Consider the following 54996-nt stretch of genomic DNA (forward strand, 5'->3'; position numbering starts at 1 on the left):
GACACTGCCAGGCATCAAATTTAGTTGTGCTGATATGGCTCAGTTGGTAGAGCGCACCCTTGGTAAGGGTGAGGTCCCCAGTTCGACTCTGGGTATCAGCACCAGTTATATGGATTAAATTCGGCAGTAGTTGAAAAGAATTTACCTGGCGGCAATAGCGCGGTGGTCCCACCTGACTCCATGCCGAACTCAGAAGTGAAACGCCGTAGCGCCGATGGTAGTGTGGGGTCTCCCCATGCGAGAGTAGGACACTGCCAGGTATCAAATAAACAGAAAGGCCATCCATTAGGGTGGCCTTTTTTGTTTTTGTAATCCTTCCTTAAATAGTTTTAACAAAACTCTAGTGACTCGCTCTTGAGTGGTGAAGCGATGAGAATAGGTCGAGAGGAGTAAAGCGTTCATATATAGCGCAACTCCAGTCTCCATCAACGCTCTTTTTATGTAGAAAGTATGGCGTATTTACGATCTACCTATTATCACCATTGATAACAAACCTGTTTTATCGTTCGCTGAACGAAGGGATTACTGCATCCAGAGCCAGAGCCAGAGGCACTTCGGTGGCTTACGGCACTACTGCCCCAACAGCACGTTTTCCCTTCATTTGATTTTGTTAGTAGTGAATCGTCCCGCTTCTCACAGATACTTTGTTGCCACACAATTGCCGCCAAATGGGCAATATGATTCCGATAAAAAATGTCACTGATGAGTTTAAAATTTAAGCTGTTAACAGACATACTATGCTGGTGTTGACACTAATGGGTATCCTGAAGTTGATAGTTTTACCCAAACAATATATGCGATAAACAACGTTATATACGATAAGTAATTTGAAACCATTCTCTAGTGCTCCCCCTATTTCGTCTTATATAAACTCACTGTAATGAACTCACCGCCGCGATGAAACATTTTCAGGTTGTTACAGTTCGCTCGACTTTTCATCTAGGATCCGCTATCTTCAGGCATCTAGAAGTCTAAACGTATAAATGGATATATTGAGGATGTAGGCATGCCAATTCGGGTTCCTGATGAATTACCTGCGGTGAGTTTCTTGCGCAATGAGAATGTTTTTGTGATGGCTTCATCGCGTGCTAAAACTCAGGAAATTCGTCCCCTGAAGGTATTGATTTTAAATCTAATGCCTAAAAAAATTGAGACGGAAAATCAATTCCTGCGTTTACTCTCTAACTCACCACTTCAGGTCGATATTCAATTGCTCAGGGTAGATAGCCGTGAGTCTAAAAATACGCCTACGGAGCATCTGAATAACTTCTATTGCGATTTTGAAGATATTCAGGACCAGAACTTTGATGGCTTGATCGTAACCGGCGCTCCTCTGGGTTTAGTCGATTTCTGTGATGTGGCTTATTGGCCACAAATTGAACGCATTATTGCTTGGGCAAAAGAGCATGTGACATCAACTCTATTTGTATGTTGGGCGGTGCAGGCTGCGTTAAATATCTTGTATGGCATCCCGAAGATGACGCGCGAGGTCAAACTTTCTGGTATCTATCAGCATCAGACACTCGAACCGCTGGCATTATTGACACGTGGTTTTGATGAAACATTCCTGGCTCCTCATTCCCGCTATGCTGATTTTCCCGTTGAAGTCCTTCAACAATATACTGACTTGGATATCTTAGTGTCATCAGAAGAGGCTGGCGCTTATCTGTTTGCCAGTAAAGATAAGCGGGTGGCTTTTGTCACCGGTCATCCTGAGTATGATGTCGATACGCTAGCGGGTGAATATCAGCGTGATCTGGCTGCAGGTCTTAACCCACAAATCCCTCTTAATTATTTCCCTTCTGACGATACATCGTTACGACCAAAAGCATCATGGCGCAGTCATGGGCATCTGCTGTTTGCCAATTGGCTCAACTATTACGTTTACCAAATTACGCCATTTGATTTGCGACATATGAATCCTACCCTTGATTGATTTTTGTCCCTTCTAGATTTTCATCATAGCGTAGATGCTAATTATGGCGGCTGAATCGAGGCCGCCTATTATTTTCTTCCCTTCTCATTACCTTTTTTCCTTCCTAAATCTGGTCCGATCTCTTTTTTAAACAATGAGTTATAGCCCTTATAAATCAGAAATGGAACCTGATTCCTATCATTGCTAATTTCACCAAAATGTTAACTGCATGATAAATAAAGATTAAAAAAATATTTTCCATAAAAATGGAAATCGTTTTTGATTTTATTAATTAATTGATTATTCTTATTTCTGTCGGGTGAAAAATAACCATAAAACTCTGCCTTTTTTACTGGCAGGGACACGTTACCTGATGATAATCCAAGAGTGACGCGAGGTCAGCGTTGAGGTGGCAGTAGTTACATTGGGAAGGGGAATAGCAATGAGACAACAGTTAGCTGGCACGGAGTTAGTTTTCACCCAGCCTTTTAATGCTGCTGAGCGGCAGGTTTTACCGGATAAAGCTATCGAGTTTCTAACCGAATTGGTGGTGAAATTTAGCGAATCGCGTAACAAACTCCTTGCCACAAGGGCATCTTGGCAGCAAACCATCGATCAGGGGGCGTTACCCGATTTTATTTCGGAAACGAATTCCATTCGTGATGGTAATTGGAAAATCCAAGGTATTCCTGCTGATTTACGCGATCGTAGAGTTGAGATCACCGGGCCAGTAGAACGGAAAATGGTGATCAATGCGCTTAATGCCAACGTAAAAGTTTTTATGGCGGATTTTGAAGATTCGCTGGCACCCTGTTGGGATAAAGTGATTGATGGTCAAATTAATCTGCACGATGCGGTGAAAGGGACAATTTCCTATACGAATGAATCGGGCAAGGTCTATCAGTTAAAATCTAATCCCGCGGTATTGATTGCACGCGTTCGTGGCCTGCACTTACCGGAAAAACATGTTAAATGGCAGGACGAGGCGATCTCTGGTGGTTTATTCGATTTCGCTTTGTATTTCTACCATAACTATCAGCAACTGCTGGCGAAGGGCAGCGGCCCTTATTTCTATTTGCCGAAGATGCAGTCATACCAGGAAGCGGCTTGGTGGAGCGATGTGTTCAGTTTTACCGAGCAGCGCTTTGGTCTACCGCAAGGCACCATTAAGGCTACGGTATTAATTGAGACGTTACCCGCCGTATTCCAAATGGATGAAATTCTCTACCACCTGCGCCACCACATTGTTGGCCTGAATTGTGGGCGCTGGGACTATATCTTCAGCTATATAAAGACATTGAAAAATCACAGTGATCGCGTGTTACCGGATCGCCAGTCAGTCACGATGAATAAACCGTTTCTCAGCGCCTATTCCCGTTTATTGATCAAGACATGCCATAAACGTGGCGCTCTGGCGATGGGGGGAATGGCAGCATTCATCCCGGATAAAGACGCAGAAAAGAATAAGTTGGTGTTGGATAAAGTTCGTGCCGACAAAGAGTTAGAAGCCAGTAACGGTCACGATGGAACTTGGGTGGCACATCCGGGCTTGGCAGATACGGTGATGGATGTTTTTAACAAAGTATTAGGTTCTCGGCCTAATCAATTAGAGGTTAGTCGAGAACAGGATAAACCTATCACCGCTGCTGAGTTGCTGGAACCTTGTTCTGGCGAACGCACTGAAGCAGGGATGCGGGCCAATATCAGAGTCGCGGTGCAATACATTGAAGCATGGATATCAGGTAATGGTTGTGTGCCGATTTATGGCTTGATGGAGGATGCGGCTACTGCAGAGATTTCCCGCACTTCTATCTGGCAGTGGATACATCATCAGAAAAGCCTCAGTAATGGCCAGACGGTGACTAAAGAGCTGTTCCGTAGCATGTTGAGTGAAGAAATGCAGGTTGTGAAGCTTGAGCTTGGCGCAGAGCGTTTTGATTGCGGGCGGTTTGAAGAAGCTGCACGTTTGATGGAGCGTATTACAACACAAGACGAGCTTATCGACTTCCTGACGTTGCCGGGCTATGCATTGCTTGCCTGAGCCATCCTATTGAACCCTACAAAATTGAATTATAAGGAACATCTCCATGACGATCTCTCGTACTCAACAAATTCAGCAGTTGGAACAGGAATGGACATCGCCGCGTTGGAAAGATATCACGCGGCCTTATAGCGCAGAAGATGTTATCAAGTTGCGTGGTTCGGTCAATCCAGAGTGTACATTCGCACAAAATGGTGCCAAAAAACTGTGGGAGTTGCTGCACGGCGGATCGCGTAAAGGGTATATCAACTGTCTTGGGGCATTAACCGGTGGTCAGGCGCTACAGCAGGCGAAAGCCGGTGTTGAAGCCATTTATCTGTCGGGATGGCAGGTGGCGGCTGATGCTAATACGGCATCTAGCATGTATCCAGATCAGTCACTGTATCCGGTCGATTCTGTGCCTGCGGTGGTGAAACGCATCAATAATAGCTTCCGTCGCGCTGATCAAATTCAGTGGTCGAATAATATTGAGCCAGGCAGTAAAGGCTATACTGACTATTTCCTACCGATCGTTGCGGATGCGGAAGCGGGTTTTGGCGGTGTGCTGAACGCTTTTGAGTTAATGAAAGCGATGATTGAAGCGGGTGCCGCAGGGGTTCACTTTGAAGACCAATTGGCCGCAGTGAAAAAATGTGGGCATATGGGCGGTAAGGTGCTGGTGCCGACACAAGAGGCGATTCAAAAACTGGTTGCTGCCCGTTTAGCCGCAGATGTATTGGGCGTACCAACGCTGTTGATTGCCAGGACTGATGCTGATGCGGCTGATTTGTTGACCTCAGATTGCGATCCCTATGACCGGGAGTTTATTACCGGCGACCGCACTGCTGAGGGCTTTTTCCGCACCCGTGCCGGTATCGAACAAGCGATCAGCCGTGGTCTGGCATATGCCCCTTATGCTGATTTGGTGTGGTGTGAAACCTCGACACCAGATTTGGCACTGGCCAAACGTTTTGCTGATGCTGTTCATGCTCAATTCCCAGGCAAGTTATTGGCTTATAACTGTTCACCCTCCTTTAACTGGAAGAAGAATCTGACCGACCAGCAAATTGCCAGCTTCCAGGATGAACTCTCCGCTATGGGCTACAAATACCAGTTTATTACGTTGGCGGGTATTCACAGCATGTGGTTCAATATGTTCGATCTGGCCCATGCGTATGCGCAGGGCGAAGGCATGAAACATTACGTTGAGAAAGTACAGCAACCCGAGTTTGCCTCTGTGGAACGCGGCTACACCTTTGCTTCCCATCAGCAAGAAGTGGGGACTGGCTACTTCGATAAAGTCACCAATATTATTCAGGGGGGCACATCATCTGTAACGGCACTGACCGGTTCGACGGAAGAGCAGCAGTTTTAGCCACGATCGAGTGAGTGTAGTCTTATCAGGAGACTGCTGACAAACCCCGATGACTCGATCTTGAGCGGTGAAGTAGGCAGAAGAGTAAAGCGTCCGCGCCACGGATAATGAAATGGACGCTCCAACTTTGACGGCATCAAAGTGCCTAAATGTGAGTGTCAAAACTCAGGAGAAGGAGCGTCCATATATGGCGGCCCGAGCCTACATGGATGTATTAACGGCGTCTTTACTTACTGCTTATTCACTCCGCTACGGGCACTTTGTCAATAACCTTAGCCTGCTTATGTAGGCTCCGTTTTGTACGGTAGGGGGCAGCATGGTGGCAAAGCTAGAACAACTTATCGCTCAGACCATTTTGCAGGGATTTGATGCGCAATATGGCCGTTTTCTGGAGGTCACTGCCGGTGCTCAACACCGTTTTGAGCAGGCCGATTGGCATGCGGTACAGCAGGCGATGAAAAAGCGTATTCACCTTTATGATCATCATGTGGGTTTAGTTGTTGAACAACTGAAATACATTACGGATCAACGCCATTTTGATGTGGAATTTTTGGCGCGGGTGAAAGAAATTTATACTGGGCTGCTACCGGATTATCCGCGCTTCGAAATCGCCGAAAGCTTTTTTAATTCGGTTTATTGCCGTTTATTTAAACACCGCGATTTAACGCCCGATAAGTTGTTTGTTTTTAGCTCTCAGCCTGAGCGGCGCTTCCGTGAGATCCCACGGCCTCTGGCCCGCGATTTCATCCCTAAAGGGGATCTCAGTGGTATGTTGCAGATGGTGCTTAATGATTTATCACTGCGCTTACCTTGGGAAAATTTGTCGCGAGACATTGATTATATCGTGATGGCCATACGGCAAGCCTTTACCGATGAGCAGCTAGCCAGTGCGCATTTTCAAATAGCGAATGAGTTGTTTTACCGCAATAAGGCCGCTTGGTTGGTGGGTAAATTGAGGCTGAACGGTGACATCTATCCTTTCTTGTTACCTATTCATCACAATGAGTCTGGTGAGCTATTTATTGATACCTGTCTGACCAGCAAAGCGGAGGCCAGTATCGTGTTCGGCTTCGCTCGTTCTTATTTTATGGTCTATGTGCCGCTGCCGGCTGCAATGGTGGAATGGTTACGGGAAATATTACCAGGTAAATCTACCGCTGAGCTGTATACGGCGATTGGCTGTCAGAAACACGGTAAAACAGAGAGTTATCGCGAGTATTTGGCTTTTATTCATCAATCCAGTGAACAGTTTATTATTGCACCTGGGGTGAAAGGCATGGTGATGTTGGTCTTTACCTTACCGTCATTTGATCGGGTATTTAAGGTGATTAAAGACCAATTTGCACCACAAAAAGAGGTCACTCAAGCACGAGTTTTAGAATGCTATCAATTAGTTAAAGAACATGACCGGGTAGGGCGCATGGCGGATACCCAAGAGTATGAAAATTTTGTGATTGATAAGCACCGTATCAGCCCAGAACTGCTGGCGGAGTTGCAACATGAAGTACCCGAAAAACTGGAGGATTTAGGTGACAAGATCGTCATTAAGCACCTGTATATGGAGCGAAGGATGACCCCGTTAAATCTCTATATGGAGCAGGCAGATGATCAGCAGTTGAAGGATGCTATTGAGGAATATGGTAACGCCATTAAACAACTGGCTGCGGCCAATATTTTCCCCGGTGATATGTTATTTAAGAACTTCGGTGTGACGCGCCATGGGCGGGTGGTGTTCTACGATTATGATGAAATTTGTTATATGACCGAGGTTAATTTCCGCGATATTCCCCCACCGCGTTATCCCGAAGATGAGATGGCCAGTGAGCCGTGGTACAGCGTGTCTCCTAATGATGTTTTTCCCGAAGAGTTTCGCCATTTCTTATGCAGTGACCGGAAAGTCAGGCACTTTTTTGAGGAGATGCACGGCGATCTGTTCCAGGCCAGTTATTGGCGCGGCTTGCAGCAGCGTATCCGGGATGGGCATGTGGAGGATGTTTTTGCTTATAGACGAAAGCAACGCTTTTCCCAGCGGGCTTTAAATTAACGGCGACTGTGCGCTGAACGTACTCAGATTAACGTAGCTCGCTACGCCTCTATTTATCGCGTCTTTACGATCGGCCTGTTCTCGCCGAACGACAAATTTTTCCTTTATTTTTCATTCTATTATTTAACCCCGACTCCCCCACCGTAAGATTGGGTGATCTCTTTCGCTGCGTGGATGACCAGTGCACCCAGCTCGGTGACACGATCGTCGGTGATCCGTGATATCGGGCCGGAGATAGAAATCGCGGCGAAGGCTTCGTGGTGCTCATCAAACAGGCAGGCGGCGATACAACGTAGGCCAAGGGCGTGCTCTTCATCATCAAATGAATAGCCTTGCTTACGGATCAGTGCCAGATTCTCTTTCAGGCTGGTTGGATTGGTACGGGTATGCTGGGTGTAAGCGTGCAGCCCTTTTTTATGTAACAACTGAACCAGTTGATTGTCCGGCAGTGTAGAGAGAAAGGCTTTGCCTGCCCCGGAGGCATGCATGGGTAGCTTGCCTCCAATCGGTGCGGACATGCGCATCAGAGCAGTACATTGCACTTGATCGATAATTATTGCCTGATAATCACTGTGATCGAGTACCGCCAGATTGACGGTTTCGCCAGATTCATCCATTAAACGGCGTAACATTGGGTGGACCATTGCCAGTAAATTACGGCTTTGCAGGAAACTGCTCCCGACAATAAAGGCGTGAGCCCCCATGGTCCATAGCCCTAAATCGCCGACCTGACGAACAAAACCCTGCTGTTGCATGGTCGTGAGTAAACGGTGGGTGGTCGAGTTGGGTAATCCCGCCTGTTGTGCTAAATCAGTCAGTGCGACATTACCATCAGATTCGGAAATGTATTCCAGTAATTTAAGTCCGCGAGTCAATGATTGAACTTGGCCCGTTGCTGCAGGTGTATTCTGTGTGGCTGCCTTGAGTTTCTTTCCCCGTTTAATCGGAATCGGTAACGCCATAAATCAGCCCCTCAAATATTTTTATGGAATTCATTTTCGTTTTTCAATTATGCATGTAAACCGCTAAAAATACTCATCCGATGAGTCGGTTTTTCTACCTGAAAAAGTCTCAACTGTGAGCGGACTCATTACGTTTGCAACTTGTGCTAGGATGACAGATTAGTTTTGCAGCGTGTCGTCCGGACACGGCAGGCAACAGGGTGAAGAGGCGAATGTGGTGGATACAGTAATCAATAATAAGGTCAAGGAATTGCACCAGCAGTTGGCGCAACGCATTTTGGTACTGGATGGTGGTATGGGTACCATGATCCAGAGCTACCGATTAGAAGAAGCAGATTACCGAGGCGCACGCTTTGCTGACTGGGCAAGTGACCTAAAAGGTAACAATGACCTATTGGTGCTATCCAAGCCAGAAGTCATCACGGCGATCCATAATGCCTACCTTGAAGCTGGTGCTGACATTCTCGAAACCAATACATTTAACTCTACCTCCATTGCGATGGCGGACTATCAGATGGCGTCACTGTCGGCTGAAATTAACTATGAAGCCGCCCGTCTGGCCCGTATCTGTGCCGATGAATGGAGTGCCCGTACACCAGAAAAACCACGTTATGTTGCCGGGGTTCTGGGGCCAACCAACCGTACTGCCTCCATTTCACCTAAAGTTAATGACCCAGCGTTTCGTAACGTCAGTTTTGATCAGTTGGTCGAGGCTTATCGGGAGTCTACCCGCGCGCTGATCGAAGGTGGTGTTGATTTAATTATGATCGAAACGGTCTTCGATACGTTGAATGCGAAGGCCGCAACCTTTGCGGTTGAAAGCGAATTCGAGGCGATGGGCGTGCTGTTGCCGGTGATGATTTCCGGCACCATTACCGATGCCTCTGGCCGTACGCTGTCTGGCCAAACTACGGAAGCTTTTTATAACTCGCTGCGCCATGTCAAACCGCTGTCATTTGGCCTGAACTGCGCGCTGGGGCCGGATGAACTGCGCCAATATATCGCTGAGTTATCGCGTATCTCTGAATATTATGTCAGTGCGCACCCGAATGCCGGTTTGCCGAATGCTTTTGGTGAATATGATCTGGAAGCCAAAGAGATGGCTGAGCAGATTGGCGAGTGGGCACGTGCCGGATTTTTGAATATTGTCGGTGGTTGCTGCGGCACCACTCCTCGGCATATTGCAGCGATGGTTAAAGCCGTCGCCGGGGTGCCTCCACGCCCGTTGCCTGATATTCCGGTTGCCTGCCGTTTAGCGGGGCTGGAGCCACTGACTATCGATGTTAACACCCTGTTTGTGAACGTCGGTGAGCGGACCAACGTCACGGGGTCGGCGCGTTTTAAGCGGCTGATAAAAGAAGAGAAGTACGGCGAAGCACTGGATGTTGCCCGCCAACAGGTTGAAAGCGGTGCACAGATCATCGATATCAACATGGACGAAGGCATGTTGGATGCCGAAGCGGCCATGGTTCGTTTCCTCAATCTGATCGCCGGGGAGCCTGATATTGCCAGGGTGCCGATTATGATCGACTCCTCAAGGTGGGATGTGATTGAAAAAGGCCTGAAATGCATTCAAGGCAAAGGCATCGTGAACTCCATTTCGATGAAAGAGGGCGTTGATGCCTTTATTCATCACGCCAAACTGGTACGTCGTTATGGTGCGGCCATGGTGGTCATGGCCTTTGATGAAACCGGGCAAGCCGATACCCGCGCACGTAAAATTGAGATTTGCCGCCGCGCGTATAAAATATTGACGGAAACCGTCGGTTTCCCACCGGAAGATATTATCTTCGATCCGAATATTTTTGCCGTAGCGACGGGGATTGAAGAGCATAACAATTATGCCGTCGATTTTATTGAAGCCTGTGCCGATATCAAAGCCGAGTTGCCTCACGCGCTGATTTCAGGCGGTGTCTCCAACGTCTCCTTCTCCTTCCGAGGGAATGATCCGGTACGTGAAGCCATCCATGCGGTATTCCTCTATTACGCTATTCGCAATGGCATGGATATGGGGATTGTTAACGCCGGCCAATTGGCGATTTATGACGATCTGTCTGATGAATTACGTGATGCAGTCGAGGATGTGATCCTCAACCGCCGTGATGACAGCACCGAGCGCCTGCTGGATTTAGCAGAAAAATACCGTGACAGTAAAAGTGGTGAGGTCGCGATCCAGCAAGCAGAATGGCGTGGTTGGCCCGTAGTGAAACGGCTGGAATATTCACTGGTAAAAGGCATTACTGAATTTATTGAACTGGATACTGAAGAAGCGCGCCAGCAGGCAGATCGGCCAATTGAAGTGATTGAAGGGCCGTTAATGTCCGGGATGAACGTGGTTGGTGACTTGTTTGGTGAAGGAAAAATGTTCCTGCCACAGGTTGTAAAATCAGCCAGGGTAATGAAACAGGCGGTGGCCTACCTCGAACCTTATATTGAAGCCAGTAAGCAGAAGGGTACTACTGCAGGTAAAATCTTGTTGGCGACCGTCAAAGGTGATGTGCATGACATCGGCAAGAACATTGTGGGTGTGGTCTTACAGTGTAATAACTATGAAATCATTGATCTGGGCGTAATGGTGCCGACGGAAAAAATTCTGCGCACTGCACGGGAAGAGAAGGTGGATATTATCGGCCTGTCTGGCCTGATTACCCCGTCGCTGGACGAGATGGTTAACGTGGCCAAAGAGATGGAGCGCCAGGGCTTTACCCTGCCGTTGCTCATCGGCGGGGCAACGACATCCAAAGCTCACACTGCGGTCAAGATTGAACAAAATTACAGCGGTTCCACCACGTATGTCTCTAACGCCTCGCGCAGTGTGGGCGTGGTATCCGCCTTGCTGTCAGATACTCAACGCGATGATTTTATAGCCAAGAATCGTAAAGAATATGAAACCGTGCGTATCCAACATGCTCGTAAAAAACCGCGCACCCCACCCGTCAGTTTGCAGGCTGCACGGGATAACCCGACGGTAATTGATTGGGAGAACTACACCCCGCCAGTAGCTCATAAATTAGGAGTACAGGCGGTGGAAGCCAGCATTGAAACCTTGCGCAACTACATCGATTGGACGCCATTCTTTATGACCTGGTCGTTGGCAGGCAAGTATCCACGCATTTTGGAAGATGAGGTGGTGGGCGAGGAAGCCAAGCGCCTGTTAGCCGATGCCAATGAACTGTTGGATAAACTGTCAGTTGAGGGGCTGTTGCATCCGAAAGGCGTGGTTGGCCTGTTCCCGGCTAACAGCGTCGGCGATGATATCGAAATTTACCGTGATGAGCGGCGGGATGAGGTGCTGGCAATCAGCCACCATTTACGTCAACAGACCGAAAAAACCGATTTCCCGAACTACTGTTTGGCTGATTATGTCGCGCCTAAATCCAGTGGTAAAGCCGATTATTTTGGCGCTTTTGCGGTGACCGGTGGCTTGGAAGAAGACGCGTTGGCTAATGCTTATGATGCGCAACATGATGATTACAATAAAATTATGATTAAGGCGTTATCAGACCGTCTGGCCGAAGCCTTTGCCGAGTATCTGCATGAGCGAGTACGTAAAGTGTATTGGGGCTTTGCACCGAACGAAAATCTGAGTAACGAAGAGTTGGTGCGTGAGAATTATCAGGGGATCCGCCCGGCACCGGGCTATCCCGCTTGTCCGGAACACACCGAGAAAGGCCAAATCTGGCAGTTGTTGGATGTTGAAACTCACACTGGCATGAAACTGACCGAATCCTACGCCATGTGGCCGGGGGCTTCGGTATCCGGTTGGTATTTTAGCCACCCAGACAGCAAATATTTTGCCGTAGCACAAATTCAGCGTGATCAGGTTGAGGATTATGCCGCTCGTAAAGGGATGCCTATCGCTGAAGTTGAACGCTGGCTAGCCCCTAATCTGGGTTACGACGCAGATTGATGGGCGTTTAAAGGCGTGAGAGTGTTGAGCCAACGAAGGGGATAAACCCGTATCGGGTTATCCCCTGAGGTTATTGACAAAGTGCCCGCGACGGAGAGAACAGGCAGATCGTAAAGACGCCGTAAATACATCCATGTAGGCTCGAGCCGCGCCATCCTTGGCGCGGACGCTTTACTCCTCTGCCTATCCTCACCGTTCAAGATTGAGTCATCGGGGTTTGTCAGCAGTCTGAGGGGATAAACCCGTATCGGGTTATCCCCTTTGCTATTGTTATTACAACGTCATTTATTGATTATTCTCTGGTGACACCACCCGTTGCATTTTTCTGTTCAGATTTGCCATGCCCACTGACCAGTGGTGCCTTGCCATCCATTACATCCTTAGCGCCATCGCTAATCATACCCATAACCGATGAAGAAGCGTTCAACCGTGCGCCTCCTTCGGTATGTTTCCCGTTGATATCCTGCGTATCTAACCCATTAGTTTTTAGGTTAACATCCGAATTCTTACTGGATATCTTCCCGCCAACCAGTTCAGTTTTACCCTTAACGGTCAGATCCACATTCTGTGTACCCCGGATAGCAGATTGCTCCTCAACCCCTTGGCTCTCGACAACCTCTACGTTCACTTTGACGCTGCCATTGCCACCTTCTACTTGTTCATCCTGTACAGCGCTTTTGATTTTATTACCGACAGATTTAGCCCCTTTCTGCCACCATTTATCTTTGGTTTCCTTCTTCTCATCGGATTCGCTGATCTTCACCGTTTGACCGTCTTTGGTATAGCTGGTGGTCTGGACGCTATCGTCCTTTGATTTTCCTAAGGTGTTGAATTTATTTTCGACTTTGTCGAAGATCTTGGTGGACGTTTCTTCCAGTTTATTTTTGATTTTATCTGAACCGATAGGGCTGATATCAGATACCTGGCTGATCAAGCTGTCTTGTTTTGCATTACTGTGGCTGGCACCAAGTGCCGCAGAAACATTGACTTTATTGAGCCTATTTTCGCGACTAATGACGTTTAGATCCCCACCAATTTGCCCATTAATCTGGTTAGCCTGGATCACCGCACCCGCCAATTCGGTATTTTTACCGCTGTTCAGGGTGACCTTATCACCGTTGATATGGGTATTTTGTTGCGTTACTGAGTCCAGTTTATCAACACCGCCACCGAGTTTGATGCCCGCATTATGGATTTTCTTGGCGCTATCTTTATCCACAACACCTTGATCATCGCTTTTAATGGAGTTTTTCTGGCTACCATTGAGGTTGGCATTAACGTTCCAGTTATTTTTGTGCTCTTTATCCTGAGCCGATTCCATTACGATACCGCCATTATCCGCGTTCAGAATGGTCTCTTTGCTGGTGATGTTGGTATTTTGCAGATGGATGGCTTGTTTATCATCGCTACCCGCTTTGATAGTTACAACGCCATTACTGTTGATTGCACCGCCCTGATGGCGAGTGATCGATTCGTCCGTATTGGCAACTTTGGCTTCTGCTCCTGCGCTGAACCCTTTGTTGTTGGTATGCGTTTTTGTACCATCATCATTTTCACTGGTGCTGTTACTTTTGCTTTTTCCTGCCTTGACGCTGGCAGACCAGGTCATATCTTGCTTAGAACTTTGTGACTGTGCCGCTTGGAAGTCTACTTTTCCACCCGCGTTGAGTTGAACATCACCGGTAGGCGTGTCTTTAGTGCCAAACTCAGTACCTTGCAGTGTTAAATCATTTCCAGCATTCAGTTCGATGCCTTGTTTACCTTGTAGATGGCTGACTTGTGCAATATCGGTACTGGCGCTGCCTTGACTATGACCGCCACCCAAGCCGCCGCCAAACTCTTTACTGTTTGCCTTAGTGCCGAAGTTTGCTTTGGCATTGGCCTCAATATTATTATGGCTTTCACTGGTGTGGTTGGTTGCCTGTTCAAAGTGAATGTCTTTACCCGCCGTAATTGCAATCTTTCCGTTTCCAGCATCGAGATCAGTCCCTGTATAAGTTGCATCTTCTTTTACCGTGATATTGATGCCATTTGCTGCGACCATGCTGCCAACCTGGGAGATTTCTCCTTTGATATCCTGCTTGTTATTGGCTCCCTTACCTTTACCATCAACCGTAATATCCTTACCGGTGTTGGTATAAACTCGCACATCCACGCCAGCGGTGACTGTCTCCTCACGCTTTTCAACTCGGTCAACGGCAGCTTCAAAGGTGTGGTTGGTGGCATTTAGATTTATCGCGCCTTTATCGGCCTCGTATTTCGTTCCTTGATCTTCGATGTCACCAGACGCATTGATCGTGGTATCGCCGCTTTTTATTGACGTTACTACGGATTGAGAGCTACTGAGTGTGCTCTCCTTTAAATCGACTTTAGCAGAGAGGTCTATTCCGACATTGGCTGAGTCAGGCGAGACCTCTCCTGCATTTTCAATAACGCCCCCGACATCCAGCTTTTTACCTTTTTCAATCACTTGTTCAACAGGGCGGGTGATACCGTCATAAGCCACATTGGCACCGACGCCAACCTTAACCGTTGTGCTGTTAGTCGTGGTTTCTTCGGTATTTTCAGCGGCCAGATTGTGAACGTTAGTGGCATCTGCGTTATAAGAGCCATCAACTTTATGATCAGTACCTTGGTTGGTAATATCCTGCTCGGCGTTAATATTCAGATTACCTTTAATATCGGTCTGGGAAACCACCGCAGTTGATTTCTCGCTGTCCGTTTTCGTCTCTTCATAATTAACCCCCGCACCGCTACCCGCTTTATCCATCCCACCGGTATAGTGAGCATTCACACCCACGGTCTCTTTTTCTTTATTGCTGGTGGTGGTGTCTTGTGCAGCGACAAAAGAGACGTTTTCAGCAGTGATATCCGCATCTCCCTTAGTGGTGTTGAGTTGTGACCCGGTGAATGTCACATCTTTATCTGCCTCCAGTTTGACGGTACCGCCCTCAAGGGTAGAGCCGTGATTTGTCACCTTCTCCGTTTTTTCACTCTCGCTGGTGTGTTCCAGTTTTAGCCCCGCCTGATACTGATTTTTACCGTCATCACTGGTAAAGCCATCAATCGTCAGTTGGGTTTTTTGCTCATCGATTTTTTCTTGCTCTTGAGCGGTGGTGATATTCAATGAACCGTCAGTTTTAATTCTCAGTTCATCAGCTGCTTTTACCAGGCTACCAACAACATTAATATCGTCTTTTGTGACCAACTTGAGATTGGTTTCAGAAATTAACTCGCTGCCAGTGGACTCCTGCGTGCTGTTATTCGCTTTATGTGAGCTGCCCGTAATGTTGAATGCGACGCCAACGCGCTCATTAATTTTATCGGTGGTGGTGTTGATGACACTATCGACAGTCAATCCACCATTAGGGGCTTGTATAAAACCCTCCTTTTGGCTGATAACTTTACTGCCGCTGATGGATACGCCTTTATTACCGGCGATCAACATTTCCCCATCCGAGGTAAAGGAGGACGAGTGGCTGATTTCCTGATTTTTATCATTATCGGTTTTATCCTTACCACCGATGCCGAACCATTCTGTAGAGTTATCTTTTACTATTTTTCCATTGGCGGTTTTCTGTACGCCGATATTGACTTTTTGATCAGATTGCACCAACAACTGCCCCTTGGCGTGGACTTCTGCTCCTTTTGATATGATGTCCTCCCCTGCGTTCAGCGCCAATTGCCCCTCAGATGTTAATTTGGTTTTTTTCAGATGTTCGGTTTCGGTACGGTTATCCCAGTCGCGATCATTGGTTGCTGTCGTATGGGTACCCCATTCACGTTGTGATTCTTTTTCAACCAGCCCATCCAGACGTATGTCGTGTTTGGCATCGATGGCCAGTTTTTTTTCTGCCGTGATGTCAGTCGCGGATAAGTCTACAGAGCCATCAGTGGCTTGCAGTATGGCATTGTTTGATGCGGTAATTGTTGAACCAATTTGCTCTTCCTGCTCATCCTTAGTGTTAAACTCCTTACTCCATTTAGAGAGCCACCACCCACCACCTTCACTCTCATAGCTCGTTTGAGTTTGTGTGGTTTTTTGCCCATCCAATACCAATTCTCCCCCTCTCAACGTCACATTTTCAGCGTCTATTTTTACTGCGGAAAGCTGATTCTTTTTATTAGCGACAAGAGCAATATTTTTGCCTTTCAACTGAGTGCGTTCCAAGCTCTGCGTAATATCCCCATTGTCTTCGTTTTTATGAAGATTACCGAATGCCTGGATGCTATTGGCGTTGATGTTAATGTCATTGCCATCTAATTTGGCGGCTTCTAATTGCAGCTTTCCTTTGATAGTGGCGTTTATTGCTTCGCTACCGTTTAGACTCCCGGCAATTTTTACTCCACTGCCTTCCCGAGTGCTGACTAAATTAATCCGGCCTGATTGCATACTGCCAAGATATTTACCATCAATAGATTCTTTACTTTCACTTGAATACCAACTGCTAAGCCATCCCCCCAAACCGGTTGGACGATTTGTATGATCTTCTTGGCGAGACTCTAATATTTGCCCATCAGTTGAAATCTGGTTATTACCTGATAAGGCATTAATGGCTTCCGTTGAGGTGACCATACCTGTGACCTCAATTCTGGGGGCGATCAGATCCAATATTTTATTAGCAGTTAGCCCTTTATCTTGAATTATCAACCAATTATTGTTATTGAAAGTTTCAAAACCCTTCAGCGATCCTTGTTCAATCAAGGGATTACCGACGACCAGTGACTCGCGGTTGGTATTCATAAAACCACAGCCATTACAGGTAATGCCATTTGGGTTGGCCAGAATATAATCCGCCGTCATACCAAAAATTTCTTGTTGGCCCAATAATAGAGAAGGATTACGGCTGATGACTTCATTAAGAATAATGCTGGCCGCTTGACCGTTTAAATTTTGGTTAGCGGCTAACTGCCCGGCAAGTATTGAGTTACCCGCACTGGTGGCGTTATTCAGTACCGCCCCCTTTTCACCAACATTAAAATCCTGAAATTTGTTATGTGATAAGCCGGAGGCTGACGGTTCCACGATATTAATTACCGATGTGCCATTTACCGAGCTAACATCAGGTTTATGTGCAGAATCGCCCGCTCCGACAATACCGGCGGCATAACAGGTGGCAACAGAAACTGAAATAATAGTTACCGCCGCCGCCAGTTTCCCTGCCGGCGAAAGCTTAAAGGTGTGTGTCTTCATTTTTACATCTCCATTTGGGGGTGATATTTCCTGATATGAGTAACAAGGTGTTCTCAAGGGAAAATTGAATTAAAAGCGGTAAGAAAAACGAGCTAGAATTTGTGTTGGATCGTTAATCTTCGATTGGCCGGAGAGTAAGCGGCCACGGCTGGCCTCTATATCCAATGTGGCATTCTGGTAATTAAGACTGACGCCAGCGCTTAGCCCCATAGCGCTGACCCACCCCTGTGGCTTTTGCTGGATACGGCCTGTATCCAGGCCTACGCGAGGGGTTAGCGTGGCGTCACCCAAGGTGAAACGACGGGACAGGGTATTTTGTAAGTACCAGCCTTGATCGGCAGATAAGGTATTACGGCTAAAGCCACGGATGGCAGCGCTATCAGTGATGCTGAGCCATTCCACGCCAGGTAACCGGTCACGTGTGTACTGGCCATAAAATTGATTGCTGAACAGATAGGCATCATCAAACAGTGCAAAGTAGTGATTGGAAGTAATTGAAGCCTTAGCTTTAGTGAATTGGCTATCCTGATAGTTCGCTAATGGGCCATTTGAGCGCTCAGCGCCCAGCCAAGGCAAGCCCTGCTCAATGCTGACATTGATATTAAACAGGCCCATTGGCAGGACGTGTAGGTGATTAAGACCTAATTCAAAGATTGTTAGCGTCGGGCTGCTGATCGAAATTTTTTCTTCATTCAGATAATTACTGGCTCGTTTATAGGTTAATTGCGCACTTAGCCCATTAATCTGGTTTTGATCGCGATAGAAAACATAATCTGCCCGTAAACCGTGTTGCTGTGTTTCGCCATGTAACTTGGCAGTATTAAACTGCAATTTCATCGGATAACGGTATTCGGCATAACTGCCAAAGCCACTAAAGGTTAAGGCTCCGTAGGGGACCGAATAAAACATTGAGTAAGCACGGCTATAATTATGTTGGGGGCGATCAACGGTATTACTGATATTGATGCTGGCGGAATCTGACAAGCCCAGCGGATTATCGAAAGACAAAGTATTGCGGCTTAGCCATTCACCGGTATTTTTATTGCCGTAATTGTCCAGTGAGGTGGTCAAATGCCAAGGGGTTGACGGTGTATTATGCAGTTTAAGAATAGATCCACCGGGCAGTGTTCCGGGCAGAATATCGACGGTGACTTTATTTGATGGCAAACGGTTTGCCTGGTCCAGCCCTTGGTCAAGGCGAGTAATATTGAGCGGTTTACCGATCATATTCGGGAAGACTGTCTCGCCATCTAGCCCTGTGCCTGTGCTATCAATCGCTTCGACGAACCCTTCGGTAATATCCAGACCTAATTTCCCATCAGCATCTGGTGGAATAAATTGAATACGCGCCGTGATATACCCTTTATCCATATAGATATTAGTGAGTTCACGGGTCAGAAGGTTAATGTTCTCAGAATGAATACATTGTTCAGGTATCGCACTTAATTCATTTAAATCATCCTCTGTTAATAAGGTGATCCCCTGAATATAAACACCATTAATGGGCAGGCACTGCGTATCCTCTGGTAGTTCTGGCGCAGCGGTATTTTCCGGGCGAGATAATTCACCTTGCCCGGTGTTATGTTGTGTCATCTGTTGGTAGCGTGTCTCTTCTACTAACTGATTAATTTCTTTGGCGTTATTCTGTAATGACTGGCGAGATTCATTAATGGAAGGTGGGGCCTCTATGGCCAAAGTGGTATCGGCTTGAGCGCCAGTACTGAGTACAAGCCATAACGCAGTACGTTTTCTAATCATAATGTCTGATTGAGAAATAGACTGACCGAACAAATTTATTTGCAGGCGCAGCTCTTTCTGTCCCTGGGTCAAATTGACGGGCAGCACAATTACCGTCCCTGAACAATAAAGAACGACGAATAACTAATGAGAATTAAGTTTTTGATGGAGGCAAAATATAACGGTTAGATATGAGTGATACTGGGATTATTTGGAATAAATTAAGGTTAATGGCGGATATTATTATTTCTTGTTTTGTGTTTTCAGGTGAGAGGTGGAAATGTCAGTGTCATAGATGAAGGTCGTGTTAGCAGTGAATGCCCGATGATCTCAGGCATTTTCTGAGGTTTAATTATTTTTTATCTGTTTTAACCGGTTTACCTGACCAGTAGCCTGCCAGCAGGGAACCGGACAGATTATGCCATACCGAGAATAGCGCACCGGGTAGAGCGGCCAACGGTGAGAAGTAAATTTTACCCAAGGTGGCGGCCAAACCGGAGTTTTGCATACCGACTTCAATCGCCAGTGTCCGGCAGGTGGATTCATCAAAACCGAACAGTTTCCCGCCCCAATAGCCACTTAACAAGCCAATGCTGTTATGCAGGATAACCGCAATAATCACCACGAAGCCAACAGAGGCGATATGGCTTTGGCTGCCCGCGACCACTGCGCTGATAATCGCCAAAATACAGATCATCGACATCGCCGGTAGATAAGGCTCGATGCGTTTAACGGTTTTGGTAAAGGTGTGATGGATAATCAGCCCGGCAGTGATGGGGATAACGACGATTTGTAGAATACTTTTCAGCATGCCAATCACATCAACACTGATGGTGGCATCCACATATAAACGGGTCAGCAATGGCGTGGCAAAAACACCCACCAAGGTGGAAACAGCAGAGATCGTCACCGACAGTGCGACGTCACCTTTAGCCAAATAAATCATGACATTGGATGCGGTTCCGCTGGCAACACTGCCCACCAGTACCATCCCCGCAGATAAATCCGGCGGCATACGAAACAGCATGGCCAGCAGCCATGCGGTCAATGGCATAATCAAATAATGCAGAAACGTGGCGGCAGCCACCGGTGCCGGTCGTGAAAGTACACGTTTGAAATCATCCAGCCGCAAGGTGACCCCCATCGCAAACATAATCAGCATCAAGAGTGGGCCAACATACGGCCCGACGGCGGTAAAGGTCGCAGGGCGGAAATAGGCCGCGATTGAGAGCAATAATGCCCATACGGGGAATAAGCGGGTGATTTTTACTAACATGAAGCGAGAATCCTTAGTCGTCAGTGCCAAAAATGAAAAAACCGGAGGTTATTGACAAAGTGCCCGCGACGGAGAGAACAGGCAGATCGTAAAGACGCCGTAAATACATCCATGTAGGCTCGAGCCGCGCCATCCTTGGCGCGGACGCTTTACTCCTCTGCCTATCCTCACCGTTCAAGATCAAGTCATCGGGGTTTGTCAGCAGTCTGAACCGGATGAAATCATCCGGTTTGGTGTGATCCAGTAAGGTTTAATTAGCAGATAAGTTAATGTTTTAATGTGCTCTATTACGCAAATAATATTCTGATACTCAAACAAGTTGTCTTACTCAGATAAACTGTCTTGTTCAAATAGCATGTCTTGTTCAAATAGCATGTCTTATTCAAATAACATGTCTTATTCAAATAAATTGTAATGTAGCGTTTGCACCACTTTGTCAGCGTCATTACCCGGTACCAGGAAACACAGATTATGGCTGCTGGCACCGTAACAAATCATACGAATATTGAACGGGTCCAGGACACCAAACACCTCTTTACCGACACCGCAAGCCTGAGACAGGTTGTTGCCGATAATGGCCACCAAAGCCAGATCTTCTTCCACTTCAACCCGGCACAGGGAAGAGAGTTCAGTCAATAACGAGGTGGTTAGCAGGCTATCACCGGTAGACGTTGAACCGGTGGTATCCAATGTTAACGCTACACTCACTTCAGACGTGGTGATTAAATCCACAGAGATATTGTGGCGCGCCAGAATATTAAACACTTCCGCCAGAAAACCGCGTGCATGCAACATATTCAAGCTGTGCAGAGTCAACAGTGTCTGTTTGCGGCGTAGTGCCAGAGCACGGAACAGCGGCGGGTTGTAGGTTTCGTTACAGACCAATGTGCCGCCAGCCGCAGGATCTTTGCTGGAGCCGACAAATACCGGGATATCACTGCGCACCGCCGGTAGCAGAGTGGCCGGGTGCAGGATTTTCGCCCCAAAGGTTGCCATTTCGGCCGCTTCTTCAAAGGCGATTTTATCGATACGTTTTGCTGCCGGGGCGACACGCGGGTCAGTCGTATAGATTCCCGGCACATCTGTCCAGATATCGATACGGCTGACATTCAGTGCTTCACCTAACAATGCGGCGGTGTAATCACTACCACCACGGCCCAGAGTGGTGGTTCGGCCTTTGCCTTCACTGCCGATAAAACCTTGTGTGACCACAATGGCATCTTCAATACGCGGTGCCAGCAGTGTTTGGGCCAGTTCAGCCAATGCGGAGGTATCTGGCTCTGCACGGCCAAAACGCTCATTGGTTCGCATGACTTTTCGCACATCAAACCATTCCACGGCAGCCTGGCGTTGGCGTAACAGCTCGACAAACAGCAGGGTGGACATTAATTCGCCGTGGCTGACCAGTTCATCGGTCAGGGCGGGGGAGGTAGCCAGACTGGCCGCCTCAGACAGCATGGCAATGTTTTCCAACATGCGGTCAATTTCTTCGCGGATCACCGTCGAATCGGTGAGTTTGGCGATAATATCGTATTGAATATGGCGGATTTCATCCAGATGGTCAGCACGTTTTTCTGGCTCACCGCCATCAGCAAGGGCAACCAACAGATTAGTAATACCGGCAGACGCGGAAAGGATCACCAAACGAACGTCCGGGTTCGATAAAACCACATCGGCGCTACGACTCATAGCATCAAAATTGGCCACGCTGGTACCGCCAAATTTAGCGACTACAGTCGCAGAAGGTACACCGCGGGTCTGTTGGGGGGCGACTTGAATCATCTAAAAACCTCGTGTCAGTGATGCCATCTTGGGGGCATCTGTATTTTTCTCTGTACAAGGAAATAACGGGTTATCCACTTTCTGTCAATGAAATGGCTATGAGGTATTTTCATCTTTAATAATACGCTCCGTCATATCACTAAATTGATTGGATACTGGCCTGAATATGAGCGGCTACTCTAATTGAACGTCATTAAAATGATGAGTGAACGTCTTAAAATTATGATGACCGTCTTAAGATGAACCGACGTATTGCGAGAAATAGGAAACAGATCAAGAGTTGTTTCGAGAGATAATACCTATCGCAAGAAAAGAGATCTCAATCACAGGGTAACAGGATACAATCAATGTATTCGTTTCATTAATCCTTAAGCCTAGAAGAGCGCCGCTATGAAAAATATTAATCCTAGTCAAACCGCTGCCTGGAAAGCGTTACAGCAACACTTTGAACAGATGAAAGATGTCACAATCAGCAGTCTGTTTGCCAAGGACGACCAGCGTTTTAACCGGTTCTCTGCGACTTTTGACGATCAAATGCTGGTGGATTTCTCAAAAAACCGTATTACCAACGAAACCCTGGAAAAATTGCAGGATCTGGCGAAAGAGACCGATCTGGCTGGTGCAATAAAATCCATGTTTTCTGGTGAGAAAATTAACCGCACAGAAGACCGTGCGGTATTGCATATTGCTTTGCGTAACCGCAGCAACACCCCAATTGTGGTGGATGGCAAAGATGTGATGCCTGAAGTGAATGCGGTTCTGGCCAAAATGAAACAGTTCTGTGACCGTGTGATTAATGGTGACTGGAAAGGCTATACTGGCAAAGCGATTACCGATGTAGTCAATATTGGTATCGGGGGGTCAGACCTCGGCCCTTACATGGTGACCGAAGCGTTACGTCCGTATAAAAATCACCTGAATATGCATTTTGTTTCTAACGTCGATGGCACTCATATTGCCGAAGCGTTGAAACCCCTGAACCCGGAAACTACGCTGTTCCTGGTGGCATCTAAAACCTTCACTACGCAAGAGACCATGACCAACGCTCACAGCGCGCGCGATTGGTTCCTGTCTGCCGCCGGTGATCCGGCGCACGTTGCCAAGCACTTTGCGGCTTTATCGACCAATGCCAAAGCCGTTGGTGAGTTTGGTATTGATACCAATAATATGTTTGAGTTCTGGGATTGGGTTGGTGGCCGTTACTCGCTATGGTCTGCTATTGGTTTATCTATCGCTTTGTCGGTTGGTTTTGAACACTTCGAACAGCTGCTCAGTGGCGCACATGCCATGGATAAACATTTTGCCGAAACACCGGCAGAGAAGAATCTGCCTGTCCTGTTGGCACTGATTGGTATCTGGTACAACAACTTCTTTGGTGCAGAAACTGAAGCTATCCTGCCTTACGACCAATATATGCACCGTTTCCCGGCTTACTTCCAGCAGGGTAACATGGAGTCGAATGGTAAATATGTTGATCGTAACGGTCATCCAGTTGATTACCAAACTGGCCCGATTATCTGGGGTGAGCCGGGCACTAACGGTCAACATGCGTTTTATCAGTTGATTCACCAAGGCACCAAACTGATCCCGTGTGATTTTATCGCACCGGCGATCAGCCATAACCCATTAAGCGATCACCACGCGAAGCTGTTGTCTAACTTCTTTGCACAGACAGAAGCATTGGCTTTTGGTAAATCCCTGGAAGAAGTTGAAGCTGAGTTTGCGGCGGCGGGTAAAACCCCTGAACAAGTCGCGCACGTAGCGCCGTTCAAAGTCTTCGAGGGCAACCGCCCAACTAACTCCATTTTGTTGCGCGAAATTACCCCGTTCAGCTTGGGGGCGCTAATTGCCTTGTATGAACACAAAATCTTCACCCAAGGGGTTATTCTGAATATCTACACCTTCGACCAATGGGGTGTCGAACTGGGTAAACAACTGGCTAACCGTATCCTGCCAGAACTGGCAGATGACCAAAAAGTGACCAGTCATGACAGTTCAACCAATGCGTTGATTAACCGTTTCAAGAACTGGCGTTAAACTAACGGGTTCTTAAGCTCTTTGATTCGTGCTTTTATTAGGCCCCTTATTCTGTAAGGGGCTTTTTTTTGGCTTGAGTGCAACATTGCTGTGATAGGCTCAGGCTATTTCACCTACTTTTTTTGGGAGTATGTATGGCTAAAAATTCGCGTTCTCAGTGGATCGCTAAAAATTTGCAACGTTTACTGAATGTAGGATTGATTATGTTAGCCGCTATTTTGGTGGTTTTTTTGGTGAAGGAAACCATTCATCTGGGGAAAGTCTTGTTCTTGAGTAATCAGGAAACATCTTCCTACATGCTGATTGAAGGGATAGTAATTTACTTCCTCTATTTTGAATTTATTGCACTGATTGTTAAGTATTTTGAGTCCGGCTATCACTTCCCGTTACGCTATTTTATTTATATCGGGATTACCGCGATTATCCGTTTGATCATTGTGGATCATGAAAATCCTATTGATACACTGATTTATTCCGGTTCCATTTTAGTCTTGGTCGTGACCTTGTATCTGGCGAATACTGAGCGATTAAAGCGCGAATAACCCCTTCTTATCTTGGGGCTACGGTGGTGCTAAACATAAAAATGGCGGCCATTAAGGCCGCCCTAAAGACACAGTACCAGAGGGGAAAAATACCCGTCCTATCTAACTGCTTTGGGTATTGAATGATCAAATCTTTAATGCTTAACCTTTCACACCACCTGCCGTTAATCCACCAACCAGCCAGCGTTGGGCGAGCAGGAAGACGGTGGTGATCGGAATGGCTGATAACACGGCGGCAGCCGCAAAGTCACCCCACAGATAGTTTTGCGGGTTAAGATACTGCTGCATACCGACTGCCAGAGTGTAGCTGTTCACATCTCGCAGCAACAGGGAGGCTACAGGGACTTCGGTTATGGCCGCAATAAACGACAGAATAAATACCACGGCTAAAATGGGCACCGACAGCGGTAATAGCACCAGTCGGAAGGCTTGCCATGGGGTGGCACCATCCAATGCTGCGGCTTCTTCCAATGAGTTATCAATGGTTTCGAAATAACCTTTGATGGTCCAGACGTGTAGGGCGATCCCGCCCATGTAGGCGAAAATGACCCCGCCATGGGTATTTAACCCGATGAACGGTATATATTGCCCGAGACGGTCAAACAAGGCATACAACGCCACTAATGACAGTACCGCGGGAAACATTTGGAAGATCAACATACCTTTCAATAAGGCGCTTTTTCCACGAAAGCGCATACGGGCAAAGGCGTAAGCACAGGTGGTGGACAGGGCGACAATACCCATGGCGGTAATCAAGGCGATCTTAATTGAGTTCCATAACCACAACATCACTGGGAACGGTGGTGGGGTTACGCTACCGTCAGCATGGGTCACGCTCATGCCGAGCGCCAATTTCCAGTGTTCCCAAGAGATTTGATCTGGGATCAGGCTACCTGTGGCGAAGTTACCGGGCCGCAGCGAAATGGCGATCACCATCAGTAGCGGGAACATGATCAGCGCGATAAAGCACAGCATCAGAAAATGCGTGCCCAATAGACGCAAACGCTGGGATTTAGGTTGAACCATAGCCATCTGCATCTCCTCCTTAGTCAAAATTCATTTTGCTGGCTTTCAAATTCAGTATCGCGAGTGCGCCTACCAAAATGAAAATCAGGGTTGCGATAGCGGCCGCCAAACCGAAGTCCTGCCCGCCCTCGCCTTCAAAGGCGACACGATAGGTGTAGTTAACCAGCAAATCGGTATACCCCGCCGGGGTGCTGGTACCAATCATATCTGGCCCCCCGTTGGTCAATAGCTGAATCAGCACGAAGTTATTAAAGTTAAAGGCAAAACTGGCAATCATCAGCGGTGTTAGTGGTTTAATCAATAACGGAAACGTGATGCGGAAAAAGTTCTGGAATGGCCCTGCGCCATCCATTGCCGATGCCTCATACAAGTCGTCAGGGATCGCTTTCAATAGCCCCATGCACAAAATCATCATATAGGGATAACCGAGCCAGGTATTCACGATCAAAATCATGCTTTTGGCGGTGATAGGATCACTGAACCAGGCGGGTTTGATGCCAAATAAATGGCTGAGCATCAGGTTGATTTCCCCGAAACTTTGGTTAAACAACCCTTTGAAAATCAAAATAGAGATAAACGACGGTACCGCATAGGGCAGGATCAGCATCACCCGATAGATAGCTTTGCCTTTCAGCGAATCCCATTGCACCACACATGCCAGCACCATGCCGACAGCCACCGTAAAGGTAACGCTCATTATCGAGAAGAGGATAGTCCAGATAAAGATCGAGATGAACGGCTTTTGAATACCTTCGTCGTGCAGTACCCGCAGGAAGTTTTTCCAGCCGATAGACACGGTAAAGCCGGGGCTAAGCTTTTCATTTTCCCACTGTCCATCAGCGCTAACCGCTTGATAGAACCCAGTGTCAGGATTCGGCCAATATTTCACGCCGGTTTGCTGATTAATCAGTTCTTTACCATCGGCACCCAGAGTATAGAGCGGCTTGGTGCCAGAAAATTGACGTAATGAACTCATACGCAGTTCAGCACCATCAGGCAGAATAGCCACTAAGCCACTTAGCGCCTGACGACTCTGGGTAATAATCCGCAGCGATGCCGGTTCACTCGTTTGTGCAGTATTGGCTGGGGCGACCATCACTTTTTGCTCACCCGTTGCCTCAAAACTGAAGGGTTCAGAGATGAACAGGCTACCGTCGTCCGGATTGGTAAGCTGTAAACGCCATTGGTTATCGCTGGGATAGAGGCCAAAGGCGAAAGTTTTACCGGTCTGGAACTGCCTATCCATCAAGACGGATTGAGCACGTTCGAAGGTTAATTGGTTGGTACTGCTGTAGTTGGTAAAAGCGATAGCGATGGTACAAATTAAGGGGAATAGAACAAACAACCCCATACCGGCAACGCCAGGGTAAACATAACGCCAGGCATAAGCGCGGCGGTTGGCAAACACATACAGCCCTAAACTCACCAGAATCAGCGTCACGATGGCAAAAAGATATTCACCTTGAGAATACATCAATACGATCAAATAACAGGTGAAGAGGCTTAACAGGCTGATAACCAGCCATTTAAGCGCGTCACTCTGCCACCAGGCGATTTTCTTTTTTCGGCTTTGAAGCTTGGTGTGGGATAACTGCATAATGTTCCCTTTCATACTTTTTGTGCTTGAAGTTAAGTTGTGCTTAAAGTTGAGCCGTGTTTAACGTTGGGTCGTGTTTAAAGTTGAGCTGTGCTTAACGTTGGATCGCGTTACGGCAAATTCTGTCGAGGCACGGCGAACCGTGCCCTTTTTGAAGATTAAACAGTTATTTAGTGATACGAGTTGCCGCATCGTTCAGCGCCGCTTCAACGGTTTGACGCCCAGTGATGGCGTTCAGTACCGCACTACGGGTGGCATACCAGAAGGCCGCCATTTGCGGAATGTTTGGCATGATTTCGCCGTTGGTGGCGTTATCCATTGTCGCTGCAATCCGCGGATCTTTTGCCAGTTGCTCCTGGAATGATTTCAGCGCTACCGCACCCAGTGGTTTATCTTTGTTGACTTCAGCCAGGCCTTGGTCGGTGATCAGATAGTTTTCCAGGAATTCCGTTGCCAGTTCTTTATTGGGGCTAGCTGCGTTAATACCGGCGGTCAGTACACCGACGAATGGTTTAGATGGCTGGCCATGGAAGGTTGGCAGCAGGGTTACGCCGTAATTAATTTTGCTCTTATCGATATTGGACCATGCCCATGGGCCATTAATGGTCATCGCGGTTTCACCTTTGTTAAAGGCAGCTTCTGCAATGGAGTAATCAGTATCGGCATTGATGTGCTTATTCTTAACGAGATCGACAATAAATTGCAGGCCAGCTTGGGCGCCCGCATTATTTATGCCCACGTTTTTCGCATCATAAATCCCGTTTTCAAACTTGAATGCATAACCGCCATCAGCGGCGATAACGGGCCAAGTGAAGTACGGCTCTTGTAGGTTCCACATAATGGCGCTTTTGCCATTAGCACGCAGTGTTTTATCCAGTGCGGGGATCTCTTCCCACGTTTTTGGTGCTTCTTTCACCAGATCTTTGTTGTAAATCAGTGACAGCGCTTCGACTGCAACAGGGTAACCAATCAGCTTGCCATTAAAGCGAACAGCATCCCAAGTGAATGGGAACAATTTTTCCTGGAAGGCTTTCGATGGGTTCAGTTCTGCCAGTAAACCTGACTGTGCGTAGCCACCAAAACGGTCATGAGCCCAGAAGATAATGTCCGGGCCATCGCCGGTTGCAGCGACTTGTGGGAATTTCTCTTCCAATTTATCTGGATGCTCGATGGTCACTTTGATACCGGTATCTTTCTCAAATTTCTTACCGACCTCTGCCAACCCGTTATAACCTTTATCACCATTAATCCAGATAACCAGTTTACCTTCTTCAATCTTGGCAAAAGCAGAGGAGGAGAGCACTAGCGTGGTTAACGCCGAAAGAGCCAAAACACGTGCGGTCTTACCAATGCCGGATTTCGTGAAGCTGCGAGTCATAATCCAATCCTTTTATCCAATTTTGTGGGTACCGACTTTCTTGTGAGTCATTAGCTGTGAATTATTTGGTCTGCTTCCAGACCGCTATCGCCATGAATCACTAAGTAGAAGGGGGCGTGGCAGCGTGGCAAATTATTACGCTGGCATAAGTATTACGCTGACCTCGTTATTACACTGATCTAGTTACTACGCTGACATATCTAGTTACTACGCTGACATAGTGGGTCACAACGGGACTCCGGCTCATCCTCCCCCCCTCTACGCCCCCCTGAGGGTTATTGTGACTCAGTTAACACTGCGGCCTATTTTGTGGTGTGAGACACAATAATGTAGGTCGAAATTTGCAGAGCGGATCACGAATTTGTCTTTGTAACGGAACTTTTGCCAAGAGTGGTCGTTCTCTCATCCTCCCATCCCCTCCCCCACGAAAAACTTTGTTACGGATGATTACCGAATAGTGACACTCCCGCAATATCAGCCACATCGAGTTTGACTCCCAACTTGCAGGACCAGGAATAATGTTGTCAGCACGTTTGATTCCTAACCCAACGTTGTAGCGCATTCATCCGGTGAGTTTTCGTGATGGCTTGGGGGATTATCGAGGGTTGATTGACGCATTGCCTTATCTACACGGTTTATCGATTGGTTGATTGGTTGATTGGTTGATTGGTTTTAGTTGGTCGGTTGGTATCAGTTGATCGGTGTTTTTTGGTCAAAGCCAGCCAAGGTAATGGGGGTATGCGACTCATTATTACCCTTTCGGATCAGTATGTTGAGTCGTTAATCAACGTACAGCCCTATACTCAGGTCGCGACGCCGTCCGGGGCAACCTTGCTACAGGCTTGGCGGCACGGCGCGCAGCGAGAGAGTCATCAGGGCACTGGGGGGAATCAATGGGTCATGCCGGGGTTTGCTTCCGCTGTTTTTCTTCATTCAGATTCATATAAAAAGTTGTTTGCGTAAGCAAAGGAGTAACGCATGGCTAATGTAACGCTGAGCAGCGTTTATAAGGCCTTTGGTGAGGCTGTGATTTCCAGAGATATCAACCTGGAGATCGATGACGGTGAGTTTGTGGTGTTTGTTGGCCCATCAGGTTGCGGGAAATCGACCTTGCTACGGATGATTGCCGGTCTTGAGGACATTACCTCGGGTGAGTTGTTGATTGGTGGCAAACGCATGAATGAAGTGCCGCCCTCTGAACGCGGCATCGGCATGGTGTTTCAATCCTATGCACTTTATCCCCACTTGTCAGTGGCAGAAAACATGTCCTTCGGCCTGAAATTGGCGGGGGTGAAGAAAGCTGAAATTTACCAGCGGGTGAATCAGGTAGCAGAGGTGCTGCAACTGGCTCACTTGTTGGACCGACGGCCAAAAGCCTTATCTGGTGGCCAGCGTCAGCGGGTAGCAATTGGTCGTACCTTGGTCTCCGAACCAGATGTTTTCCTGCTGGATGAACCGCTTTCCAACCTGGATGCCGCCTTGCGGGTGCAGATGCGAATCGAGATTTCTCGTCTGCATAAGCGCTTGGAACGCACCATGATCTACGTCACCCATGACCAAGTGGAAGCCATGACATTGGCTGACAAAATTGTGGTGTTGGACGCCGGCAATATCGCTCAGGTCGGTAAGCCGCTGGAGCTGTATCACTACCCAGCCAACCGCTTTGTTGCGGGCTTTATCGGCTCGCCAAAAATGAATTTTTTACCGGTTAAAGTCACGGCCGCTGAACCTCGTCAAGTACAGATCGAACTCCCTAACCATCAGCGGGTATGGCTGCCGGTGGAAGGCGATCAGGTTCAGGTCGGCGCCAATATGTCTTTGGGGATCCGCCCAGAACATCTGCTGCCAAGTAGTGCCTCTGAAGTCACGTTGGAAGGTGAGATTCAGGTAGTAGAGCAGTTGGGTAATGAGACTCAAATTCATATCCAAATCCCAGCAATACGCCAGAACCTGGTCTACCGCCAGAACGACGTGGTGTTGGTAGAAGAAGGTGCAACATTCTCCATCGGTCTGCCACCACATCGTTGTCACCTCTTCCGTGAGGACGGCACTGCATGTAAGCGGCTGTATCAAGAGCTGGGCGTCTAGTTACGGCGACGCCTGGTTACAGAGAATGAAAGCACGCATGCCGACAGGCAAATATAACAGGAGATTACTGATGATTACTCTGCGCAAGTTACCGATAGCACTGGCTGTTGCCGCTGGTGTCCTCTCCACTCAAGCCATGGCGGTTGATTTCCATGGTTATGCGCGTTCCGGGATTGGCTGGACGGGCAGCGGTGGTGAACAACAATGTTTCCAAACTACAGGTGCTCAAAGCAAATACCGTCTGGGCAACGAGTGTGAAACTTATGCGGAAATTAAATTAGGTCAGGAATTGTGGAAAGAAGGCGATAAGAGCTTCTACCTAGATACCAACGTGGCCTATTCCGTTTCACAGCGTGATGATTGGGAATCCACGGATCCGGCTTTCCGTGAAGCCAATGTGCAGGGTAAAAACCTGATCGAATCATTACCTGGCTCCACTATCTGGGCTGGTAAGCGCTTCTATCAACGTCATGATGTCCATATGATTGACTTCTACTACTGGGATATTTCAGGACCAGGTGCCGGTCTTGAAACTATCGATCTGGGCTTTGGTAAGTTATCGGTTGCTGCAACCCGTAACTCAGAATCGGGTGGCTCAAGCGCTTGGATCGATAACCAACGTGAAAATGCAAAATATACGATTAACAACGTATACGACGTGCGTTTGGCCGGTTTAGAAACTAACCCCGGCGGTTCATTGGAGCTAGGTGTTGATTATGGCCGCGCCGATACTCAAGAAGGTTACTCGTTAGCACCAAATGCCTCTAAAGATGGTGTGATGCTGACCGCTGAGCATACCCAAAGCATGATGGGTGGCTTCAACAAGTTCGTGGTGCAATATGCTACCGACTCGATGACGTCCTATAACACCGGTCATTCGCAAGGTACGTCAGTAAATAATAATGGCCACTTGTTGCGTGTTATTGACCACGGTGCCATCAATCTGGCTGAGAAGTGGGACATGATGTATGTCGCGTTATACCAAGATATTGACTTGGATAACAATAACGGCAACACATGGTACAGCGTAGGTGTACGTCCAATGTACAAATGGACCCCAATTATGAGTACGTTGCTGGAAGCAGGCTACGACAACGTTAAATCACAGCATACCGGTGAGCGTAACGGCCAATACAAACTGACTCTGGCCCAACAATGGCAGGCAGGTGATAGCATTTGGTCACGTCCGGCAATTCGTGTCTTCGCAACTTATGCCAACTGGGATGAGAAGTGGGGCTATAGCGATACAACCGGCGTAGCACAAGACGGCACTATTGGTACCAACAGCCGTGGTAAGAACAATGAAGTCACCTTCGGTGCGCAATTCGAAGCCTGGTGGTAACAGCGATTCTTCAGCCGTCTGCGGGCGGCTGTACTTTATCTTGATGTCTTAACCGTTTTACGGGTGTGCGGGCTGTGGCCCGCATCCTACTGACCACAAGATGTATACCCAAAATAATTTGAGTTGCAGGAAGGCGGCCAACGCCACATGCAGCTTGGAGTATGACGGGTAGATTGGTTAACTTTGCCGACCTTGCCTGGGCACCGTTAGCACTGACGCTCAATGTATGAGGGTATAACAATGAAAAAGAATCTACTGTCACTCTGTTTGGCACTGGCTTTAGGGGGCATTGCACCTCTGGCAGTACAGGCAGCATCAACCATTTCTCCGGCGAATGTTTCCATCGCGCCCGTCATCAGTACGACCACATTACAGCAGTTACCATGGCAGCCTTTGGTACCACCGGCGACGCAAGATATTCAACTTACTGCGGGTAGCCCGCATATTTCTCAGGGTGAGATTGAAGGCGCGGTAGCCGCATTTGCCTTGCCTGCGGACCGCGGTTCATTGGAGGTCACGCTCAGCAGTTTGCTCACGGATAAGCAGCTCTTTACACCGAGCGTATTGGTGCTGGATGAGCAAATGCGCCCAGCGGCTTATTACCCGTCCAGCTATTTCACCTATGAAAAAGCGGGCATCATGATCAATGATCGCCTACAAGGCGTGATGAAATTGACGCCAGCGTTGGGCCAGAAACAAATTTACCTTCTGGTCTATACCACTCGCGATGACTTGAAGAAAACCACACAATTGCTCGACCCGGCAAAAGCTTATGCACAAGGTGTGGGTAATGCCGTCCCGGATATCCCGGACCCCATTGTCAATCATTCCCCAACAGGGACTTTAAGAATCAAGGTAACGTCTGAGCAAAGCATGGGTAACATCATGATTGGCTTGATGTGGTCGGCACCGACCTCGGCTCCGGTCGTTGTGGGCAACAGTACTCAACCCGCAGCCGCGCCACAATCAGAACCTACGAAACCGGCAGCACCGATGCTGGGTGAGACAGAAAACTACTTCAACCAGGCGATTAAAGACGCGGTGAAAGCCGGTGATGTCGATAAGGCGCTGAAATTGTTGAACGAAGCGGAACATTTGGGCTCAACTTCAGCCCGAAAAACCTTTATTGGTAGTGTAAAAGGCAAGGGTTAAATCCCGGCACTGCCAAATATGGCTGGATGGTTGGTGCGCCTTGGCGCACCTTTTTTCGTTAGTTCTTATAAGCGGCTACTGCGTATCGCATTCACCCTCATTTTTATTTAATATAATATTCGATAATAATATATATGTTTACATAACATTGAGATTCGGCTTGGATTCGATTGGAATCACTCCGGCCGTAGAGAATGAAAGACTCGCTGGATTTATTAATACAAAAATGAGTGACATCAATAAATAAATTAACCACCCCAATGATAGCTACCGTTTTTTTGTCATCTGATGATATTAAATATGACTGGCTCATCGCGCGTTGTCGAAAAATTCTGTAGGAAATTTCCTTTGATTAACACTGATTTTTCCTAATCTATTGTTGGTAATTTTCTGATGGCACTTTGACTAAGCAAGTGGGAAGTGAATTAAAAACATGTCTCATTTGTAAAGCATCTGTTTCCGAACAATTGGAAATAGTCGGTATGTATGTAATTTGGGGAAGTGATGATCAGGAGTTAATATATAACTCTAGCCGAGTCTCTTATAAAAACTCATGTGTAAAATACGGCGATATTGCGTGATTTACTATACGGTAAATGAGCGGTGTTTAACTACGGAGATTATTCTGTGGCTTTAATGTATCCCTAACGATGACACATTGAATTGCACTCAATAGCGGTTAATCACGGGGTGAAGATCAAAGGAATATAATACGAGCTGAATACAATCAAAAATATCAGTAAAAACCAGCAACCAATAACATCATTGGCTGCTGAATAAATACAATATTACGCTTCGATCGGCGCACGCCAGTCATCAGCACCAGAGGTGCCAGCGGTGGTGTGATCCCAGTTAATCTTGCGGTATGCCAGTGATACACGGACTAATTGAGTAAACTCAGCCTTGGTAGAATCCTGACAATGCGGCATTTTACAATCAATGTCGATAATGGTGGCATCTTCCAGTTTAGTCGTGAAGAAATGCTCTTGTTTGCCTTCAATCGAGGTGCGGTACCACTTTAACTCTACTGTTGGCAGCATTTCACCAGAGGCTAATGCGTTATACAGCAATGGAACGGCTTTGTTGTACGCAACAGTGAAACGCAATGGCTTATGCGCACGTTGGCCGGAAGGCTGGCCTGATTGAGGGTCGGTAGGCACAGTAACAATGTGTTCAAACTCCTGTACCAACATTTCGTCTTCATGACCTTGAACATAGATATTACCGACGGACTCGGCTGTGAATGCACCTGCTGTAATATTGCCCTGCGTTTTCCCTGTGATAGAGATATAAGCTGGAGTTGGCATTTTTAATATCCTTGATAGTTTATTTGATATTGATCAAAGGTTAGTCACTTCTGCTAGACATATCTGTCAGCGTTGAATGTAACTCGCTCCTCCACTTCACTTTCTGACATCACTATAAGCAGCTTTTTTATCAGTGCCAAGTTTCGTATAAATTAACACTCATGTTCACGGACGAAAAAGTTATAATATTTGTATAATTAGCATATTGTGTCGCGATATTTGCTGATTTAAATTGCAGATGTTACAGAATTGATCATGACATCGAATGCTACATCTGCGTAAAATAATGTTTTCATACGATTTTAATTTTTAAAGCAAATTATTTTTTATGATCATAGATAGAATGATTATATCGTAATAAAAATGCCACCAATGTTTTAATATAAAGAAAAGATTATAGACATTTGCCTTGAAAATAGTTAACTATGCGCACAGTTAAGTCAGATTAATATAAGAGTCTCCCTTTCTGCTGTGGGTAACATATTGGCTGACACCCCTTATTAGAGATTAAAAGGACGAGTGATGAGTAAAAATAAACAAAGCAGTGTTGCCCCAAAAGAAAGGATTAACATCAAGTATGTGCCGAATACTGGCGACCAGGTTGCAGAAATTGAATTACCGTTGAACCTGCTGGTCGTGGGTGATCTTAAAGGCGTGCGTGAAGATACATCAATTGAAGAACGTCAGGTTGTTTCGGTCAATAAGAATAACTTCAACTCAGTCATGAACGAAGCAAATATCAGTCTGAGTTTCAATGTCCCTAATCGCCTCGAAGGTGATGGGGAAGAAGATATGCCGGTCGCATTGTCGATCAATGGTCTCGATGATTTCTCGCCTGACAATGTGGCGAAAAAAGTTCCAGAGCTCAAAAAAATTCTGGAACTACGGGAAGCGTTGGTGGCATTAAAAGGGCCATTGGGGAATATCCCCGCTTTCCGCTCTCGTCTACAGGATTTGCTTGGCAATGAAGCAATGCGCGAGCAGTTGCTGAAAGAATTGGACATTCTTAATCAAAAATAATAGCTCGGGTAAGAGGGAATTCTACGTATGTCTTTACATGAAGAAAATACCGTTTTAGCGGCAGAACCTGCCAGTGCAACATTCTTGCTCGACGAAATCATGTCACAAACCCGCATGGCACCGGGAAACGACGGCTACGATATCGCTAAACAGGGTGTTGCCGCTTTTATTAGCAGTATTCTGGATACCGGAACCAACGAAGAGCCGATTAACAAGCTGTTAGTTGACCGAATGATCATCGAACTCGACAAAAAGTTGAGTGCTCAGATGGACGAGATCCTACATGCCAACGAATTCCGTGAAATAGAATCCTCATGGCGCTCATTGAAGCTGTTAGTCGATCGGACTGATTTCCGTGAAAACATCAAAATCAATATCATGCATGCAACGAAAGAAGAGTTGCTGGAAGATTTTGAGTTCTCGCCAGAAATTATTCAGTCGGGTTTCTACAAACACGTTTACTCCTCAGGGTACGGCCAATTCGGTGGTGAGCCAACAGCCGCGATCATTGGTAACTACGCGTTCAACAATAGCTCGCCTGACATGAAGCTATTGCAATATGTGAGTGCCGTTGGCGCGATGGCACATGCGCCATTCTTATCCAGTGTGGCCCCTGATTTCTTTGGTATCAGCAGCTTCACTGAATTGCCTGCAATTAAAGATCTGAAATCTGTATTTGAAGGGCCTGCTCATACCAAATGGCGTGCTTTACGTGAGTCTGAAGATTCACGTTATCTTGGTTTGACTACCCCTCGTTTCTTGCTGCGCTTACCTTACTCTACCGTTGAAAACCCAATTAAAAACTTCAACTACTACGAGGATGTCAGCCGGAATCACGAGCATTTCTTGTGGGGCAACACCGCATTCCTGTTAGCTTCCTGCCTGACCGACAGCTTCGCCAAGTACCGTTGGTGCCCGAATATTATTGGGCCGCAAAGTGGCGGCACGGTTCACGATCTCCCGGTTCATCTCTATGAAGCAATGGGGCAGATTCAGGCCAAAATCCCAACCGAAGTTCTGATCACTGACCGTCGTGAGTTTGAGCTGGCGGAAGAGGGCTTTATCACCCTGACCATGCGTAAAGGCAGTGATAACGCCGCATTCTTCTCGGCGAACTCGGTGCAAAAACCGAAAGTCTTCCCCAATACCCGCGAAGGGAAAATGGCGGAAACCAACTATAAGTTGGGCACGCAACTGCCGTACATGTTTATTATCAACCGCCTTGCGCACTACATCAAAGTACTCCAGCGCGAGCAGATTGGTTCATGGAAAGAGCGACAGGATCTGGAGCGTGAGCTCAATATCTGGCTCAAGCAGTACATTGCCGATCAAGAAAATCCACCAACGGATGTTCGTAGCCGTCGTCCTCTGCGTTCAGCGCAAATCCAGGTACTGGATGTTGAAGGTGATCCGGGCTGGTACCAGGTTGCGATGCAGGTTCGCCCGCATTTCAAATACATGGGTGCGAGTTTCGAACTGTCACTGGTTGGCCGTTTGGATAAGGAATAACCGACTATGGCCGCGCTTCTTAATTGGGATCGAGGGAGTTCTGCCAGTTTGTTTGACCGCATACAGGGGAAGGGCGCTAGCTCTTCCTCCGATGGCCGTCTGCGTGAACTATTGAATTCAATCCAAAAGCATTTGAACGAGGTCCTTAACTCTCGTCCAGGTGCTTGCCAAAGTGCGGTCGATCTCGGGGTTATCGACCTCAATGATGCGACCGCCACCTCATCTGATTTTCGAAAAAGTATTGAGAAAGCCATTAAGGATTGTATCGAGAACTACGAACCCCGAATTTCTGCCGTTACGGTTCAATCCTTACTGAACCATGGCGACCCACTGCAACTGAGTTTCCATATTAGCGCTCGTGTTAATTTCGACGATATGGGTGATGTCGTTGAGTTCAACATTCAGTTAGACAATAACCGCCGTTACTGCTTTAACCAGGAAACATAATGTCGTTCGAAAAGTATTTCAGGGACGAGCTGGATTACCTCCGGCAATTAGGACGCGATGCCGCAATAGAACGGCCTCATCTCGCTGCATTTTTATCTGAGCAAGGTTCTGATCCGGATGTTGAACGTTTGCTGGAAGGCTTTGCTTTTCTAACGGGCAACCTGCGTGAAAAAATCGATGATCAATTCCCTGAGTTGACTCATGGTTTACTGAATATGTTGTGGCCGAACTACTTACGGCCAATACCGAGCATGACCATCATCGAGTACACACCGGATGAGAGTGTGGTTACCGAGGCGACGCTGGTGAAACGGGGTAGTCAAGTGATGAGCATCCCCATCACACCAAATGACCAGCGTAGCGCGTTTACCAACAGCAATGCCCATGTGGGGCCACAATGTACTTTTACGTTGTGCCGCGATGTTTGGTTGTTCCCCATGTCCATCCGGGAGATCTCGGCGAACAGCAGTAACGAACAAGGCATTTTGAGTGTTCACTTCGCTGCCAAAGCGGAATTGAACCTACAAGACCTGCAACTGGATAAATTGCGCTTCTACTTGGGGGAAGACAATTACACCAGCACGCAACTCTATTTCTGGATTAACCACTATTTCGAACGCGCTGAACTGGTTGTCAACGGGATAACCATCCCGATGCCTGATTTTGACTTTAACCCAGTGGGCTTTGAACGCGATGATGCCCTATTGCCGTACCCGAAAAACGCCTATATGGGTTACCGGATCCTGCAAGAGTATTTTTGCTTCCCCGAAGGCTTCCTGTTCTTTGATGTCAATGGCGTGGTCGATTTTCCACCGCATTTGAATGCCAGTGAATTCTCTCTGAATTTGTATTTCTCTCAGGCATTGCCGCCGGACGTGAAAGTACGCTCCACCACACTGCGGATGAATTGCACACCTGCGGTGAACCTGTTCCAACATGACAGTGAAGCGATTGATCTTGATGGAACCCAGACGGAATATCCGCTCTGTGTCAGCTACCATAATCCGGATCACTACGACATCTTTTCAGTTGATCGGGTTGACAGTTGGCTCAGTGAAAAAGGTGCTCCTAAGGGGCGCGGCCGGGGTCATGGCAGGGTGTATACCTCGTTTGAGAGCTTCCACCATCAGATCGAACATTCGCAAGAAAAGACCGCGCTTTATTACCGCCTACGCGTGAAAAACTCATTATTCCGTAAGGGATTCGAACACTATATTTCCTTTGTTCGTAGTGATGAATCGAAGCTGGTGCTTGCTGAAGAGAATGTCTCGGTCAGCCTGACGTGCACTAACCGTGAGTTGCCGCTGTCGTTGCGCGTTGGTGATATCAATCAACTCAGCAAAGACAGCCCTTCATTCGCGACGTTCCGCAATATTACCCGTCCTTCGGTGCCGTTGTATCCGGTGCTGGATGGGGGCCTGCATTGGTCATTGCTCTCCAATATGTCGTTGAACTACATGTCCTTACTGGATAAGGACGCGTTGAAGCAAATTCTGCATACCTATGATTTTCCAAGCCTGCATAACCGGCAATCTGCCAGGGCATCGCAAAAGAAACTGGACGCTATCCAACGTATTGAAACACAGCCGATTGACCGGTTGTTTCGTGGCTTACCTGTCAGAGGGCTACAAACCACGCTATGGCTGGAGCAAGGGGCCTTTAGCTCTGAAGGTGAGCTTTATCTCTTCAGCACGGTATTAGCCCGTTTCTTCTCACTGTATGCCAGCGTCAATGCGTTTCATCTTTTAAAAGTCATCAATCTTGATAATCAGGAATGTTACGAATGGCCGGTACAGACAGGTCAACATGCACTGATGTAAGTGTGGTTGAGGATGTAAGTGGGGTTGAGAATGTCAGCGTGGTTGAGGCAGTACCCGAAGGGCAGGCATTGGATGTTTCACGTTATAACTTTTTTCAATTGGTCGAATTGCTCAACCAATTGGCGGTAGCGTGGCAAGGGGCAGCCCCTGTGGCGACCCCAGCCAATGAAGCTATCCGTTTTAAATCGACCGCCCGTTTGGCATTCCCGACCAGAGATGTTATCGCACTGAACACCTCCGCCCGTGGTCAATTTGAGCTAGAGGTCTCTTTCCTTGGATTGCATGGCAGTCAATCGCCGCTACCAGGATATTACCTCGATTCGTTAGCGTGGGAGGATGCGCAGAATGAGAACCGGTTGACGGATTTCATGAACGTATTCAATCACCGCCTGTTAACGCTACTGCATCAGATTTGGCGTAAATACCGTTACTACATCTGCTTTGACAATGGCGGTGATGATGCATTTTCACAACGCATGTTCTCGCTGGTGGGGTTAGGCAGCGAGGTTATCCGCAATAAATTGCAGATCAATCACAGCAAAATGCTGGCTTATGCAGGGCTACTGGCCAGCCCCGGTAGAGCGCCTGAAGTGATTTGCAGCCTTGTCTCACATTGCTTCAATTTGCCGGACATCACCTTACACAGTTGGCAACTGCGCAAGGTGGATATTGCCCCTTCACAGCAGAATCGCCTGGGGACGAGGGTGAAAGTCCGTGGCAAGAAATATGATGAAAAATCAGTGCTTGGCGTTAATTTCTCCATTGGTTCACGGGTTGCGGATCGTAGCGGGAAATTCTTGTTGTGCATCAATAAGCTAACGCGAGAACAGTTCTTATCCTTTTTACCCAACGGGGCTAATTACGCCTCGTTAGTGATGTTTGTGGCCTTCATTATGCGCGATCAATTCGCGTGGGATTTACGCCTTGGGTTAGCAGAGCAGCAGGTGGGCGGGATGGTTCTGGGAACCGAGCAGAATAGCCTATTGGGCTGGACCAGTATCCTCGGTGATCCCGAACAGAAACCCAGCGTAACGATCGGTGTGATGGAATAACGGTCGGAGTGATGAAATAACGACCCGCGTTGTGAAATAGCGATCAGCGTTATGAAATAAGAATCAGTATTCAGGAAGAGACACCATGGATAAAAAACAACCAACGCTGTCATTGCGGGTCGTCAACAGCGATAAGTTAGAGAGTGGCAAACAAGCCAGCAGCCTATTTCATGCGCAAGGGGGGAGCGTCGGCAGTGACGGTAGCCATCATTGGTCGATTCAGGATCAAGGCGGCAATATCAGCCCGTCACAATTTGCTGTTGAATGGCGTGATGGCTCTTTCTGCCTGCGGATGCTGAATGGCGCTCTGAGCATTAATCATTCGGTGCTGACGGCCAATTCGGGTTTCGTTCGCCTACAACAAGGGGATGAAATTACGTTGGGTAATCTGGTGATCAAGAGCCATATCAGCCGTTCTGCTGCCGATATGCTCGATCCACTGATGGTATCACCGGAATCACTGGTATCGAGTTACAGCAACCCGATGGATGCCATGATGGAAGGGGAGCCGCTAGCAGCACCTCACCATCAGCAAGACAGCCGGTTAGCCGCGACCATTAGCAATAATTTCAGCCATGATCCATTGCGGGTATTGGAAACTGAAAGCCTGACCACGCAAGGCCATGGCGCAGTGATATCTGATGCTGATCACTCTCTACAGCAGGACCGATACCGTAACCCGCTTTTCTCTTCCCCGCTCTCTGATACCCCCAAGGACAGTGCTATGGATCAGGCGTTTCTCGATCTCCCGCAGATCAGTACCTTTCTTAACGGTAAACAAGAGGGGGGCAAACAAGAAGGACCAAATAACCAAATGGAACAACATCACGTTGCCATTACGCCGCTGATGCGTGGTTTTGACGCTCAAATCCCAATCCGCAACAGCCAGGAAGCTAACGATTTCCTTGAGGAGGCGGGTAAAACGCTCAAAGCGACAATCGAAGGTCTGCTCGCCTTACAACGCAGCCAACATGGCTTGCGCGATAAGCACTTACGGCCGATTGAAGATAATCCATTGCGTCTGAATATGGATTACGACACCACCCTCAACCTGATGTTTGCCGATCAAAAAAGCCCGGTTCATCTTTCGGCGCCCGCCGCCGTGGCCGAAAGCCTGGATAACCTGCGCTTGCATCATCAGGCCAATCAACAGGCGATTACGCAAGCGTTGAACACCATGCTGGAAGCCTTCTCCCCTGAGCGTTTACTGACGCGTTTTACCCATTATTTGCGCAGCAATGAGCGGCAAGAGCAGGACTCCGCCTGGGCCTGGGATATGTACAAAAACTACTATCACGAGCTGGCCTCCAGCCGCCAGCAAGGTTTTGAAAAACTGTTTGGCGAAGTGTATGAGCAAGCCTATGACCGAGCCTTACGTCAAGGCATGAAGGATAGCGAGTAATGAACAACGCCAGAGGCTATCTCCTGACGTGGGCATTATGTGTGGTGTTCCTGTTGTCTGGGTGCAGCGGTGCATGGGAAGCCACTAAAAAGGTCGGCAAGGTAGTTATGGACCCAGATATTCCGGTGGGGCAGGCTTCCGATCAACCCTCAACGGTCAGGCTAACATTGCTGTCCGATCCCGATACCAACCCTAATGAAAAAGGGGAAGCGGTACCGACTGAGATAGTGGTGGTGTACCTAAGTGAAAACTCCAAGCTGCTGGCCGCTGATTATGATCAGCTAAGCAGTGACGCGCTGGAGAAAACGCTGGGTAAGAATTACATCGATCATCAGGAATATACCTTACTGCCCGACCAATTCAAGGCGCTGGACCCTATCAAGCTGGAAGAGAAAAACAGCTATCTGGGGGTGATTGCTCACTATGCCGATGCCAACCGCAGTGAATGGAAGAAGATCATCAAAATAAAAGGGATCGGCCATAACTACCAGGTTTTGGTCCATGTCAGATCAAACGATGTCGATCTAAGGAAAGAGGAAGAATAACCATGCCAACCAAGAATCGAGTGATTTGGCGCGAAGGGCTGTTCATCAAACCGCAACATTTTCAACAACAGCAACGGCATAACGACTACCAGTTACAACGCCGGATTATCGCTCTGCAAGGGTATAGCTACGGTTTTAGTTCACTGATCCTGAATCAGGAGTTGTTGAAATTAGGGCGTATTGGCTTGACGGTCGCCAGTGGCAATATGGCTGATGGCACGGTGTTTGATATCCCTTATCAAGACCATTCACCAAAGCCATTGGATGTACTGAATTGTAATGATGCGGCCAGCCGTGACATTTATCTGGCATTACCCATGCTAAACGATGCCATTAATGAGGTGGCAGGCCAGCAGGGGCAAGCGCCGGGGACCATTCGCTATCGTGAACACAGCGATGATGTCCGCGATTTACATACGGAAGGGGGCGATGTCAGCCAGTTGGTACTGGCACAGCTTGCGCCGCGTTTGATGCAAGGCTCGGAAGACCTCAGCGCTTACTCGGTACTGCCGCTGTGTCGGGTCAAAGAGAAACGGCCTGACGGTTCGCTGATCTTGGATGAAGAGTTCATTCCCACCTGCACCACGCTCAGTGTTTCAACGCAATTAAAAGGCTTTATGGATGAAGTCGAAGGGACATTGGTTGAGCGCGCCCAACTACTGGCCAAACGTATTGGTTCTCCTGGGCAGCAGGGGATCGCGGATGTGGCTGAATTTATGATGTTGCAGGTCTTTAACCGCACACAGCCGCTATTCACCCATTTGGCGCATCAGGCGATTCTGCATCCAGAAGCGTTTTACCATCAGTTGGTACAAACCTGTGGTGAACTGCGCACGTTTACCGATGAATCCCGCTTAGCGGGCACCTTCCCGGTTTATAACCACGATAACTTGACCGACAGTTTTCAGCCGTTGTTTTTGGCGATGCGTCAGGCATTAAGCACAGTGCTCACACCGCGTGCCATCTCTATCCAGTTGCATATGCAGGCACACGGTATTCGCGTTGCGACCATTAATGATAGTGACCTATTGCGCAACGCTGATTTTGTTCTGGCCGTTCGGGCACAGATACCTCAAGAGCAGTTACGTCGGCAATTTGTTCAGCAAACCAAAATCACGTCACTTGAGAAAATACGCGATTTGGTCAGTGTACAACTGCCGGGCGTCCCGTTGGTGGCATTGTCTGCCGCACCGCGCCAGCTTCCTTACCACTCGGGATACACCTACTTCATGCTGGATCTGCAAAGCCCTGTATGGAAAGAAATCCAGCAAAGCAATGCGATTGCCTTCCACGTCTCGGGTGATTTCCCTGATCTGGACATGCAATTCTGGGCAATCAGGAGCAGCTAATGAAAACGGATGCTGTAACTGATAACACCCCTTTCCCGACAGTGGAAGCGGTCACCTCCCATCGGCAGTATCAGCTACCGCTACGTGGCGAAAGCCTGAACGCGATGATCGATACCGCCACCCCATTATTGGGAATGGTACTGCGCCTCAAAGACATGGAAAACCAAGCGTTACCGGACCAGCTATATCAGCAGGTGGTGACGGATATCCGTGCTATTGAGCAGTACTTGCAAACCAAAGGCTACGAACCCGGCGCAATCATATCTTTCCGATATGTGCTGTGCACATTCATTGATGAAACGGCGTTGGGGCATGGCTGGAATACCCAAAACGGTTGGTTACAGCAATCTCTGTTGGTGCATTTTCATAATGAAACCTGGGGCGGAGAGAAAGTGTACGTCCTGCTGGAACGTTTAATGGGGGAACCCAAGCGTTACCAAGACCTGCTGGAGTTTATCTATCTCTGTTTTTGTTTGGGTTACCGCGGCCGCTACAAAGTGACATCACAAAACGGTGATGACTTTGAGCGATTGTTCCGCCGATTGCATCACCAGTTGCAGCAGTTACGGGGTGATGCGCCACCGACGGTCCTTTATCAAGGAGGCGGTCGTCTTAACAGCCGCTACCACTTGAGTAAGCGGTTGACTATCAAGCATTTGTTATGGGGTGGAGTGAGTCTGCTGACGGTGATTTATCTGTTTTATGCCATCCACCTGCACACCCAAAGTCAGGATATTTTGCAACAGCTAAACAATTTATTGAGCTAGGAAAGCACAAATGATTCAAATTGACTTGCCCACACTCGTAAACCGCCTTAATCCCATTGCCCGCCATTCTCTGGAAGCGGCGGCGGCGCATTGCGTCAGTCAGCAGGAAGCTGAAATTACGGTCTCCCAAGTGCTACTGCAAATGATCTCCACACCATTATGTGATGTCAGGTTAATCCTGAGCCATGCGGGTGTTGAGGAGGATGAACTACGGGAGTCGCTCGATCAACGTGTTTCAGGCTATCAAGCTATTACCCAGGCCTACCCGAGTTTCTCCCCATTACTGGTGGAATGGTTACAAGACAGTTGGTTGTTGGCATCGACAGAGATGGAACACAGCCAACTCCGTAGTGGCGTGATGTTATTGACGTTATTGCTCAGCCCGTCGCGCTATCTGGTCCCCACGGCCAGCCGACTATTATCGCCGATTAACCGTGAGTTACTGCGTCAGAATTTTGCTAACTGGACGGCCGACTCGGCAGAAACACCGCGAGTAGAAAAAGGGGCTGAAGCAGGCAACGGCGCGGAAATCAATGGTGACAGCTTGCTGGCCCGCTATGCCAGCAATATGACCGAACAGGCCCGTAACGGGGAATTAGATCCTGTGCTGTGTCGGGATACAGAAATCGATCTGATGATCGATATTCTGTGCCGCCGCCGCAAAAATAACCCGATAGTGGTGGGTGAAGCGGGGGTCGGGAAAAGTGCGCTGATCGAAGGTTTAGCCCTGCGTATTGTGGATAATCAGGTGCCGGAAAAACTGCGTAACAGCGAGTTGATGACGCTGGATTTAGGCGCACTTCAGGCTGGTGCGGCAGTGAAAGGTGAATTTGAGAAGCGTTTCAAGGGCATCATGGCGGAAATCGCCCAGTCCACGACGCCCATTATCCTGTTTATTGATGAAGCACACACGCTGATCGGGGCCGGTAACCAGCAGGGCGGGTTAGACATTTCCAATCTGCTCAAGCCCGCTTTAGCGCGCGGTGAACTGAAAACTATCGCGGCAACCACCTGGAGCGAATACAAAAAATACTTTGAAAAAGATGCTGCGCTGTCGCGCCGTTTTCAATTGGTCAAAGTCTCTGAGCCCAGCGCGCAAGAGGCCACGATTATCATGCGTGGCCTGCGTACAGTTTATGAACAGGCGCATGGCGTCCTGATCGATGATGAAGCATTGCAAGCCGCGGCGGTGCTCAGTGACCGCTATATTTCGGGGCGGCAGTTGCCGGACAAAGCCATTGATGTGTTGGACACTGCAGCCGCACGTGTTGCCATCAATCTCACCTCTGCACCGCGTCAGGTTTCGGCACTGAAAAACGAACTCTACCATCAGGGGATGGAAATCGAGATGCTGGAGCGGGAACAACGCCTCAGTCTAAGCAGCCCGGATGAGCGGTTGGCCGTTTTACAACAGCAGCGAGTCGAAATCGAACAGCAACTCATTGCCCTGAATACCGGTTGGGAAAAGCAACAACACTTGGTACAGCAGATTATTGCGTTGAGAGCGGTCCTGTTGGCACAAGAAGAGAGAGCCACGGATGAGCAAGTGGTCAATCTGACGGCGCTGGGTGACGCGCTGGATCTGTTGCAACAACACCAGACGCTGGTCTCGCCGCATGTGGATAAGAGCCAGATTGCGGCGGTGATCGCTGAATGGACTGGCGTACCGCTAAACCGCCTTTCTCAGAGTGAATTGGCAGTGGTCACTGAATTGCCCTCTTATCTGGGGCAGCAGATCAAAGGGCAAGAGATGGCTATCCATTGCTTGCACCAACACTTGCTGACCGCAAGGGCAGATTTACGTCGCCCTGGTCGCCCAATGGGGGCTTTCCTGTTGGTTGGGCCTAGCGGCGTGGGTAAAACGGAAACCGTGCTACAGATCGCCGAACTGCTCTATGGCGGCCGCCAATATCTCACCACCATCAATATGTCCGAATTCCAAGAGAAGCATACCGTCTCGCGCCTGATTGGTTCACCACCGGGCTACGTCGGGTATGGTGAAGGCGGCGTACTGACCGAAGCCATTCGCCAAAAACCTTATTCGGTGGTGCTACTGGATGAAGTGGAAAAAGCTCACCCCGATGTGCTGAACCTGTTTTATCAGGCCTTCGATAAAGGAGAGTTGGCAGACGGTGAAGGCCGCATCATTGATTGCAAAAATATCGTATTTTTCCTGACCTCCAATCTGGGGTACCAGACCATTGTTGATCATGCAGACGAGCCTGCATTGCTCAATGAACGGCTCTACCCCGAGCTATCGGCATTCTTTAAACCTGCGCTGCTGGCCCGTATGGAAGTGGTTCCTTATCTGCCACTGGGCATGGAAACGCTGCAAATTATCATTCACGGCAAACTGAACCGCCTGGATACGCTGCTGCGCCAACGCTTTAGTGCTGATGTGGTCATTGAACCGGAAGTGATCGACGAAATCCTGCTACGCGCTACCCGTGCCGAAAATGGTGCTCGTATGCTTGAGTCGATTATCGACGGTGCGCTATTACCACCGGTTTCTCTGTTGTTATTGCAGAAAGTGGCCGCTGGCGCCGCTATCAGCCACATTCGGATCGCGGTAGAGGGGAATGTGTTTACTGCACAGGTTGAGGGAGCGATATGAGACAACGGTTAAAGAGTGTCCTCGCACTGCTGGACAATGACTCAACCGAACAACTGATCCATCGCTTTCTGACGATTAACCACCACCGCCAACGATTTAGCGCCCTGATGGTGTCGATGTTTAACGCCAGTGAAGGGCGTCTTGATTGCTATCACCAGCCTGATGGCGGCATAAACGTTGCGTTGAAGCTGGATGCGGATATTGAAGATGTTAACCATCCGTTGGTTCGGGTTTTGCGCAATGGTTTCCCCGAAGTGTGGGGCAGCCTGTATCAGGGGGTACGCATCGAAAATGATGATTTTCGCGGTTTCGTTCAGGCGTTACCCACGAGATGTGGGCTGTATGCCTTACCGCTGTTTGACGTTCATGGACATGCCTGCGGCGTGATTGCGGTTTTTTCCGAGAATATCGAACGCTTCGCTGATACTCGCGGCATGTTTAGTATTTATTGCCATATCTTTCAGCATCGCCTGAACAAATTACAAGAGATGGACCAACTGAGATCGCAACTCAATCAGATCCGAACGGTATTCAAAGAACAGCGACAGCGGGAAAAACAATTAGATGAGTTATTGGTCTCGCTCAGCACCTCAGATACGCACACCTTGCCCGGAATCTCTCAAGACTACAGCAAAGTAGACAGCCTGACCAAGGCGGTCGAGGCCTTCGAATGCGCTGTATTGACCCAGCGCCAGCGCTTGTACGGCAACGACAAAAGCCGTATTGCGGCCAGTCTGGGGCTATCACTGCGCGCCTTGACTTATAAGTTAGCGAAATACAGGTGCCAGCTATGAATACGTGGTTATTGATTAGCTCGTTACTGTTTTCCGGCAGCAATACCGACGCTTTCTGGACGATGGGATTAACCCCACCGGTGGCGGAGAAAAAGGAGGCGGGGACGCTGGCTCTGGTGATGCGTTGCCGTAGCGAAACCTCGGCTCTGGTACGGCTGGATTGCTATGACAAAGCCCTCACTCCAGTGACCGCCGTCGATGAAAAACGGGTAAATGCTGGCCCTGCCTGGCAGCGAGCGATGAATCAGGAAAAGGGACGTATTGATCACTCCACCGCATTTATGGTGACGGAAGGCGAAGGTTCGAATCCGATGGTGCTCATTACTACCCCTGCGATTGGTATGCCTCCTCCACGGCCGGTACTGATGTTGAGCTGCATTGACAATATCACCCGCTTGCAGATTGCGCTGGTGGGGCCACAAAAAGAGAGTTCCGTTACATTGATTATCGACAAAACCGGAATTATCGACAAAACCCGTCTGGACGCACAGTGGTTCCTGCGTGAAAACGGCTATTTACTGGAGTCCAGCCGTGGCCTGGCGGGTATCGATGAAATTAAACGGTTGATGTCGGCGGAAACCCTGACCATCGAAGGTGCAAACGGTGCTTTTCCTCGGCTGACATTTACTCTTTCTCAGTTAACGCCAGCGTTGAAACCGCTGCGTAACGCATGTCATTGGTGAGGCATATGGATATCACGTCACAACATCCCTGGCATGTCTTGTTACAAGCCCCTTTGTCACCTGAGCAGACCGCACAAGCCCTGGCCGATGATGACCCCCAATGGGAATATATCGACGGCCAGATGGTGAAACTGGGGTCGTTGGCCCACGCCACGCTGAATATTGACGATATTCAACAACAGGCCATGGCGCTGTTATCACAGAAAAGTAAAGATTTCCGGCTCATGGTGCATCTACTGCGCACCCTACAACACGCGGGCCAGCCAGATGAACTGATGCTGGCGATGTCGTTGCTGACCGAATACGTCCAGCTATTTTGGACTACGGCCTGGCCGCAAAATCCTTTACACAAACGGCGCTTTGCTCAACAAATCCTCAAACGCTTTGACAGCGCCAGCAGCAGTTTCAGCCAGCGAGCGAATGAGGCTCAACGTGAGAATGTGCAAGGATTATTGGCACATTTAGCACAGGTTTGGCACAGCAGTGAGCCGGGTCTGGCTAAAGAGGTGGATGCATTACGTACCCGCTATGCGCGGCCACCGGAGCGGGTTATCGAGGCGGTGGCTCCTGATGAACGGCTCTCATCCAGCACCTTGGCGGCAGCAATGGCCGCCACCCCCGTTAGCCCAAGCCTCGCCATTGATAACACGAGCGACAGAGCCTGGCGGCAGACCTTGCTGAAAATGGCGGATTTGCTGAGTGAACAGCAACCCGATTCCGCTATCGGTTTCCGGTTACGACGCCATGCCGTATGGGGGGCGTTAACCGCGCCGCCTATGGCGCAGAGCGATGGTCGCACCCCGTTGGCTGCGGTTTCTGCGGATCGAACCGCCGATTACTTAGCACGTCTGACTAATGCCGATTTACCTTTGTGGCATCAAGTAGAGCAGAGCCTAACCCTCGCGCCTTATTGGCTGGATGGGCATGTGCTTTCGGCGCAAATCGCCCTACGACTGGGTTATGACACGGTGGCACAAGCCATCCGTGATGAACTCAGCATTTTTTTAGCCCGCATTCCCGCACTAAAAACCCTCTTTTTTACTGATATGACGCCATTCCTCTCCTCTGAATCCACTGCCTGGTTACAGCAGGATGTGGGTCATCAGGGAAGAAGTCGCACTATTGAACAGGATGAAATTTGGCAATGCTATCAACAGCAAGGATTGGAAGCCGCACTACAGATGATAAACCGGCAGCCGCAGCAATCCGAACCTCGGGACCGTTTTTACCATCAATTGCTCAGTGCTCAGTTGTTCGAAAAAGCGGGGTTAACCGCATTGGCGCAGCAGCACTACCACAGCTTATTACTGGTAGGGCAGCAATTACAGCTAAGCGAATGGGAACCTGCGCTGATCGCTTTACTGACAGAAAAACAGCGACAACTCAAACCATGATCGCCATGGAATGCCACAGGAGCGTTAGCGCATGAAATTGCCGTTCTTTATACGCATAGCCAAGCCCGCCATTCCTCGCCTTAAAGCATCAATACCGGTGGTATTGGCGTTGCTGGCTTGCGCGGCACTCATTTGGGTGTGGATTTACGGACCCGAGTGGCAATTGGGGGAAAATTACCCGTTTGAGACATTATTGAGCCGTTGGTTGGTCACGGCGGTATTTGTCTTGGTGGTCGTTTGCTGGATCAGCCTGAAAGTCATGAGGCGTGTACAACACCTGGAAAAACTCCAGCTACAAACGAAAATTCAGCTCGACGATCCCGTCAGTGCTGATATCGAACAACAAAACCAATATCTCAATGGCTGGAAGCACCAGCTTCAGCGCCATTTGAACACCCCGGAATATCTATATCGCCTGCCTTGGTACATGGTCATTGGTGCGCGCAATAGCGGCAAAAGTACGCTGATCAAAGAAGGTTATAAACTGACAGAGATCTCCGCATCAGAGCGGCTCCATGCGGAAGACACAGCGGATCTGCGTGTCCGGTGCTGGTTGGGGGAACAAGCGGTTATTATCGATCCTGCGGGGGTACTGATTGAACAACCGACGACACCGATTGCGGGCAAAGCGGCACTCAACAGCCGCTTATGGCAAAGCCTATTATCCTGGCTGATTGAACAGCGCCAGCGTCAGCCGCTAAACGGCATTATTCTCACCGTCGATCTTCATCAGATGATGACCTCAAATAAAGCGCAGCGGGAGACTTACGTCGCTGATATCCATCAACGGCTGCAAGAGATACGGTTGTCTTTGCACAGCCAGGTGCCGCTGTATGTGGTCTTCACCAAAATGGACCTGCTGTACGGCTTCGAGGCCATGTACCAATCGCTGGATAAGGCCGAACGTGAAGCGGTTCTGGGGGTGACGTTCAGCCTCGATGCGGCCGATCCGGACGTATGGCGGACGGAGTTGAAACAGTTCTGGCAGCAATGGGTTGCACAACTGAATGGCGCGATGCCGGACATGATGCTGAACAGTGTGGATGCCGGACAGCGTAGCCAGTTATTCAGCTTCACCCGCCAGATGCAGGGCCTGCATGATTACGTGGTACAACTGCTGGAAGGCATCTTGTACCGTGGAGAACATGCCCAGCCGCTGTTACGGGGGGTTTACCTCACGTCAGCCCAGCAACGCGGGCAAATGGACGATATCTTTACCCAATCTGCCGCCGTGCAATATCACCTTGCGCCACAGGCCTTCCCGACCTGGCCGGTCTCGGATACGACGCCGTATTTTACCAAAGCGCTGTTTAACCAGGTGCTATTGGCCGAACCTAATCTGGCCGGAGAGAACGGTATCTGGCTGCAAAAAACGAGAAAGCGAATGTTCATTTTCTCGGGGGTGGGGGCCCTGGCCGCGCTGACCTTATGGGGCTACTGGCACTACTATCACCAGCTTAACTACCGGGCTGGCGAAGAGGTATTAACCCAGGCAAAAACCTTCTTATCGATCCCACCGCCAGAAGGCGATGACCGTTATGGCAATCTGCAACTGCCGCTGCTAAACCCCATCCGTGACGCCACGCTGGCTTATGGCAATTACCATGAACGCAGCCTGTTCCTGGCGGATATGGGGCTGTATCAGGGTAATAATATCGGGCCTTATGTCGAAAGCACTTACTTGCAGCTCCTACAGCAACGTTTTGTCCCGGCGCTGATGAGTGGGCTGCTGGAACAACTGAACGCCGCACCGAAGGGCAGCGAGGAGAAGCTGGAAATTCTGCGGGTGATGCGGATGTTGGAAGACGGCAGTGGCCGCAATGCCGCGCTAGTTGAACAATATATGAGCCACCGCTGGAGCCAACAATTCAACGGCCAGCGCGAGTTGCAGGATCAGCTATCAAGTCACCTGAACTACGCACTGAAACACACCGACTGGCACGGCGCACGGGAAAGTGGCGATCAATATGCGATCAAGAGCTTTGTCCCGTATCTCAGCCCGATCCAGTCAGCGCAGCAAGAGTTGAGCAAACTCTCGATCTACCAACGGGTGTATCAGAACCTGCGGATCAAAGCACAGGATGCGTTACCGCCCGCGCTCGATCTGCGTGATCAGATCGGCGCAAGTTTTGACGACATCTTTGTCTCCGGTAACGATCGCCTGCTGGTGATCCCGCAATTCCTGACCCGTAGCGGCTTACAGAGTTACTTCATCAAACAGAACGATCAACTGGTTGACCTGACGGTGATGGACAGTTGGGTACTTAATCTCACCAAGAACGTCGAATACAGTGAGGCAGACCGCAAAGAGATCCATCGGCAGGTGACCGAACAGTACCTTGGCGACTATACCGCCACCTGGCGTGCGGCCATGAATAACCTGTCGGTCAGTGATTTTGAAGGCTTGCCGCAGGCGATCAGCGCCATTGAACAGGTGATCAGCGGGGAACAACCTTTCCGCCGTGCACTGCAAACGCTAAGTGACAACACCCGCTTGCCGGTTATCTCGGATCTGATCCCCGCGAAGGAGCAGCAAGAGCTGCTACAAAAACCCGATTACCTGCTGCTGACCCGTATCAACCGTGAGTTCTCCCCCGAAACGGCGGTGCTGGTGGAGAATGGCGATAAAGGCAGCGTGATCCAGAGTGTTTACCAAAAACTGACCGAGCTACACCGCTATCTGTTGGCGATCCAAAACTCGCCCGCGCCGGGCAAAGCGGCGTTGAAGGCGGTGCAATTACGACTGGATCAAAACAACAGTGACCCGATCTTCGAAGTCCAGCAACTGGCTAAAAACCTGCCGGAGCCGTTAAACCGCTGGGTGGGTGAGCTGGCAGAGCAGGCCTGGCGAGTGGTGATGATGGAAGCGATCCAGTCACTGGAAGTGGAGTGGAATGAGACGGTGATCAAACAGTATCAAACCTATCTGGCCGGACGTTATCCCTTCGACCCTCACGCGAAACAGGATGTACCACTCAGTGAGTTTGAACGCTTCTTTGGGCCGAAAGGCACGCTCGATGCGTTCTATCAGCAGAACCTGAAACCGTTTGTCGAAAACAACCTGACTGGTGGCAGTGATGGCGAATTATTGATCCGGCCTGATGTGTTACAGCAACTGGCGCAGGCGCGGAAAATTCGCGACACCTTCTTCTCGGCCCAAAACGGCCTGGGCACACAGTTTGCGATTGAACCGGTGCTGTTAAGTGGCAACAAGCGCCGCAGCGTATTGAATCTGGATGGGCAATTACTGGATTACGCCCATGGCCGCAGCGGCGTAGTGCATCTGGTTTGGCCAAACTCGATGCGTGCCGGGGTGGAAAGCAAACTGACATTAGTCCCGGATGAGAGCGGTAAATCACCGCGCACCCTCAGCTTCAGCGGTCCCTGGGCGCAATTGCGGCTGATCAACGCAGGTGAACTGACCAATGTGGGCACCAACTCCTTCGATGTCCGCTTCAAGGTTGATGGTGGCGAGATGACGTACCGCATCTTTGTTGATGAATCCGACAACCCATTCGCGGGCGGTTTGTTCAGTAAATTCAGTCTGCCAGACACTCTGTATTGAGATACATGGCTGTACTGAGACAGATTGTACTGAGACACACGGTTGTATTGAGACAAATCGCATTGAGACAGATGCATTGAGACAAATTGTATTAATCGTTGTCATCGTCTTCCTGCTGCTTAGGCGGCAGGAAGACGATCAAAGGATGAGTCCGCATGAGTGACGCCCCGCAAAATATCATCATTAAAACCGGCACTGATCCACGGAACAGGCCGGAATTTAACGCCATTCGTGAAGAGATCAACAAGATCAACCACCCGGCGCGACCAGAGGTCAACTGGGGCTTGATTGAATCACTGGCGCTGACCCTGTTTCGCACCCACGGCGTGGATTTGCAGACGGCGGTGTATTACACGCTGGCACGCACCCAGAAAAATGGCCTGGCCGGTTTCACCGAGGGCTGCGAGTTGCTGGCCGGTATGGTGGTCGGCCAGTGGGATCACCTGTGGCCGGAACAGCCGCAGGCGCGCAGTGAAATACTGGAATGGTTCAATACCCGCGTCAGTAATCAACTGCGTCAGCATGATTTTACCCGTGACGATCTTCGGCTGGTGTACCGCGCCGAGCGGGCCTTGCAACTGCTGTACGATAAATTGCAACAGGTTGAATTAAAACGGGTACCGCGCATTGAAAACCTGCTGTACCTGATGCAGAACACCGCCAAAAAACTCGAATCGGCCAGTGACGCGGCGAAGGCTCAGCAAACTGCGGCCCCGCTGAAAATGCCGCCTATGGTCTATCTCTCGGTACCCGAGGCCGAGCCTGTCCGGACGGCAGCGGCAGCCCCTGAGCCTGCGGCCAATATTGAGGTGCGTTCGCCCCCCCCGGAGACCAAACGGGGGGCGGTGCTGTGGGGCTTTGGTGCCGGTGTCCTGTGCAGTTTACTGGTGGCGACTGCGGTTTACGTTACCCAGTTCAAACCGCTGCAACAGCAAATGACGGTGCTGGCCACCCAACCGGAAAGCGCGGCATTGCTGTGGCTCAACCGCCCGGATGTCGCCACCTATGGTGAGCAACTGAGCACCCTGGAAAACCTCTCGCCCCTGTTTGTGCTCAATACCGCCGACCAGTCGGTGGCGATGGCTCGTCAACGCTGGCCGTCCGATCCCAGTCAGGTGGCCGAAAGCCAGCGCTGGGCGCGGTTGGTGGAGGCGCGTATCGGCCTGGCCGGTACCGACAGCAGCTATTTCCAGCTCCAGCAGCGCTTGCATGCGCTGTCTGAAAAATTACTCGAACAGGAACGTTCTCGGGGCAGTCTGACTATCTCCTATCTAAAAACAGCAGTTTACCAGATGCAGACCGAACTGAACCGGGAGATACCGCTGGAGGAGTTACTGCGCCAGTTGGCGGT

36 protein-coding genes, 1 tRNA gene, 1 rRNA gene and 1 pseudogene are annotated in these 54996 nt (G+C 48.9%); 28 read left to right on the forward strand and 11 right to left on the reverse strand.

Translation table 11 applies throughout. The features are described 5' to 3' along the window. Positions 1 to 28 precede the first annotated feature (28 nt). From AC971_RS18305 to aceK, 6 genes are all read left to right on the forward strand, one after another. Positions 29 to 104, forward strand: a tRNA-Thr gene (locus tag AC971_RS18305). Positions 105 to 144: 40 nt separating this feature from the next. Continuing rightward, positions 145 to 260, forward strand: a 5S ribosomal RNA gene (rrf, locus tag AC971_RS18310). 746 nt (positions 261 to 1006) lie between these two features. Further along, positions 1007 to 1936, forward strand: a complete 930-nt coding sequence (gene metA, locus AC971_RS18315; RefSeq protein WP_025381717.1) for a homoserine O-acetyltransferase MetA — start codon at positions 1007 to 1009, stop codon at positions 1934 to 1936. A 421-nt stretch (positions 1937 to 2357) separates the two neighbouring features. Next, positions 2358 to 3956, forward strand: a complete 1599-nt coding sequence (gene aceB / locus AC971_RS18320) for a malate synthase A (protein ID WP_025381716.1) — start codon at positions 2358 to 2360, stop codon at positions 3954 to 3956. Positions 3957 to 4002: 46 nt separating this feature from the next. Further along, on the forward strand, positions 4003 to 5310 hold the full coding sequence (aceA, locus tag AC971_RS18325) for an isocitrate lyase (protein ID WP_025381715.1): 1308 nt from the start codon (positions 4003 to 4005) through the stop codon (positions 5308 to 5310). A 316-nt stretch (positions 5311 to 5626) separates the two neighbouring features. After that, a complete protein-coding gene (aceK, locus tag AC971_RS18330; protein WP_011193210.1) occupies positions 5627 to 7354 on the forward strand; it encodes a bifunctional isocitrate dehydrogenase kinase/phosphatase in 1728 nt (575 codons plus the stop codon). Between the two features lie 119 nt (positions 7355 to 7473). On the opposite strand, the gene iclR is transcribed toward aceK, so the two are convergent. After that, positions 7474 to 8316 (reverse strand): glyoxylate bypass operon transcriptional repressor IclR, encoded by an 843-nt coding sequence (iclR, locus tag AC971_RS18335; RefSeq protein ID WP_025381714.1) that lies wholly within the window; start codon positions 8314 to 8316, stop codon positions 7474 to 7476. A 214-nt stretch (positions 8317 to 8530) separates the two neighbouring features. On the opposite strand from iclR, the gene metH reads away from it, so the two are divergent. Further along, a complete protein-coding gene (gene metH / locus AC971_RS18340; protein ID WP_025381713.1) occupies positions 8531 to 12226 on the forward strand; it encodes a methionine synthase in 3696 nt (1231 codons plus the stop codon). A gap of 66 nt (positions 12227 to 12292) precedes the next feature. Here metH and AC971_RS25310 read toward each other — a convergent pair. The 6 genes and pseudogenes from AC971_RS25310 to lysC all read right to left on the reverse strand — a co-directional run. Next, positions 12293 to 12361: pseudogene (locus AC971_RS25310) on the reverse strand (gluconate 5-dehydrogenase); the annotation flags it as partial. 157 nt (positions 12362 to 12518) lie between these two features. Next, positions 12519 to 17420, reverse strand: coding sequence for a hemagglutinin repeat-containing protein (locus AC971_RS18345; RefSeq protein ID WP_025381712.1), 4902 nt, complete (start codon positions 17418 to 17420; stop codon positions 12519 to 12521). A 69-nt stretch (positions 17421 to 17489) separates the two neighbouring features. After that, complete coding sequence (locus AC971_RS18350) at positions 17490 to 19178, reverse strand: ShlB/FhaC/HecB family hemolysin secretion/activation protein (RefSeq protein ID WP_038402452.1); 1689 nt, start codon at positions 19176 to 19178, stop codon at positions 17490 to 17492. 331 nt (positions 19179 to 19509) lie between these two features. Then, positions 19510 to 20433, reverse strand: coding sequence for a ketopantoate/pantoate/pantothenate transporter PanS (gene panS / locus AC971_RS18355; protein ID WP_025381710.1), 924 nt, complete (start codon positions 20431 to 20433; stop codon positions 19510 to 19512). A gap of 20 nt (positions 20434 to 20453) precedes the next feature. Beyond that, positions 20454 to 20546 (reverse strand): gluconate 5-dehydrogenase, encoded by a 93-nt coding sequence (locus AC971_RS24810; RefSeq protein ID WP_197090505.1) that lies wholly within the window; start codon positions 20544 to 20546, stop codon positions 20454 to 20456. A 283-nt stretch (positions 20547 to 20829) separates the two neighbouring features. Then, positions 20830 to 22215 carry a lysine-sensitive aspartokinase 3 gene (gene lysC / locus AC971_RS18360; RefSeq protein WP_025381709.1) on the reverse strand — a complete coding sequence of 462 codons (1386 nt, stop codon included), beginning with the start codon at positions 22213 to 22215 and terminating at the stop codon, positions 20830 to 20832. 390 nt (positions 22216 to 22605) lie between these two features. On the opposite strand from lysC, the gene pgi reads away from it, so the two are divergent. Next, the gene (pgi, locus tag AC971_RS18365) at positions 22606 to 24252 is read left to right on the forward strand and encodes a glucose-6-phosphate isomerase (protein WP_025381708.1); all 1647 of its coding nucleotides are present in this window, start codon (positions 22606 to 22608) and stop codon (positions 24250 to 24252) included. A 134-nt stretch (positions 24253 to 24386) separates the two neighbouring features. Continuing rightward, positions 24387 to 24794, forward strand: coding sequence for a phosphate-starvation-inducible protein PsiE (psiE, locus tag AC971_RS18370; protein ID WP_002212086.1), 408 nt, complete (start codon positions 24387 to 24389; stop codon positions 24792 to 24794). 141 nt (positions 24795 to 24935) lie between these two features. Here psiE and malG read toward each other — a convergent pair whose 3' ends face one another. The 3 genes from malG to malE form a co-directional block, all read right to left on the reverse strand. Beyond that, entirely contained in the window at positions 24936 to 25826 is an 891-nt protein-coding gene (gene malG / locus AC971_RS18375; RefSeq protein WP_025381707.1) for a maltose ABC transporter permease MalG, read from the reverse strand. 13 nt (positions 25827 to 25839) lie between these two features. Continuing rightward, positions 25840 to 27417, reverse strand: coding sequence for a maltose ABC transporter permease MalF (gene malF / locus AC971_RS18380; RefSeq protein WP_025381706.1), 1578 nt, complete (start codon positions 27415 to 27417; stop codon positions 25840 to 25842). A 166-nt stretch (positions 27418 to 27583) separates the two neighbouring features. Then, positions 27584 to 28795, reverse strand: a complete 1212-nt coding sequence (gene malE, locus AC971_RS18385; RefSeq protein ID WP_025381705.1) for a maltose/maltodextrin ABC transporter substrate-binding protein MalE — start codon at positions 28793 to 28795, stop codon at positions 27584 to 27586. Positions 28796 to 29533: 738 nt separating this feature from the next. On the opposite strand from malE, the gene AC971_RS18390 reads away from it, so the two are divergent. The 4 genes from AC971_RS18390 to malM all read left to right on the forward strand — a co-directional run bounded on the left by AC971_RS18390 (position 29534) and on the right by malM (position 33377). Continuing rightward, complete coding sequence (locus AC971_RS18390; RefSeq protein WP_038402046.1) at positions 29534 to 29758, forward strand: hypothetical protein; 225 nt, start codon at positions 29534 to 29536, stop codon at positions 29756 to 29758. Positions 29759 to 29773: 15 nt separating this feature from the next. Beyond that, the gene (malK, locus tag AC971_RS18395; protein WP_002212091.1) at positions 29774 to 30883 is read left to right on the forward strand and encodes a maltose/maltodextrin ABC transporter ATP-binding protein MalK; all 1110 of its coding nucleotides are present in this window, start codon (positions 29774 to 29776) and stop codon (positions 30881 to 30883) included. Between the two features lie 70 nt (positions 30884 to 30953). Further along, positions 30954 to 32225 carry a maltoporin gene (locus tag AC971_RS18400; RefSeq protein ID WP_025381704.1) on the forward strand — a complete coding sequence of 424 codons (1272 nt, stop codon included), beginning with the start codon at positions 30954 to 30956 and terminating at the stop codon, positions 32223 to 32225. A gap of 240 nt (positions 32226 to 32465) precedes the next feature. Continuing rightward, on the forward strand, positions 32466 to 33377 hold the full coding sequence (malM, locus tag AC971_RS18405; protein ID WP_025381703.1) for a maltose operon protein MalM: 912 nt from the start codon (positions 32466 to 32468) through the stop codon (positions 33375 to 33377). A 788-nt stretch (positions 33378 to 34165) separates the two neighbouring features. Here the strand turns inward: malM and AC971_RS18415 are convergent. Continuing rightward, the gene (locus AC971_RS18415; protein ID WP_002212097.1) at positions 34166 to 34684 is read right to left on the reverse strand and encodes an Hcp family type VI secretion system effector; all 519 of its coding nucleotides are present in this window, start codon (positions 34682 to 34684) and stop codon (positions 34166 to 34168) included. A 522-nt stretch (positions 34685 to 35206) separates the two neighbouring features. Between AC971_RS18415 and tssB the strand changes: the two genes are divergently transcribed. The 15 genes from tssB to AC971_RS18300 all read left to right on the forward strand — a co-directional run. Next, positions 35207 to 35704, forward strand: coding sequence for a type VI secretion system contractile sheath small subunit (gene tssB / locus AC971_RS18420; RefSeq protein WP_025381702.1), 498 nt, complete (start codon positions 35207 to 35209; stop codon positions 35702 to 35704). 27 nt (positions 35705 to 35731) lie between these two features. Then, a complete protein-coding gene (gene tssC, locus AC971_RS18425; RefSeq protein ID WP_025381701.1) occupies positions 35732 to 37213 on the forward strand; it encodes a type VI secretion system contractile sheath large subunit in 1482 nt (493 codons plus the stop codon). A 6-nt stretch (positions 37214 to 37219) separates the two neighbouring features. After that, positions 37220 to 37660: a type VI secretion system baseplate subunit TssE gene (gene tssE, locus AC971_RS18430; RefSeq protein ID WP_002212100.1), complete on the forward strand. Its 441-nt coding sequence runs from the start codon at positions 37220 to 37222 to the stop codon at positions 37658 to 37660. Beyond that, positions 37660 to 39480 carry a type VI secretion system baseplate subunit TssF gene (gene tssF / locus AC971_RS18435; protein WP_025381700.1) on the forward strand — a complete coding sequence of 607 codons (1821 nt, stop codon included), beginning with the start codon at positions 37660 to 37662 and terminating at the stop codon, positions 39478 to 39480. The genes tssE and tssF overlap by 1 nt, the downstream gene beginning before the upstream one ends. After that, a complete protein-coding gene (gene tssG, locus AC971_RS18440; RefSeq protein ID WP_025381699.1) occupies positions 39444 to 40532 on the forward strand; it encodes a type VI secretion system baseplate subunit TssG in 1089 nt (362 codons plus the stop codon). Before tssF ends, tssG begins: the two co-directional genes overlap by 37 nt. A gap of 85 nt (positions 40533 to 40617) precedes the next feature. Continuing rightward, positions 40618 to 41934, forward strand: coding sequence for a type VI secretion system-associated FHA domain protein TagH (gene tagH / locus AC971_RS18445; RefSeq protein WP_025381698.1), 1317 nt, complete (start codon positions 40618 to 40620; stop codon positions 41932 to 41934). Beyond that, the gene (gene tssJ, locus AC971_RS18450; protein ID WP_025381697.1) at positions 41934 to 42479 is read left to right on the forward strand and encodes a type VI secretion system lipoprotein TssJ; all 546 of its coding nucleotides are present in this window, start codon (positions 41934 to 41936) and stop codon (positions 42477 to 42479) included. The genes tagH and tssJ overlap by 1 nt, the downstream gene beginning before the upstream one ends. Before the next feature lie 2 nt (positions 42480 to 42481). After that, positions 42482 to 43828, forward strand: a complete 1347-nt coding sequence (gene tssK, locus AC971_RS18455) for a type VI secretion system baseplate subunit TssK (protein WP_025381696.1) — start codon at positions 42482 to 42484, stop codon at positions 43826 to 43828. Beyond that, positions 43828 to 44595 (forward strand): type IVB secretion system protein IcmH/DotU, encoded by a 768-nt coding sequence (gene icmH, locus AC971_RS18460; protein WP_025381695.1) that lies wholly within the window; start codon positions 43828 to 43830, stop codon positions 44593 to 44595. The genes tssK and icmH overlap by 1 nt, the downstream gene beginning before the upstream one ends. 10 nt (positions 44596 to 44605) lie before the next feature. Then, positions 44606 to 47209 carry a type VI secretion system ATPase TssH gene (gene tssH / locus AC971_RS18465; protein ID WP_025381694.1) on the forward strand — a complete coding sequence of 868 codons (2604 nt, stop codon included), beginning with the start codon at positions 44606 to 44608 and terminating at the stop codon, positions 47207 to 47209. Continuing rightward, positions 47206 to 48003: a helix-turn-helix domain-containing protein gene (locus AC971_RS18470; protein WP_025381693.1), complete on the forward strand. Its 798-nt coding sequence runs from the start codon at positions 47206 to 47208 to the stop codon at positions 48001 to 48003. The genes tssH and AC971_RS18470 overlap by 4 nt, the downstream gene beginning before the upstream one ends. Further along, complete coding sequence (gene vasI, locus AC971_RS18475) at positions 48000 to 48686, forward strand: type VI secretion system-associated protein VasI (protein ID WP_048677788.1); 687 nt, start codon at positions 48000 to 48002, stop codon at positions 48684 to 48686. Before AC971_RS18470 ends, vasI begins: the two co-directional genes overlap by 4 nt. 5 nt (positions 48687 to 48691) lie before the next feature. Continuing rightward, positions 48692 to 50080, forward strand: coding sequence for a type VI secretion system protein TssA (gene tssA, locus AC971_RS18480; RefSeq protein WP_025381691.1), 1389 nt, complete (start codon positions 48692 to 48694; stop codon positions 50078 to 50080). A 31-nt stretch (positions 50081 to 50111) separates the two neighbouring features. Further along, positions 50112 to 53645 (forward strand): type VI secretion system membrane subunit TssM, encoded by a 3534-nt coding sequence (tssM, locus tag AC971_RS18485; RefSeq protein ID WP_025381690.1) that lies wholly within the window; start codon positions 50112 to 50114, stop codon positions 53643 to 53645. Positions 53646 to 53800: 155 nt separating this feature from the next. Next, positions 53801 to 54996 (forward strand): VasL domain-containing protein (locus AC971_RS18300; RefSeq protein ID WP_053084925.1); only part of this gene is annotated, 1196 nt, incomplete at its 3' end.

It is taken from the genome of Yersinia similis (assembly GCF_001053095.1).
Classification (GTDB): domain Bacteria; phylum Pseudomonadota; class Gammaproteobacteria; order Enterobacterales; family Enterobacteriaceae; genus Yersinia; species Yersinia similis.

Excerpts from the sequence above, each read along its gene's own strand:
- metA (WP_025381717.1), top strand. The coding sequence starts at position 1,007 with ATGCCAATTCGGGTTCCTGATGAATTACCTGCGGTGAGTTTCTTGCGC.
- aceB (WP_025381716.1), top strand. The coding sequence starts at position 2,358 with ATGAGACAACAGTTAGCTGGCACGGAGTTAGTTTTCACCCAGCCTTTT.
- aceA (WP_025381715.1), top strand. The coding sequence starts at position 4,003 with ATGACGATCTCTCGTACTCAACAAATTCAGCAGTTGGAACAGGAATGG.
- aceK (WP_011193210.1), top strand. The coding sequence starts at position 5,627 with ATGGTGGCAAAGCTAGAACAACTTATCGCTCAGACCATTTTGCAGGGA.
- iclR (WP_025381714.1), bottom strand. The coding sequence starts at position 8,316 with ATGGCGTTACCGATTCCGATTAAACGGGGAAAGAAACTCAAGGCAGCC.
- AC971_RS18345 (WP_025381712.1), bottom strand. The coding sequence starts at position 17,420 with ATGAAGACACACACCTTTAAGCTTTCGCCGGCAGGGAAACTGGCGGCG.
- AC971_RS18350 (WP_038402452.1), bottom strand. The coding sequence starts at position 19,178 with ATGATTAGAAAACGTACTGCGTTATGGCTTGTACTCAGTACTGGCGCT.
- panS (WP_025381710.1), bottom strand. The coding sequence starts at position 20,433 with ATGTTAGTAAAAATCACCCGCTTATTCCCCGTATGGGCATTATTGCTC.
- AC971_RS24810 (WP_197090505.1), bottom strand. The coding sequence starts at position 20,546 with ATGGATGTATTTACGGCGTCTTTACGATCTGCCTGTTCTCTCCGTCGC.
- lysC (WP_025381709.1), bottom strand. The coding sequence starts at position 22,215 with ATGATTCAAGTCGCCCCCCAACAGACCCGCGGTGTACCTTCTGCGACT.
- pgi (WP_025381708.1), top strand. The coding sequence starts at position 22,606 with ATGAAAAATATTAATCCTAGTCAAACCGCTGCCTGGAAAGCGTTACAG.
- psiE (WP_002212086.1), top strand. The coding sequence starts at position 24,387 with ATGGCTAAAAATTCGCGTTCTCAGTGGATCGCTAAAAATTTGCAACGT.
- malG (WP_025381707.1), bottom strand. The coding sequence starts at position 25,826 with ATGGCTATGGTTCAACCTAAATCCCAGCGTTTGCGTCTATTGGGCACG.
- malF (WP_025381706.1), bottom strand. The coding sequence starts at position 27,417 with ATGCAGTTATCCCACACCAAGCTTCAAAGCCGAAAAAAGAAAATCGCC.
- malE (WP_025381705.1), bottom strand. The coding sequence starts at position 28,795 with ATGACTCGCAGCTTCACGAAATCCGGCATTGGTAAGACCGCACGTGTT.
- AC971_RS18390 (WP_038402046.1), top strand. The coding sequence starts at position 29,534 with ATGCGACTCATTATTACCCTTTCGGATCAGTATGTTGAGTCGTTAATC.
- malK (WP_002212091.1), top strand. The coding sequence starts at position 29,774 with ATGGCTAATGTAACGCTGAGCAGCGTTTATAAGGCCTTTGGTGAGGCT.
- AC971_RS18400 (WP_025381704.1), top strand. The coding sequence starts at position 30,954 with ATGATTACTCTGCGCAAGTTACCGATAGCACTGGCTGTTGCCGCTGGT.
- malM (WP_025381703.1), top strand. The coding sequence starts at position 32,466 with ATGAAAAAGAATCTACTGTCACTCTGTTTGGCACTGGCTTTAGGGGGC.
- AC971_RS18415 (WP_002212097.1), bottom strand. The coding sequence starts at position 34,684 with ATGCCAACTCCAGCTTATATCTCTATCACAGGGAAAACGCAGGGCAAT.
- tssB (WP_025381702.1), top strand. The coding sequence starts at position 35,207 with ATGAGTAAAAATAAACAAAGCAGTGTTGCCCCAAAAGAAAGGATTAAC.
- tssC (WP_025381701.1), top strand. The coding sequence starts at position 35,732 with ATGTCTTTACATGAAGAAAATACCGTTTTAGCGGCAGAACCTGCCAGT.
- tssE (WP_002212100.1), top strand. The coding sequence starts at position 37,220 with ATGGCCGCGCTTCTTAATTGGGATCGAGGGAGTTCTGCCAGTTTGTTT.
- tssF (WP_025381700.1), top strand. The coding sequence starts at position 37,660 with ATGTCGTTCGAAAAGTATTTCAGGGACGAGCTGGATTACCTCCGGCAA.
- tssG (WP_025381699.1), top strand. The coding sequence starts at position 39,444 with ATGGCCGGTACAGACAGGTCAACATGCACTGATGTAAGTGTGGTTGAG.
- tagH (WP_025381698.1), top strand. The coding sequence starts at position 40,618 with ATGGATAAAAAACAACCAACGCTGTCATTGCGGGTCGTCAACAGCGAT.
- tssJ (WP_025381697.1), top strand. The coding sequence starts at position 41,934 with ATGAACAACGCCAGAGGCTATCTCCTGACGTGGGCATTATGTGTGGTG.
- tssK (WP_025381696.1), top strand. The coding sequence starts at position 42,482 with ATGCCAACCAAGAATCGAGTGATTTGGCGCGAAGGGCTGTTCATCAAA.
- icmH (WP_025381695.1), top strand. The coding sequence starts at position 43,828 with ATGAAAACGGATGCTGTAACTGATAACACCCCTTTCCCGACAGTGGAA.
- tssH (WP_025381694.1), top strand. The coding sequence starts at position 44,606 with ATGATTCAAATTGACTTGCCCACACTCGTAAACCGCCTTAATCCCATT.
- AC971_RS18470 (WP_025381693.1), top strand. The coding sequence starts at position 47,206 with ATGAGACAACGGTTAAAGAGTGTCCTCGCACTGCTGGACAATGACTCA.
- vasI (WP_048677788.1), top strand. The coding sequence starts at position 48,000 with ATGAATACGTGGTTATTGATTAGCTCGTTACTGTTTTCCGGCAGCAAT.
- tssA (WP_025381691.1), top strand. The coding sequence starts at position 48,692 with ATGGATATCACGTCACAACATCCCTGGCATGTCTTGTTACAAGCCCCT.
- tssM (WP_025381690.1), top strand. The coding sequence starts at position 50,112 with ATGAAATTGCCGTTCTTTATACGCATAGCCAAGCCCGCCATTCCTCGC.